The organism is Microbacterium gorillae (genome assembly GCF_050990725.1).
GTDB lineage: Bacteria > Actinomycetota > Actinomycetes > Actinomycetales > Microbacteriaceae > Microbacterium > Microbacterium gorillae_A.
Genome location: NZ_CP158844.1, coordinates 3,595,937 through 3,650,832 on the forward strand (window position 1 = coordinate 3,595,937; position 54,896 = coordinate 3,650,832).

Consider the following 54,896-nt stretch of genomic DNA (forward strand, 5'->3'; position numbering starts at 1 on the left):
GACGGTGCCGTCGATGGGATCGACGATCCAGGTCAATCCGTCGGCAGGCACGGGATCGTATTCCTCACCGATGATGCCGTCCGCAGGCCTCTCGCTCGCGAGGCGGTCGCGGATGAGTCGTTCGACCTCACGGTCGGCCTCCGTGACGATGTCGGCGAGCGTGGACTTCGTCGCCGCGATCCGCACCCCCTCCGCGCGTCGGCGAGCGGCGAGCTCCCCGGCCTCGCGTGCGATGTCGATGGCCAGGTCGCGAAGCTCCACACTCATGCCGCCAGCCTAGGCGTGAGCGTCGGAGTGCGCGCGGGCTTGCCGGAGGTCCGCGAGGGAACTCCGGCGAGTGACGGCACCCGCGAGAAACACGTCCTTCCTCGCCCACAGGAACGATTCGGGACCTTTCGGATCGATGGCAGACTGATCGAACTCTGACGTGAAGGAGAGCACCGATGGGCGACGATTTCTCGAATGCCTGGCGACCCATCCTGGCGGCGCTGGCCAATGATGCCGCCCGCGAGCTGTTCGCCCATCTCGTGCTTCAGGGACATACCGGGGCCGGTGAGTATCTGGACTCGCTCTCCCCGTCGCGAGCGAATCACGTTCGCTCAGCCCTCCTCAACGCCGGGATGGTGCGCGTGGACGGCGACGGGCAGCTGCATCTCGAACCAGCCGCGTTCGCGAACGCCTTGCGTGCCGCGGCGGCTCCTCCCGCACGGACGGGCATCGAGCGATTCTTGACCGCCGATGGTGCGATCAAGGCCTATCCGGCCAACCTCACGGAGCGCGGCGAGCTGCTCGCGCTCATCGCTCGAACCTGTGTGGGCGAGGAGGAGGTGCTCTCGGAGGCTGAACTCAACGCGAGGCTGGAGCGATTCTCGCCCGACGTCGCCGTGCTGAGACGGTATCTCGTCGACTACGGCGAGCTGGAACGGACGCGCAGCGGGTCGGAGTATGCCCGTGTCACGCCGACGCCCTGACGGCCACACGAACGGCGATCATCGACCCCGGATGAGATCCGCCTACTCGGCGCCGCCCTCTGACCGGCCGCGCAGGGCTTCGACGGTCTTCTGCAGGTGTGTCTGCATGATCGCGTGAAACGCAGCACCGAGCAACGAGGCGACCAGCGCGATGCCTCCGAAACCGAGCAGCGCGGCCCCGAAGGCCATGCCCGAGACGCTTGCCCCATGCGGCGCCGCGGCCGACGAGAAGTACGAGATCGCCCCTACGACCAGCGCGATGATCGCGAGAGCTGTCAGCGTCGTCAGCGACAGCGGTCGGGAGATGCGCGGGGATCCTGCGGGCTCTCGTGCGGCAGGCGAAGACGTAGCGCCGTTCTCAACTGTCATAGCGTGAGGGTATCGAAGCGCCCGTGGGCAGGGTCGCTGCATCCACGAAGCCCGAAGCCGTGTGTAGACGAACAGTCACGCCACACCCAATCGCTGGCGCATGACCTCCTCGGCCCCGGAATCCATCTGGCGATGCGCCCACTGGCCGACACCCTCGCGCGGCTGCGCATAGGTGACCCCGCGCACCTTCGTGAGGAGGTCTTCCTCGTAGACACGCAGGAGCTTGACGGGAACACCGAGCTCGTCGGCGAGGTAGTGCTGGTCGGAGTTGACCGCTTCCAGGCGGGCGTAGGTCGGCGCCTCGATCAGCACACGAGCCGCGAATCGGTCGGCCTGCCGCTCGCGATCCAACTCGGCCGGGGTGGACGGAGTCCGGGCGCACGGGTGCTCGAGATGAACGTGACCCAGCTCGTGAGCGAGGTGATAACACTGCTCGTCATCGGTGAGGCGCACTTCCAGAAAGATGCGCCGCATTGACGGAATCCAGCACGCGAGCAGGTCACCACGCAGTTTGCTGATGTACACCACCACGTCGTATTGACCCGCCAACACCAGAAGCCGTTCCAGTCGGTCCATACGCTCTCCCCCTTACTCGGCCCACGGCACTTCGTCGGCCTTGCGCACGCCGCGCGACGCCGCATAATCGAGGCTGTCCAGGTCGGGCGTCTCGACGTAGTCGATAGTGTCGCCCGGGGTTACGACATTGCGCCTGCGGAGGTGTGTCAGGTTGCCGCCGGTCGATGGCGCATCCGTCGCATCCGGGACGCCGATGACCGTGTCTCCGCCGGCTACAAGATCGTCGCGGCCCGTCACATACAGCTCGCCGTCGCGTTCGCCGTACTCCACCGCGAGACGTGAGTACGCGTCTTCCACCACCCTCGTCGGGTCCACGTCGATGTACTCGCAGGCCTCGCAGAACACCGTCAGTGGCATCTCGACCTTGCCGTTCAGCCATCGATTGAACGCCGCGGGCTGACGGCCGATGCCCTCGGCGACGCCCTTCGCCGTGAACTGCTGGCTGATGATCCGACCCTTGAGCTCGAGACCGACGTACCGCGAGAAGGTCTCCGCGCGCTTGCGAATGTTCATATGAGCACACTACTGCTCGAAATGAGCAATAGCAATGCCCAGATCGGCTATCGCAAGCTCTTGACGCATGCCCACACGAGCATCTACGTTGTCCATATGAGCAATTTCATCACCGACTGGACGGCCGCGGCGGTTCGAGACGCCATCGCGGAGGTCGGTCGGTCGAAGATCTCGCTCAGCCAGGAGACGGGGATCACATACCCGACCCTGAACCGGAAGTTGTCGGGCAAGACGGAGTTCTCATTCTCCGAACTCCTACTGCTTGCCGAGGCGCTCGGCGTCTGTCCCAGCCAGTTCACCCCGCCGCCGTTCCGGCGCGGCGCACCACCGGGCGCGGGTCCCTAGGACGCGCTCCACCAGGAAAACAGAATCGCCTCCGCGGCAACGGAGGCGACTCATCAGAAAGCAAAGGCAATGCTCACTCACAGTATGACACCCCTGCGCACCGCGCCGGCCCCCTCCCCGCGCCACGTCGCCCGGTCGCACGGAATCGTGTTCCGCATTCTTGCGACGTCTCCCGAACCACTCACGCTGGCCGAGATCGTGGAACAAGCGGCAGGCATCACGAACCTGTCCGCGTCGCGGATCCGGTCGGCGGTGCCCGAACTTCGCCGAAAAGGCGAGATCACCTACGCCTCGATCTCCCGCCGGGTCCCGAGACACCCGGTCGGACATCACGTCCTCGCTCGCTTCAACGACCAGTTCCACGAGTGCTCGCTCTGCGATGTCGAGCACTGGTGGCGACAGATCGCCGGCGATCTGTGGCGGGCCGAGCTCGTCGGGCCGTGCGGCAACAGCATGACCGTCAACTTCTCCGAAGAAGGGTGCTTCTGATGGGCACTCTGACATACCTGGGTCGAACCCTTGCGGATTCCACGGACCGCACGTGGTCGCTGAGTGTCCATGGCACGGTGATCGGCGCATCTGCGGCCTCGAAGTTCGCCCTGCCCGGATCGGTCGAGACCTATGTCCGGCAGATCCTGAAGCCCCAGACATTCCTCGGAAACGAGATCACCGAGAACGGGCATCGGCGGGAGCCCTATCTGCTCACGTGGGCCGGCGCCGAACGCAACACCCAGTTCATCCATGCGGTCGGCAACACCCGATTCGCCGCGACTCCCGACGGCGTGATCAGTACGCGCGACGGCATGCGCCTCGCGCAGACCACGGCGAAGCACAACAGGATCGTGACCGGCCCGACGCCCGCCGAGATTCGGCAGATGGCTTGGCAGCTCATGTGCGTGCCGGAAGCCGACGGCGTCGATTTCGTGTGGGGCGAGTACGTGCGGGAGCCGGACAGCGTGTGGGTGCTGCGCCGTGATCCCGAGACGATCCGGTTCGACCGGGACCATCCGTCCATCACCCGGGCGACGGCCCTGATCGTGCCGATCGCTCACGAGGTCATCGCCGCGCTCGACAGCGCGCGCCTCACCGCGAAGGGACTCTCATTCTGATGGTGATCACTGCTATCGCGGATGGGACGGGAGTCCCGCGGGTACCCGTCTCGGGTCGGAAGTGGACGCCGACGAGTGAGCCGACGGTGCTCCAACTGCTCCCGATCGGCACGCGCGGCCCCGAGAGGCCGCGAGTGAGCCGAGTTCGAGACGTTCGCGAGGATCCGCCGTTCCCCTGGATGGTGGCGTACCGCGGCGCGCTGCGGTGGCACCACACGTTCCCCGACGCGATCACCAACGCAAACGCGCTCGCCCGCGCTCGAGCGATCACCCACATCGAGACCGAGACAGAGAGGACCACACATGACCGTTGACATCGAGGCGAAGGACGAACTCCGAAACGCTGCGAAGCCGTCCGAGTGGGTGACCGTCCCCGTGGCCGCGGCGCTCGCGGGCCGAGCGCCCCGCACCATCTATGACTGGATCACGAAGGGCGACCTCGCAACACGGCAGAACCGAGACAACGTGACCGAGGTGCGCTCCAACGCGGTCGTCCGCGTTGAAGCCACCAAACGGCGCGGCAGGCCGAAGGGAAGCCCCACGCTGCGCTGGTGATTCTCGTCGCAAATATGCAAACTCCACAATGCCCGCAGACTCGAAAGGAGAGGGTCGAGAACGACGCCCACCGACCCGATGCCCCGCGAAGCACCCGCACGCAAGCCCTGGACCTCGCACGAGGACCGGGGCTTGCGTTGCATCCCAGACACCCACCCGAAGGAGCCCAATGACCGGAGAGCCCACCGACACAGACAGGCTCCGACAGCACCGCGCCCGCGTGCGCGTCTGGTGGTGGACGTTCAGCGTCTGCCTGTTGATCGCCCTCGTGTGCGGCGCCATCCTCATCGCCGGGATGATTCGTCGCGAAGATGGTGCCCCACTCATCGAGGACACCGGTGCGGTGCTTGTCGGCGCACTCGCAACGGTCGGCGCGCTGCTCTCGGCCGTCGCGCCCAAGCTCGAGGCCATCCGTCACCAGGTGCAGAACAGCCACCCGACGAACCTCCGGGACGACCTCGACACAGTCCTCGCAGAGATCCGTGGAGTCCGACGCGATATCGGCCGTGTGGACACACGTCTCACCTACACCCAGCAACGCCTCGACAAAGTCTTCGACCACGTGCATGAGCTCGAAGACATCATCAACCCCAAGGAGAAGAAATGATGGACCAGATCATCCCACCGGCCGTGAAGCTCGCCGCACAGCGCGGCTTCGTCCGCACCACCGCCCAGGCCTACGCCGCGACGCTCACCACCGGAGTCAGCGCCTCTGTCGTGCTCGGCATCGCGACCGGCACCATCGAGATCATCCCCACTCTTGTCACTCTCGGGATCTCGCTCGTCTCCCCGCTCATCGCGGGTGCTGCGTCGTATCTCACCATCACGAGCACAGGCATCCCGGACGAGTACACCAACGCCGGTAGACGTGACTGAGTTCATCCGATATCGAAGTTCTGTTCCCATAAATTCCGCACTCAACCTACGCTCGTTAAGCACAAACATTCGATGAAAGGTGGGAAGATGGGAACATATCTTCGCCCGGTCGCGAACGCGACAATCGAGGACAGCTGGCAGGGGCACAAGAACCGCAACCCTCCGTCAGCCGAACCAGGCACAGACTATGGGTGCGCCTACGGCTCGAACGTCCTCGCGGCAACAAACGGCGTCATCCAGTACGTCGACACCAACCCCGATGGTGCAGATGGACGAGTCGTCGGCCTGGCCGCCGACGACGGCAACTACATCCGCTACCTGCACCTGAGCCAGTCCCTCGTCAGCGTCGGCCAGCGCGTCACACGAGGACAGGCCATCGCGAAGTCCGGCGGATCCGGAAACGGCAGCAACACCTACTACGGCGCACACGTGCACGTCTCCCTCTGGATCGGCGGCACTCCGTCGAGCCAGGGATACGCCAACACCGTCGACTTCGAAAACTACATCGGCAACACCATCACCACTGATCCGGAGGAACTCATGCTCATTCTCGTTACCACGTCCGCGTCTTCAGACGGTGCCGTCAAGGCCAACCAGGCGTACGCCGACAACCTGGTCGGCCCGCTCGTGCTGCTCAGCTCGCTCGAGCACGGCGCCCTCGACTACTGGGCGGGTCGCGGTGTCCCGTACCGTCGCGCCGACTGGTCCGGCAACGACGTCCGCAACGTCATCCGCGTCCGCGGCGTCCGCCCCTGGGACCCCACGACGGGCAAGTCCACCTACAGCACCGTGAACTACTGATCCGCACGGCTCAGTGAAGAAGGCGCCCCCGCAACCGTTCACCGGCGCGAGGGCGCCTTCCTCGCTCCGCAGAGGTCTGCACACGTGGGCGACCAACACCCCCGGGAGATCCGGGCTTCCGTCAGAAACGGAGAGACATGCAGGTGACCCAGCTCAACGCTGACCGTGGCTGGCTGGACGCGCCGGCCGCGGCGTCTGTGCATCGCGTGGATCGCGCGCTGGGCCGGCCGCTCGACATCAACGAGGCAGGCCGGACGTGGGCTCAGCAGATGGTGTTCTGGCAGACGTACCAACGCGACGGATATCCGATCGCGCTGCACCCGGACACCCCATCAATCCACCAGCTCGGCAACGCGATCGACACGGATGACTCCGATCGTGCTGCCCTACTGAACGAGCATGGCTGGGTCCAGACCGTTTATCGCGGCGGAGTGCTGGTGGAGCCCTGGCACTTCGAGTACGACGTGTCGCGCGACCAGCACGTCAACGACCCCGAACCCACTGCGGCAATCCGCCGCCCCGAGGAGGACGATATGAAGATCATTCGCTGGAACCAGCACCACACCTTCGCCGTGGGAATCGAGGCGATCTACCACATCCCCTCACCCCAGGAACTGGGCGAACTCAGCGCCCTCCACGGAGCCACGATCGAGGTCGACAACCACAGCCTGACCACGACGCTCCTGTGTCACGGCCTGCACTGGGACGCGGTGGATGCCGTTCTCCGTGGCGCGGCGTTCGGCTCCGATGGGAAGTACTGGTCTCGCCTGACCGCCGAGGGAATCGCGATCCGCGACAACCAGAACTCCACGGCCAAGACCCTCGCCGATGTGCTTGCTACCGCGAAGACCGTCGAGAAGGTGTGACCCTCTCTGCCGCGAGGCAGATATAAGCGCAGGGCTGATAGATTCAAACAATCAGCCCTGCGCTTATATGGTCAAGTGCTTCGGAGCGCGACATCTCAACTCGGAGCGCTCCGATAATGAGCGCGACAACCGCGCCCTCACAAACAACGGCAAGGAGAATTCGAAGGATACAGCGCGACGAACGACCCATGGTTTTCGCCGCAGCCGCGGTGTTTACGACCCTCGGAATGCGTCCGAGTCCGCTCAGAATTAGTGCGCCGCGTCGTAAGCTTCGAGAACGCTCGCCGGAACACGCCCGCGGTCGGAAACCGGGTGCCCATTGTCGTTCGCCCACGCGCGAACTGCAGCGAGGTCAGGACGTCGTCCGACGCGCTTGGGGGTGGTCGCGCGCACGGTCGAAGCATCACGCCCGACACGACGACCAGCAGAGATGTAGGGGCTCAGTGCGTCGCGCAGCGCCGCAGCATTCGCGTCCGTCACATCAATCTCATATGCAACGCCGTCGAGAGAGAAGTGGACGCTCTCGCCTTCGCCTGCATCGAGAACCGTACCGTCAATGTCGTCAACGAGCTGGTGGATGATCTTCTTAGCCATGCGACAACAATACGTTATCTCGCGCAATTCGCGTTACATAAAGACATCCCAATTAAATAGCAAGTTGGGTGACTTATTAATCTAACGCGCTCGGCGCGGAAATAGGCAACGCTGCCCCTATGGTCAGACGGGCCGGTCGAATAGCGTCGCTATCCGTGCACAACGGCCCCTTCTGCGGGTCCGCACGATGTCCAGGCGAAGCCGACAAGACGTGGGGCCGCCCACGCTAGGAGCGAGTGCTCCGAACCCCGGCGGCGCCGGTGCGTCGCGGCCGAAGCGTCATTCCAGCGCTGACGTCGATGAACGACCCGGTTGTCCTGGCCGCCGCGTCCGACACGAGAAAGGTGACGGCGTCCGCGACCGTTGATGGCGAAGCGACGTCGCCGAGAACGGACATCTCCCCCATGTACTGGCGGGCAGCGGGATCCTGAAACATCGGGTGACCGTTGTCGGTGTATCCGGGAATAACCCCGTTCACGCGGATACCGTTCGCCCCCAGCTCGATGGCCAGATTTCGCGTCAGCGACTCCACAGCGGACTTGGTCATTGCATAGATCGGGTCGCCACCACTGGCGATATGCGCGCTCGCCGATGAGATGTTCACGATCGAGGCACCAGCCGTCATCATCGTGGACAGTGCTTGGATGAGGAAGAACGGCGCCCGGACGTTCAAGTGCACGAAGGCGTCGAACGTCTCGAATGTCGCCGCGGAAAGCGATGGCCCTTGCATCAGAGCAGCGTTGTTTACGAGAGCCGCCAGGCGCGCGCCTGACCGGCTGGCAAGTTGCTTCGTCACCGTGTCCACGACCGCAACGAGGCCGTCGTGAGTGGTGAGGTCAGCTTGAACGGGAACGCACGTGCCCCCTCGAACGGAAACCACGCGAGCGAGCCTTTCGGCTTGAGCGCGATTCGACGCGAATTGAGCCACCACGACATGCCCGTCAGCACTCAATGCCGCACATATCGCTGCGCCGATCCCACCCGAAGCGCCCGTCACGACCACGATGGTCTCGCGCCGGCTCTCGTCTGCCTCATCAGCCATGGCTTGCCCACAATCTGTCTTCTGCACGGTCGGCTCGCTCATTCGGCTCGAAGAAGGTCAGAGTGGATCGCGGACCCGCCAAACGACGCCATCGACACACCGTTTTGCCTGACCTGCCCAGAGAACTTGTTCCCGGGTCTGAACTCAACCGCGAGCAGCGGGAGGGGGCGAGTTTCGATGTAGTGGTCGAATCTCAGCCTGAGCGCAGTCAGCTTCGCTCCGGGCTTGAGATTCCCGACACGGTGCTCGACGGCGACCGCAACCTGCATCGCGGTGATGTGATCCGAAGGATGGTCGCTGAGGATGGGATCATCTTCGCTGAAATCGAGCGGCTCCAGCTCCTGTCCGGCATCAGTGTTCGAGATCGCTGCAGGCCTCGGACGGTTGCTGCGCAAACGCTCGTACAAGGGACGCGGGATGAACGTTGCGTGGGAACGTCCGGTCGCCACGAGACCGTCCTCAGATTCGAAACCAAAGCGCTGATGAAAGCTCCGCTTGCCACCATCAATCGCTGCGCCGCTCACGATATGGCTGTGAACGATTCCGTTCGTCGGTGCGTTGGCGTGTCCTAGAAGCCGCAGTGAGATCCGGTTGAGGATGAAGACATCAGAATCAGGCAGACTGGCCTGGCGCGTGAGTTGGAGCATGCCGACCTGGCGCTGCACCTCGAGCACTTCGGCGAACCGTGCGTGCTCGGCGGAGGTCGTCGGTATGCGGAATGCTGCACTCACCGTGCGAGCGGATACCGCCTGAGCGCTGGCCAGCCACACGCTCTCGGCCCGGATCTTGTGGACATCCGCCGGATGCACCTCGGTTGTCGCGAACGCCGGCTCGGCGACGAGGGGTCCGCTAGTCACCGAGTTCTCTCCTGAGGAATGGAGTAAGTCGGTCGATTCGTGACGGGAACGACACCCAGCCGTCTTCTAGTCCGGACAGCACCTGCGCACCGACAAAGAGCGCGTTCGCATACTCAGCTGCCGCAGCTGGGACGACGTCAGCACGGATGGAACCATCGCGTACTCCCTCCTCAATCAGAGACTGTGCGATGGCGATCCACTCGAAGTACGGGTCGCGCGCATCGGCGGTGATCTCAACGTTTGGATCTGCGGCGAGCCGAATGCCGCCCTGCACGATCCGATCCGTCGAGATCAACACGGCCAGCCGGTTCATCAGAAGCACAAGCTTCTCGAGCGCATCACCCTCCTCCTCCTGCATCGAGGCAAGGACTTCGGTCATCCGCTCTTGCTGCTCTGCAAGCACCGCGTTCGCGAGCTCCGCTTTCGTACCGAAGTGAAAGTACATTGCACCTTCACTGATGCCGGATTCGTTAGCGATGGTACGCAGGCGCGTACCCGAGTAGGAGAGGTCAGAGAAGACTCTCGCAGCGCCTGACAGGAGCGCTTCTCGCGTCTCGATGGATCGCTGCTGCTTCAAAGATGCGGCTCGTCGCTCGACCATGGTTGGCCTCCTAGGCATTCAGAACAAAACGGTGTGCATGCACAGTCAAACAGTCCGTCACCGTACCGTCAGCCATTTCGCCGACTGTCCACCCGCACACGTTCAGTCCGTCGGCTCCCGGGGCCAGGTCAGCCCCGGGGTTCGACCAGAAGCGAGGCCATTCGGGTTCGGCCCTACTCCCTTTCCGACGAAACCCTACACCCGTAATGCACGCGGCCTACTTCCCTGTGATCACAATGACGTGAGCATGCGAGTGTGGTAACCCACATGATCACGGAGGTGTTCGTTTCCCTCAACCCATCACGCGTTCACAACCTCCTAGCGATCGCGCAATGTAGATCCGCCTCCTGTAAGACCCCGCCCTTGTGAGCTTCAACCGCCGCCAGGTGTGCATCCGCCACTCGGATTGTCGAGCGCTCCGGGAGCACTGCTCTCCTTGGTTGCCTCACCATGGTTCTAGCGAGGCAACCAAGTCGCGCAAATCTCTTTTGTGTAGCAAAGCGAAAATGGCTCACTTTTGCACGAGGACCCATATCCCTAACTCGACCTTGCACGACCAGCCGCCGCACCCACTCGGACACAACCGATCGACGAACCATCGGACCAGCGCTCTACGACACCGGCCTCGACCCCACCGAAGGACTCTGGCACAGATCAGGCTGGATCGGCGAGCACTAACACGCCCGAACCCGTCCACTCTTTTTGGCCGATAACCCGAAAGAGCCCGGCCGGTGGCCAGGCTCTTGCTCTGAGTGACAGATCTCGCGAATCATCTGAGACCTATGTCTCGAGTCATCACACTGGTGGGTTGTTCGCGAAACTCGTTCTGCCGCATGATCCCGCACCCATTTCTCCCGCATAGTTCCGCCGATCCTCTGCACTCCGACCGTTATTCCTCCGCAGCACCAGTGCTGCGTGGCTGGCTGGCGCTCAATTGTTCTATGCGCGGGCAGACCTAGCGCCCCTTGGGACGTGAACCACAACATGATCCAACGCTTCATCCCGTCAATCGTGGAACCCTCGGAGAAGGCGCATGAAGCTCCGTCACTTGCCCGCACCGCCACAACACACCCCCCAAGTCATGCCGCCCCACACACCCAAGCGCGCGAACCAAAACAGCAATCGCGATGAACTTAGCGCACCGAGGATCAGCGCGCATCGGCCATCCACAGCATGAGGAAACTCTCATCCTGCCGGCTATGCATTCAGATAGTGAACGCTGCAAGACGCTCGTATGCTTGCGCCGGGGAACAAAGCCGTAGGGGGCGTGATGGTGTTCAACAATCCTGAGGAATCGGTCGCGCGGATTCAGGAAGACGTTGCGCGGGCGGAAGCCCGAGCGAAGGCTCTGCCGCTGATGCAGGAACAGATCGCGCAAGTGCGCGGACGGGCGCAGTCGCGTCAGCGAGACATCAGCGTCGAGGTCGACGCATCGGGCCAAGTCAGCGGACTGGACATCTCCGACGATGCGCTGGGTCGCGGCGGGCGGGCTGTGTCTCGCGAAGTCCTGGATCTGATCAAGACCGCGACGATCCGTGTACGGGAGCAGTCCCTTGCAATCACGACCGAGCTGCTGGGTGCGGATGATCCGATCGTGAAACTCACCGCAGACCAACTCGCCGCCGACATTGAGAACACGGACCAGAGCGGGGACCTGCGGTGGTAGCCGACCGCATCGCCATCAGCCCGTCGGTGCTGAGCGCGCACGCGGAACAGGTGGAACAACTCGCCACGGATGTCACGGTCGCTTTGGACGCCGTCCGCGGCATCAACCTTGGTGGTGGGGCATTCGGGGTGATGTGTGCCTGGATGGTGCCACCAGCACTCGCTGCTAGCACGCTCGTGATCAGCCACATCGAACAGGCACAGCGCGTCTTGCATCACACCAGCGAACAGCTGGTCGGTATGGCAGACGACTTCCGCGCCGTCGAGGACAACACGACCGCCACCGTCGATCAGCTGCTGAAGAACGTGGAGTCCCTGCCCGCTCCCGCACGCGGTGGCACAGGCAGCGTGTTCTCGCCTGGAGTGCTGGAATGAGCGACGGCAACCCGCTCGTCGCGGACCGCGTCGACACGACCTCCGCGTTTGCGGGTGCGTTTCTCCTGCAAGACGGTGAAGACCTCGCGAACGCGATCTCCTCCGGCGACTGGGCCGCCGGTGCCCTCGCCGTCACGTCGACCGCCCTCGACACCGTCGGGGCGATCATCGACCCGATCGGCACCCTCATCGCCAACGGCCTCGGATGGGTGCTCGACCACATCGAACCCCTGAAGAGCTGGTTCAACGACTTCACTGGAGACGCCGCCGAAGTCGCCTCCTTCTCCGGCACCTGGGGCAACACCAGCGGATACATCGCCCAGCTCGCCGACACCTACCAAGGGACGCTGTCGCAACTCGACGACATGGCCGGAGAAGGCATCGACGCCTACGTCGGATACGCGAACGCCGTCATCGCCAACCTCCGAGCCGCAGGCGAATGGTCCAACGCCATCGCCGTCGGGCTGCAGATCGCGTCCACCCTCGTGCAAGCCGTGCACGACATCGTCCGCGACGTCCTCAGCCAACTCGTCGGATCCGCAATCTCCGCCGCCGCCACCACCGCAGCAACCATCGGATTCGGCGCACCCGTCGCCATGGCCCAATTCGGCACAAAAGTCGCCGCTCTCGTCGCCAAAGTCAGCCGCGTCATCACCAAAGTTCTCGACGCCCTCACCCAACTCCTCCGCCGCCTCGAACCCCTCATCCGCAACATCGGCGAGGTCTACCGCAAGTTCATCGCATTCATCAAACGAGCCGCAGAGGCGCTGCACCTCAGCAAAGCGGACGCAGACGTTCCCGGCACAGACCTACCCATCGCCGGCGGCAAAAAGCCTGACGGCGATGATCTGACTGCCGGCAACGACCGTGCACCGGATGGCAATGATCTAAACCCCAAGAGTGATCATGGAGCCGACGATCATGATTCGAACACTAATACCGATCCTGAACCCAACGGCCCGTCGCCGAAGGACCAGGCACGGATCGATCGTTTGGAACATATTCGTGACGCTCGCAATCCCGATGACTCTTATGTTTACGGGGACGGCCGACGCAACTGGGCGCGTGGCGAGATCTTTAATCTCGAAAACCACCACCGATATGACATCAACGAATTGCACGTCACCAAACCAGACAGCCCCCACTACAACCGCATTGATTCATTCAACCCCGGCAACGAGCTTGTTTCCAGGAAGGAAACACAACTCGCGGAAGTCTCGCAAAGAACAGCCCGGGGATACCTCGACGAACTCGTCAATAAGTACGGCATCAACAAGGAAGACGTTACGATTGCTAACACGCCAAGCAATCGTAGAGACCTCATAGCAGCAGGGCACAACCCCGACGACTACATCGGGAAACCGCTCCAGGGTCAGCAGGTGTTGGAAGTTCCGGAACAAAAAGCGCCGCCACCACCGGCGCTCCTGCAGATGGCCGCGGACCGACAAGTTGAAATCAGAGACATCGCGGGCACCGTGTGGGAGCTCAGCCCCGATGGTTCGACTATTCTCGAGATTCGAGCCGACGGCTCCACGATCTCCCACCCGGGATAGTCAGGAAGGTAGAAATGATCGACTGGCGATACTGCGGCCGGTTCAACGAGTGGACGCAGAACGCGATCCCGGAACCCAACCTGACCTGGATCGATGAGACCGAAGCGAAGCGCCGCTACACGCTCCCGGCTCAGGAGTTGGCGCTGATCCCCGTCCTGCAGGACTCCTCCGGCATCGTCCCGTGGCACATCAACGTCACCACCGGAGAGAACCCGTCCTTCATGATCACCTTTCAACGCCCTCCTGGTGTGCCAGAGTCGCGCGTCCGGTGGCGCAACGTGGGCAACGGTCGCCTGTTCGCGCACCAGGCGCACCTCTGGGACTACCCCGACCAACCACCACACCCGATGCTCCCGATGAAAGAACGCGACGCACTCATGCGTTTCGACTTCATCAATAACGAGGACGGAACCGGACGCCTCCTCATTTACGAGAAGGGCAGCCGCGACGTCACGACCGCCGACCGCCGCATCGATCCCACCACGATGTACGCATCCGTGCCCGCGTGGGGGCGCTGGGACGACCTCGCCAACCGCGACGCCCCGCACCATCCGTAGGGACGTGCCGACAAGCCGTCGACCAGCGTTGTTGGCTCCTAATTCCTGAACGCAGACGAGCGCCTCGGGGTGTCGAATGACGACCCCACACACCGTGACGCGGTGCCGTCACTCATTGTCGCTTACGACCAGCACACGCCAGGAGTACAGCCTGGAGCATCAGCGCTTCGCCTCGTCGAATCGCTCATCGAACGCGGACACGACGTCGAGCACTTCGTCGGCGACCAGGCCTACGCCCCGAACACCGTCCCGGAGAACCTACAGCACCCGCTCCGCGCGCTCGGCATCAAGCTCGTCATGCAGTACCCGTCGACCGAGAGCGGGCTCGGACAGCAACTGCAGCACAACGGCGCCATCATGGTCGAAGGCAACTGGTACTGCCCTTCCATGGCCGCGCACCCCGACCTCATCGCAGCCACAACCGAGTACCGCAAAGCCATCAAAAGGGTGGAGCAAGACCGCACACTCAACGGAGCCGCACGCGCCGAACAGAAGACCGCAATCAAGGCACGATGGAAACGTCTCATCAAACAACGCGAGCCGTTCCTCATGCGTGCGAAAGAGAACACCGATGCACGAGGCAAGACACCCCTCATGTGCCCAGCCGCCGGCAACTCCCCCACCATGAGCTGCGCGCTCAAACCGAACATGAAGGGCACCACCAACGGCCGCGCGCTCCTCCCAGTGCTCAACGTCCCGAAGACGCCAGGCAAGGTCTGCACCAACAAGACAAGCACCAGCTTCGACCTCACCGACGAAGGCAAGTACGGACAGTACTACCAGTACGGGTCCGACGAGTGGGAAGCGCATTACGACCATGCCCGCTCACAGGTCGAGTCCGTCAACGCCTACGTCAAAGACGAATCAACGTTTGCGCTCGCACAACCCGGCCGTCGACGCATGCGCGGGCGCGCGGCCCAAGCATTCCTGCAAATCATGACCCTCGCAGCCGTCAATCTGCAGCGCATCCGTGACTTCCTGCTCGAACGAGAAGAACGTGCTGGCGAACACGAAGACGGCATCACACCGCCTCCGGCGCGAACGCGACGCAGCCGACGCACCGCACCCGACACCCGGCTCTTCCTGCGCGAACGCCGCCGCCGCGCTCAGGGCGAGCAACCACAACTCACCTAGCCGACGCGCCGCACTCTGACACGAACACCCCCGCAGTAACGAAGGCGGCAGCCTACCCAGACACCGCCCGATCCAGGAAAACGCCGGCGTCGCAAACCGCAACCACGCTCAGACACAGCGTCACACGGGTACACAAACGAAAAATGCCCCCGAACCGGGGGCATTTTTCTTTGGGTTTCGAGTTACCTGGATAAAAGTGCCGGAGTTCCACGAACATCCCCTGGTGGCGGGTGAGGGATTCGAACCCCCGTAGCTTACGCGTCTGATTTACAGTCAGATCCCTTTGGCCGCTTGGGAAACCCGCCAGGTGCGCACCCGACCAACTTGTACAGCCGACCAGAGGCGCGAATATTGATACTACCGGAGCATCGGCCCGACCAAAAATCGGCTGATCAGAGGCGGGTCTCAGGTGTCGATGCGGTGAGCCTCGTCGCCCTCGTTCTGGTGCGGAACGCGCAGCAGCGCGCCTTCCGCGCGGCAGGTTGCCGCGGCCACGTCCATGGCCTCGCCGAGCGCCCGTTCCCATCCCGCGCCATCGAGTTCGCCATCGCTCACGAGCGCCCGCACGATTGTCGCGAGTGTGGCGTCACCGGCACCCATCGTGTCCATGATGCGGCCCGGCAGATTCGAGATCCCGCGTGCGGCACTGAAGCCCGCACCGTCGACGCGCGCACCCTCAGCACCCGCCGTCGAAAGCACAGCGGCGGCACCAAGCTGAAGCATGCGGTCACGCATCTCGGCCAGGCTCGCGCGATACAGCAGACGGGCATCGTCGTCGCCGATCTTCACGAGCGCAGCTGACGGCACCAGCGCTTCGAACCCGGCGATGAAGCGCTCGCGGTCGTGCATCATCCCGGCGCGCGGATTCGGGTCGATCACGAGCCGGGTGGGGGTTCCACCGACCGCGTCGGTCAGCTCGTTCGTCTGCGTCTCGTCATCGAACGCCACGCAACTCACCACCGTGACCGGCGCGGCACCGATCGCGGCGCGCTCCGCTTCGCCGTAGCGGATCCTCCGCTGGCGTGCAGCATCGGAGAACGCGTACACCGGCTCACCCGACGGGCCCCGCTCGCTGATGGCGCGCGCCGTGCCGAGCGGCGACGGGGTCGCGAGAAGCTCCACGCGGTACGCATCCAGAAGCTCGCGGATCCGATTACCGGGCTCGTCATCGCCGACCATCGCGATCAGAGTGGTCGGCACACCCAGCACGCTCAGCCCCACCGCCACGTTGAGGGCGGCGCCACCGATGAACTCACGGACCCCGTGCGGATCGCGCAGCTCGTCGATCAGCGCGTCGCCGATCACCACCACGCGGTCGCCGCTCATGCGTCTTCCAGGACGCGACGGACGAAGTCCTCCGCGCGGCGGCGCGTGCCGTCGAGGCGATGATTCACATCGCCCCTGATCTCGCCGGGCGCGAGCGGGGCCGCCAGCCGAACCGCGTCGTGACAGGTGAGATCGGCGCACATGTACGTTCCGATGCCGTCGCCCCGCTCCCCCGCCTTTCCCCCTCGACGTGCGGTGAACATCGTCACCTGATCCGCCGGCTGCATCGTGTGGCAGATATTGCAGACACCGGCCCGCGCATGACTCGAGCCCGACGCCGCGCGAAGCATGATCCCGGTGGGGTGTCCGTCGAGCTCGACGATCAGGTAGGCACGATCCCGCGTGCGCGGATCCCGCCAGGCCACGAAGTCCATGTGATCCCAATCCAGGATCAGAAAGGCGGTGGGCACCGCCATCAAGTCGCGCTCGCTGTCGGACGCGTTCGCCAGTGCTGCTCGCGCGTCGTCCTCCGTCATTCCTCGCATGAAGCCTCCGTGGGCGAGTCTAGGAGCCTCTCACGCCGTGCGGGCGGGAACCACCACCCCGGGAAGGGCCCACACGCCGAAGCCAGGGCCCTCGAATCCGATTCGCACCACGCCGTCCGCGGGCACAAGCGACGCTTCTCCGAACAGCGGCGAAGCGTCCCGGATGCCGGCGAGAGCGCGGGGGTCGACGTCCGCAACAACCGCGGATCGAGCCGCCGCGACCACCAGCGTCTCCTCGGCGCTCTCGCGCACGAACACCAGGAGCTCATCCGACACATGCACCCACCGCATCCCGCCGGTCGCAAGCGCGACGTGCTCGCGTCGCAGCGCGATGAGGTCGCGGTACAGAGCGATGCGCTCGGCGACGCCCGCGTCATCCTCCGTGCCCCACGGAATCGGGGTACGGCTGGACTCGCCATCGGCGCCCCTCAGCCCGTACTCGTCACCCGCGAAGACCACCGGCAACCCCGGCAGCGTCATGGACAATCCGACAGCGACGGGTACGGTACCGGGCGCGGCGTTGGTCGCGAACCGCGCGGTGTCATGCGTGTCGAGCGGCTGCATGTTGCCGAGCCGTACGCGCCACGGGATCCCCGCCGTGAATCGGGTGACAGCGGCCGCCACATCCGTGCCCGAGTAGCGCGGGATCCCACCGACGGGCTGCGTGAAGAACCACGGATCGGTCGATGTCGAGCCGTCCGCTTCGAGATACGGCTCGCGGGCGGGCTCGCTCAGCCAGCCCCACACGGGGCGTGTGAACGAGGGATACGTCATCGCGCCGTGCCAGGCATCGCCCTGGAGGTCGCTTTGCGCGTCGTTCGTCGACTCACCGAGCAGGATCCGCTCCCCCGGCACCGAGGTGACGGCACGCAGCAGCCCCTGACGCACCTCAGCATTGAGGTCGATCGCACCGAGCCGCCCCGTCATATTCGCCACATCCACCCGCCAGCCGTCGATGCCGAACGGCTCCCGCAGCCAGTGCACGACGACGGAATCCTCGTCCTCGTAGAAGCGGCGACGCAGTTCGGCATTGGACCAGTCGAACTTCGGCAACGTGTCATAGCCGAGCCAGGATTCGTATCGGGTGCACTCCGGGTCGGTGAAGTAATAGAAGCCGGCTTCGACGGATTCGGGGTGACCCTTCGCCGCGCGGAACCACTCATGACTGTCACCGGAGTGGTTGCTGGTCAGATCGCCGATGATGCGCATTCCGCGCTCATGCACGGCCGCGATCAAGCGTGCGTATGCCGCGTCGCCGCCCAGAAGCTCGTCCACGTGATGGAAGGTGGAGGCGTCATAGCGGTGGTTGGACTCCGCAGGGAACACCGGCGTGAGATAGACGAGATCCACGCCCAGGTCCTGGAGGTGATCCAAGTGCTCGATGATGCCGTCGAGGTCACCGCCGTAGAACTGCTGGGTGCGACCGGGCATCACCGGATCGACCGGCTCATCCCAGGTGGCGGGAATCGCCCACTCAGGTGTGGGTCGGGCATCGGCCGCGGCCGAACGCGCGAAGCGATCGGGGAAGATCTGATACATCACGGAGCGATGCAGCCACGCCGGTGGCGCGGCGGTGGTGACCAGCGCGAAGTCCTCGCTGTCCAGGGTCTCCCCGACGTGAAGACCGGATTGATTCAGCCACTGAACCAATCCGTCCTCATGAACGAAGAGGAACCGATAGCCGTGCCGCGGATTCGCCACCGTGATCGGGGCTTCCCACCACTCCCATCCATCGACCGAACCGATGCGTTCGGCCTCGGTCCAGGCCGGTTCGTGGTCAGGGTTGGACCTCGTCCGCACCGCTGTGAGGGGTCCGAACCCAACCGGAACGCGGACCCGCACGCGCACCGTGTCGCCGAGTTGTGGCGCATCATCCGAGACATACAGCGCCGAGCCATCGTGGTGCGGTGTGAGCGTCATCCGTGGTCCTCCCTCAGCGAGGTTGTCGACCTCGTCCCCGGTCGTTCGTCCTCGTGCGGTCAGTCTAGGGGCGGGGTCGGACACTCCGGTGTTCGAGGGTGCGAAGGCGCTCCAGGGCGGCGGTCTCCACGTCGGCGATCGTGTTCAGCACAGCGGATCCCTCCGCGAGCAACCGTGGCTCGCGCTCGCGGCCGGCTGTGTCGATGAGGTTGGCAGCACGAGTCCACAGCACGGCAGATTCGTCGAACAGATCGATGCCCTCGTCCCACGCCGCAGCCTCAGATGGGGCGAGATCGACGATCTCTCGAGCTTCAGCAAGGAAGTCGCGATAGAGGTTGCGGAACAGCCCGCCTCCCGTTCCCCCACGCTCCATCAGCGAGGCAATCAGCGGCAGGTCGACGGATGGGTCGGCCACACGATCCAGCCAGGTGGGCAGCTTCCGCGCTGCCGTGCGCACACCGCGTCCGCCGACGTTCGCGATCGGCGGGTTCAGGTACGCAATCGCTGTGGAGGTGACGGCATCGATGATCGACGACGGCAGGTCGGTCGGATCGCTGGGACGAACCGTGAACGACCGGTGGCGTGCAGACATCGGGCCGCGGGCCGAGCGTGCCGCCGCGAGACTGTCGAGGCTCGTGGAAACCTGTCCACCCTGCTGCGCCGTGTCGACCAGGCGAGCGTTCTGCTCGTCGTAGCCGATCATCGCCGCGAAATGCCCGGCGAAATGCACCCGCGAGGTGAAGTAGTCCAGGTAATAGCTGTCCAGCTGCAGCCCCACCGCTGCTCCCTCGTCGAGCGCGCCACGCACGCGCTGCCACGCGAGTCGCGCAGATGAAGTCTCATGCACATCCAGTGCCACGCCGCACCGATCGGCCACCGAGAGAGCGATCTCGAACGGCTTCACCCGGCCGCCGATAAAGGGAAGCGGCTGCCGTCGCGAATCCCAGTACACGAAGGACAACCCGCCCCCGAGCCCGAACAGCATCGGCTCAGACAGATCGATGCCCGCGCGCGAAAAGAGCACGCGAAGCGTCGAGGTCTCGCAGTGGATTCCGCCGGCGAGCGGCGAGTGATCGGTACGCATTACTGCTCTCCTACTCGTTCGATGAGCCAAGCGCGTTCGGCCTCCCACTGATTGAGGGAATAGGCGAACACTTCGCGGGCTGCGAGCGGGAGGGGCTGCTGACTCTGCTCGGCCGCTCGAATGGCCGCGAGTCGGGCATCCACCTCCTCGAGTCTCGCTCGGAGTGCCCGCGCGTAGTCGGTACCGACGAGGTCCAGGTTCGCGAGCGCCAGGAGGAACGGATGGGCCGCCGGGCGCGCGTGCTCAAGCAGGTCCGCGACGGCCGCGAGCGCCTGATCCCGGCCGGCATCGGTGGCGTGCATGACACGTCGTGACGTCGGTCCTGCGGCGGCGTCGGATGCGACGAGACCCCGCTTCTCCAGCTTGGCGAGCACGTAGTAGATCGATGAGAAGCCGATATCCGTCCACTGCCGGATGCCGCGCTGTTCAATGAGGCGCTCCAGGTCGTACCCGTGCCGGGGTTGCTCGATGACGAGCCCGAGGATCGTGAGCTCAGCCGAGGTCAGGGTCATGCCATTATTCTAGCACTAGAATACTTGGAACGACTCTTCCGCACTTTCGCGGCACCCGCGGATACACTGGCGACATGCCAAGCGACAGTAGTTTCGACATCGTTTCCAAGGTCGACCACCAAGAGGCCGACAATGCACTCAACCAGGCGAAGAAGGAAGTCGAGCAGCGCTACGACTTCAAGGGCACCGATGCCTCCATCGACTGGAGCGGTGAGAGCATCCTGATCAAGGCCAACACCGAGGAGCGCGCACTCGCCGTCCTCGACGTGTTCCAGTCCAAGCTGATCAAGCGCGGCATCTCCCTGAAGAGCCTCGAGTCGGGCGACCCGACGCCGAGCGGCAAGGAGGTGCGCATCGTCTCCACCATCAAGAACGGCATCTCCCAGGAGAACGCGAAGAAGATCGGCAAGATCATCCGCGACGAGGGACCCAAGGGCGTCAAGAGCCAGATCCAGGGCGACGAGCTGCGAGTGCAGTCCAAGAGCCGCGACGACCTCCAGGAGGTCATCCGACTCCTCAAGGCATCGGACCTGGACGTCGATCTGCAGTTCATCAACTACCGGTAACCATCCCTGCACGCAGAAAGCCCAGCCACCTCCGATGGAGGCGGCTGGGCTTTCTGCGAAGACGGCGACTACGCCGTGCGCAGCAGAGTGCCGATCTCGACGGCACTGCGGTCGAGGATGATCAGCTGGTCCGCGTCGACCTTGACGAAACGGACACCGCTGAGCCAGGTGTCGACGTTGGGACAGGCCTTCATCGTCGATGGCATCCGCGTCAGGGAGATCGTGTCGCCGTCGGCGGCGAAGGTAGCACCGACGCCATTGCAGCCGTCGGAGCCGACCACCATGCCATCCGCGGTGAAGGTCAGGAAGGCGCCGCCTTCATCGCCCCAGGTCCCGAGCACGGACTCGAGGAGTGCGCGATCGCCTTCCGGAGCGGCCGAAACGGGGGTGGGAGTCGGGACGACGGCAACCGGGAGGCTCGGGCTCGGCGACGCCGAGGGCGAGGTGGACGTGGAGGATCCAGCCTCGGCGGACGAGTTCGTCGCGCACGCGACCAGCGGGGCGGCGAGTGCCGCAAGGAGAAGGAGCTTTCCGAGTGTGCGAGCCATGCCGCCAGTCTCCCGACAGCGGCTGACAATTGCCAGTGCTCACGCTTCGCGCAGGGAAAAGCCTGATCACAAAGATGAGAACTTTCTCATGCTGAAAGTGACGTGAGTGTCTCCCATGACTTTGCCAGATGCCGATCGCCCCGTAGCCTGAACGGGGCGTGTCTCCGACGACGCCTACAAGGGGAACTCTGCCGCATGCGCGCGGCTTCGTGACCTTCTGCCTGATGGCTAACCAACACACAACGCAGAGAGAAACGATGAATAACAGCAAACGACGCATCGCTGCAGTGGGTACCACTGCCGGTCTCGCGCTCGCTCTCGTCGGTGGCATTGCGCCGCTGGCGGCGCAGGCCGATGAGGCCACACCGGCTCCCACGTCCGGTGACGCATTCGACGCCAACGCTCAGGCGCTGCTGGCCTCCGACGACGCCGTCCAGGCTGTCGGCACCAACGCCGACGGCAAGGTCGTGATCTTCACGACCGCCCCGGACAAGGCCGCCCGCTCCAGCGCTCCGAGCGCAGCCGACGCGTTCGCAGACAAGCACAGCAACGTCGAGGTCAAGCAGATCACCGGTGAGATCACCTCGCTCAGCTCCAACGACGTCGTTGCCGGCGCAGGTTACCTCTCGGCGGCGGACGACGGCAGCATCTTCGGTGTCTGCTCCATCGGCTTCCCGGGCTGGACCCCGGACGGCGCCCCGGCTTTCATCTCCGCCGGCCACTGCACCGAGGACGGCGAGGGCACCCTCGCGGGCTTCGAGATCCCCTCCACCGCCGAGGCCAACGGCGGCCCCGGCTTCGAGCCGGGCGCGCTGATCGGCGAGCTCGCCTTCTCCCAGTTCGGCGGCCCGGGCAACACGGCCGGCGCTGAGGGCGCGCAGGACTCGGTCGACATCGCCGTCTACGACGTGCTGAACCCCGACCTGAACCTCATCCCCGCCGTCACCGACTGGAAGTCCGCCGACTCGGACGACCTGGCCGCTTCCCTGGCCAGCACCGTCACCGCGGTGGGCAAGGTCGAGTTCGGCTCGATCGCGCGGTCGGGTCGCACCACCGGCTACCACACCGGTGAGGTTCTCTCCGTCGACACCTGGTTCAAGGTTGACGGCGAGCGCTTCGTGCACGGCTTCGCCACTGACGCTTTCGCCAACCCCGGTGACTCGGGCGGCCCGTACGTGCAGGGCACCACGGCCGTGGGCGTGCTCTCCGCCGGCACCCACCTGGACGACGGATCGACGATCAGCTTCGGTGCCGACCTCCTCGGCGGCCTGGAGCGCACCGGTGGCTACACGGTGCTGCTCGACCTCGCCGAGCCCACCGTCGCCACGTCGGGCAAGGTCACCCCGGGCACCACGATCTCCGGCACCGCGACTCCCGGTCTGACCGTTGTGGTCACCCCGGAGACCGGCGACCCCATCACCGTGACCGCTGACGCTTCGGGCAACTGGTCCTTCCCGGCTCCGGCCACCTGGGGCGAGTACAAGTTCTCGGTGATCGCCAAGGACAGCGGCTACAACAAGTCCGACGCCGTCGACGGCTCCGTGACCGTGGTTCCCGCCGCCCCGACCTTCACCGCTCCGTCGAACCCCACCGAGACCTCGGTCTCGAAGGTCACCGGAACCGGTGTGGCCGGCGCCACCGTCACCCTCACTGGTGATGTCGAAGGCACCGCCACGGTCAAGGACGACGGCACCTGGGTCATCACGGTCGACCCGGCCGCCACCTACGGCGAGTACGGCATCTCGGCCACGCAGAGCATCGGTGGCCAGACTTCCGCCGCTGCGACGCTCGACTTCAACGTGATCCCGGTCGCTCCGGTCATCACCGCGCCGGCGAACGGTTCGACCTTCACGGAGGGCGTCACGCCCGCCGCGGTCACCGGTACCGGCATCGTCGGCGCCACCGTGACTGTCTCGCTGAACGGTGAGAAGGTCGGCACCACCGAGGTCGTCGCTGCCGCGACGCCGAGCCCCGCTCCGTCGGCATCTGCTGGTGCTGCCGCTCTCGCCGCTGAGGCGAACGCTGCTGAGGAGACCGGCACCTGGGTCATCGCCCTCCCGGCGAACCTCGCCGTCGGCACCTACTCGGTCAGCGCGACGCAGGCCATCGACGGCGTTGCCAGCAACGCAGCCGAGGTCGCGTTCACGGTGGAGGCCGTGGTGGTTCCCACCACCCCGCCGACCACCGGCCCGGCCCCGAAGCCGACCCTGCCCACCACGGGTCAGGGCGACGCCAGCCCGCTGGCGCTCGGCGCGCTGCTCCTGTTCGTCGCCGGTGGCGTGATCATGGCTTCGCGCCGGATCCGCGCAGCGAAGAACAGCTGATCTGACTGATCGACCCGAGGGGGTCGCGATGCGAAAGCATCGCGACCCCCTCGGCTTTGTCGTCAGGGCGGTCACAATAGCGGGTCGCCAGCGCGCCCGCGAATTGCGCATGAGAATCTTCACATGCGCAGCGCACGAGGGTCAGGCGCGGGACGTGGCCTCGGGCAGCGATGCCGTGAGCATCCGGCGCGCCGTGAGATCGAGACGCCGATACGCGTCTTCTCGCGCATCGTGCTGGGACAGGAACACGTCGTGCAACGCGCCATCGATGCGCTCCAGCCACACCGTGCGGCCGAGGTGCGTGGCTGCCTGGACGATGTCGGCAACCACCAGCACGCTGTCCACCTGAGTGAGCTCCTCGCTCCATCTCAGTGGCACGGCGCTGCGGGCGGAGGTCATCACGCACACCGGAGCATCGATGTCGAGCCCGGCCTGGACCCGATTCTGTCCCTGCACGATCGCGTGCAGCCATCCCGCGTACACCGGCATCGTCTGTTCCGGCCGCCAGTCCAGGTTCACGGGCTCATCATCGGGCTCCGCCACCTCGCGCTGCGCGCGAGTGTAGAAGCCGCCGTCCAGCTGCGGTCCGGGCTCCGTCGGCCAGTGCTGTGACGACCAGCTCAGCACCGAGGCGACGAGCGCGCGGGTGGTCTGCGGCAGTTGGAGCGTCAGCCAGGGGCTGTTCAGGATCACGCCCGTGGCCACCCCGGGGTGGCGCGCGGCCCAGAGCGACAGCGTGAGGCCTCCGGTCGAGTGTCCCAGGAGAACGAGACGACGGTCCGAGTGTCCCCGCGCCGCATCCCAGCCCATCGCACCCAGCGCGGCCGCGATGTCCTCGTCATAGGTGCTGAGATCCGTCACGTAGCCCGCCGTCTGGCCCGCCCGGAGGCTCCGGCCGTACTTGCGCAGGTCGAGGGCGAAGAAGCGCGCGCCCAGCCCCGCCCAGTAGCGCGCCAGACGCTTCTGGAAGAAGTAGTCCGACCAGCCGTGCACGTACAGCACGTCCACGTCGTGGAACAGCGTCTGCTTGCGACGGAGGCGATCCCAGAAGCTCGGGGGTGCGGGCAGCAGCCGGACCAGCGTCGCGACGACCTCGCCCTCGTCGTCGGAACCGAGCGGAAGGGTCGTCTGCTCGAACCCGTCACCCAGAACGTCGGGGATCCACGTCTGCTCGCTCATGACCTCAGCCTAGGCAGAAGACAGCGCCTCCCCGCGGACATGCGGGGAGGCGCTGAAAAGTCGTGATCAGCCGTCGGCGCGGGAGATCCTCACCATCTCGTCGCGGGGCACGACCTTCACGCGTGCCCGTCCGGCGTCCTGACCGAGCGCGATCTCATGGGCATCGAGCAGGTGCCAGCCTTCGAGGTCCGTCCACTGCACGTCACGCTCGGCGAGCAGCGCCGGCATCGCCTCTTCGGAGGGGTCCTCCGGCTGCCACCACGTACCCTGGTCGGCGATGAGGTGCGTGACCGTCTCCATCGCGTCGGATTTCGTGTGGCCGATCAGGCCGATCGGCCCGCGCTTGATCCAGCCGGTCGCGTAGACACCCGGGATCTGCTCGCCCGACGCGGGATCGATGGCCTGACCCTCGTGGTTCGGGATCACTCCACGCTTCTCGTCGAACGGGATCTCCGACAGGGGGGATCCGAAGTAGCCGATGGCACGGTACACGGCCTGCACGGGGACCTCGCGGTACTCCCCCGTGCCGACGACGCCGCCGGCGCCGTCCGATGCGGTGCGCTCCACGACGAGGGCGCGCACGCGGCCGTTCTCATCGCTCAGCACCTCGTGCGGCTTGGCGTAGAAGTGCAGGTGCAGCCGGCGGGACGCTTCACCACCGGCGTTGTTCACGCCGGGACGCTGGCGCCACGACTGCAGCACGCGATCCATCACCATGATCTGCTTGTTCGACTTCACGGCGGCCGTGGCTGCCTCGTCGTACTCGAAGTCCTCGTCGTAGACGACCATGTCGACGTCGTTGAGCTCGCCGAGCTCACGCAGCTCCAGCGGCGTGAACTTCACCGCGGTGGGACCACGACGACCGAACACGTGCACGTCGGTGACGGGGCTGGCCTTGAGCCCCGCGTAGACGTTGTCGGGGATCTCGGTGACGTGCATGTCATCAGCGTGCTTGGCCAGCACGCGTGCGACGTCGAGAGCCACGTTGCCGTTGCCGATCACCGCCACCGAGGACGCGTCCAGGGACCACTCGCGTGGCACGTCCGGGTGACCGTCGTACCAGCTCACGAAGTCGGCGGCACCGTAGGAGCCGACGGCATCGATACCGGGGATGTCGAGCGATGCATCGCGCTGCCCGCCGGTTGCGAAGATCACCGCGTTGTAGTGCTTCTTCAGGTCGTCCAGGGTGATGTCCGTGCCGAAGTGCACGTTTCCGAAGATGCGGATGTCGCCGCGGTCGAGCACATCCCGCAGGGCGTTGATGATGCCCTTGATGCGGGGGTGATCGGGGGCCACACCGTACCGGACCAGTCCGTAGGGGGCGGGCAGGCTTTCGAACAGATCGATCGACACGTCGAAGTCGCGTTCTGCCTTCAGCAGGATGTCCGCGGCATAGATGCCAGCAGGACCCGCACCGACGATCGCCAGGCGCAGCTTGCTCATGATGTCCTCCGTCTCGTTGCCAGGCGGCGTCGAGGTTCTGTGAAAAGCGTCAGGCGGAGCGGTCGACGACCGCGTCCGCGAAGCGGGTGAGCGCCTCATGGACGGCACCGCTCGGCAGTGCGTCCAGCGCGGACTTCGCGTCGCCAGCCCACCGCGCGGCGAGCGCCTGGGTCTGGCCGGTGACCGCGCTGTCACGCAGCTGCTCGATCTCGTCGTCCAGGATGCGTGGGTCCTCCCCCGCAATGACCCGGGCCTGACCGGCACGGATGCGATCGGCGAGATCGCGATCGGCCGGGTCTTCGGACCGGTCCAGCAACAGCGACGGCATCGTCGGGACCCCGGCGCGCAGATCCGTGCCCGGCACCTTGCCCGTCTTCTCCGCGTCCGAGGAGAGGTCGATGACGTCATCCTGAAGCTGGAAGGCCACACCCACCTTCTCACCGTAGGCGCGCAGCGGATCCTCCAGGTCGGGGTCGGCCCCGGAGAAGAGGATTCCGCTCGCGGCAGCAGCGGCGATCAGCGAACCGGTCTTGTCGGCCAGCACCTGGATGTAGAAGTCGATCGGGTCATCGTCCTCGCCCGCACCGACCGTCTCGTTCATCTGTCCCAGCACGAGGCGCTCGAACGTGTCGGCCTGCAGCCGGATGGCTCGCTCCCCCGCACCGGCCATCAGCTGGCTGGCGCGGGCGAACAACAGGTCACCCGTGAGGATCGCGATGTTGTTGCCCCACACCGCGTGAGCGCTCGGCACACCGCGTCGTCGGTCGGCGCCATCCATGACGTCGTCGTGATACAGCGAGCCCAGGTGCGTCATCTCCAGCGCCTTTGCGGCGTTGATCACGCCGTCGGTCCCACCACTGCCGAGCTGCGCCACCAGGAGGGTGAGCATCGGACGGATGCGCTTGCCGCCGGCCTCCAGCAGATAGCGGCTCGCGGAGTCGGCGACGGGAGAGGTGACCCGCAGGTCGTCGGCCAGTTCGGCCTCCACGCGGTCGAGCCCCGCATCGACCGCGGCCAGCAGCCGCCGCGAGCGGGGACCGGCGAACACGCGGTCGCTGATGCCCAGTCGGCTCGCGATCCGCGCGCCCGGGGCTGGACGGCTCGAAGTCACCTGATCAGCCTACCGTGACTCGACTGAGGGCTTGCGTGCCCGGTGCAGCGCGACGATGCCGAAGGTGAGGTCGCGATAGGCCACAGAGCTCCACCCGGCGTCACGCATCCACCCGGCGAGAGTGCGCTGGTCGGGCCAGTCCGCGATCGACTCGTTGAGATAGTCGTAGGCGTCCACGTTCGAGGACACCAACCGCGCCACGAACGGCAGGATGCGGGCGTTGTAGAAGCGGTAGAGGGCCCGGAACGGGGCAAACGGCGGCTGCGAGAACTCGGCGATGACGATGCGTCCGCCGGGTCGGGTGACGCGCAGCATCTCGGCCAGCGCCTTCTTCGGGTCGTTCACGTTGCGCAGCCCATAGGAGATGGTGACCGTGTCGAAGGTGTCGTCATCGAACGGCAGATCCAGCGCGTCCGCCTGCTGGAAAGTGAGGTTGGGGACGGTGCCGTGGCGCCGCCGCCCCTCGGCGATCATGCCGGCGGAGAAGTCGCCGGCCACGACCTCGGCACCCACGTCGGCGAGCACGACGGAGGATGCTCCCGTGCCGGCAGCAAGATCCAGGATGCGCTGCCCGCGGCGCGGATCGATGGCCTTCGTGGTGGCCACGCGCCACCACTTCTCGAGACCGAAGGTGAGCAGGAAGTTCGTGCGATCGTATGCTGCGGCGACCTGGTCGAACATGCCGCTGACGCTGGCCGGGTCCTTGTGCAGGTCAGCGCGGTTCTGGGATTCGGGGCTCACCCTCCGAGTCTACGGGGCCGCACCTGCGCGTCTTCCGCGAGGAATAGGTGCACCGGAGCCGTCGTTGACTGACGTCATGACGCCGACCGCCACTGCCACGTCGACGGACTCGGGACTCGACCTTCACGCGCTGGACCGGTTCCTCAGCGACTCCGAATGGGAGATCCGCACCGCCACGCGCGTGCTGCTCGAACCGGGCGATCCGCTCCCGACGTGGCCCACCACCACGCTGGTGTACGTGCATGAGGGCACCGTGGCCGCTCCCGGAAGCGAGCCCCACGACCGCCTGCGCGCCGGTCATCTGCTGCTGGATTCCTCCGGTGCGGTGCGCCTCTACGCGCTCTCCGCGGGGTCGGCCCTCGTCGCCGAGGTCGTCCGCGTCCGTGCGCCCGAACGTGGGGCGGACCTCCCCGCCACCATTTCCATCGCGGATCTGCCGGCGCGCGAACCGTCGGCGGCGGCGCTCGTCTCGATGCTCGGCTGCGACACCGCTCCCTCCCCCGTGGACGGACTGGTCTGCGCGCGCATCGTGACGACTCTGCTGACCGTGGCGCTGCGGCGCTGGGCCGTACAGGGATGTGCGCCGCAGGGATGGCCGGCACCGACCATCGATCCGTACCTGCAGCAGGCGATCGATGCGGTGCACGCCGACCTCGCTCATCCGTGGTCGGTCGCCGAGCTTGCGGCTCGCAGCGCCATGGGCCGCTCCGCGTTCGCCGAGCGATTCCGGTCGTGCCTGGGCGTCTCACCCGCCGAGTACGTGACGACGGCGCGGATGACGGCGGCGGCACGGCGGCTGCGCATCGGGGAGCCGGTGTCCCTCGCGGCTCGCGCCGTGGGATATGACTCCGACGAAGGCTTCCGCCGCGCCTTCCGTCGTCACACGGGGGTGGCGCCTTCGGAGTGGCGTGAGCGCGCGGACACCGCGAACACGACGCCACCCACGATCGCCACGATGGCGGCGGCGAGGAACAGCGTGAACGCGCCGCTCTGATCGACGATCCAGCCTCCCGCCGCTGCGCCGATCACGATCGCGAGCTGGAATCCGATCACCACAAGGCTGCCCCCGGTCTCCAGTTCATCCGGCATCACGCGCGCGATCCAGACGTTGACCACCACGAGCCAGCCGCCGAATGACGCTCCCCACAGCGTGGTGGCCACGAATGCCAGCCCGAAGCTCGGGAACAGTGCGAGCGCGCCGATCATCAGCCCCATGACCACGGGAACGACGGCCGACAGGAGTCGCAGCGAGCGCGCGGCCACGAGTCCGCACAGGAGATTTCCGAGGAATCCACCCAGACCGAACGCGGTGAGCAGCACGCCGACGCCGGCGGCATCCAGGTCGGGGATGCGCTCCAGACCGACGCGGATGAACGCGTATGCCCCCATGTGTCCGAGCACGACGAGCACGTGCCCGATGAGAGCGGGCGTGATTCCGGGACGCCGCGCCATGCGCAGGAAGATGCCGAGACCGGCGCGCTGACCCGCGGGGGTGGCGGGCAGCAGGAACAGCAGCGCGACGGCCACCGCCAGTGACAGTCCGGCAGCGATCACGAAGACGTCGCGCCACGGCAGCGTGCCACTTGCCCAGATGCCCAGCGGAACGCCGATCACAGAGGCCAGCGTGTTGCCGACGTTGACGATCATCATTCCGCGGGCGACGCCGCTGGGTGTGGTGATCCGTGCGACCACGGCGAGGGACAGCGACCAGAAGCCTCCGATCGCGGCACCGATCAACAGGCGCGAGAGCAGCAGCGTGAGCAGGTTGGGTGCCAGCGCTACGGCGAGATCGGACACGGCGGCGAGTGCCGCGAGCGCCGTCATCACGACCCGCCGGTCCAAGCCCGGAACGATCAGTGTGATGGTCGGCGCGATGAGCAGGCCGGCGAGCGCGGTGACCGTGACGGCCTGACCCGCCTGACCCGGCGTGACGCCGAGATCGGAGGCGATGAGCGTAAGCAGACCGCCCGGGAGGAACTCGGCGGTGATGAGGATGAAGCTGGTGACGGCCATCGCGACGAGCGCGGCCAACCCGCGCGCTCGTCCGATGGGGCGCGTCGATGCGGGTGAGGCGATGCCGCGAACCGTCGGCACGGGGCTGGTCTGGGTTGTCATCTTCCGAGTCTCATTCGGGAGCGCTCGCGGCACCGGACAGAGCGTCCGGGCCGCCGAGCCGATCGTCCGCCGTGCTCGTCGACGCGCGCACCTCGTCGAGACGTCGGTGCCAGAAATCGATCGTGGCGTCGTCATAGGGGGCTCGCGCGGCACGCACGTCGGCGGCGATCGCGGCGGTGCGCGCCTCCAGCTCCTGGACGATGTCGGCCGGGTAGGCGTAGCGGACCCGGTGTTCTTCCCATTCGTCTTCATCGTCGATCCAGGTGCCGCGCTCGTCGCGCGCGCGGATGACGTCGAGATCCATGTCGATGCCGCGGACGACGTCGATGCCGTCCCACCGCACGTCCCACGCCATGTCGATGTAGATCGCGTAGCTGCGCGGTGGGGCGTTGAAGGTGGGCACGTGATCTCCCGATGGCGGGATGAGGCTCAGCGTGCGCGAGCGTGCGGGCATCGATGCACCGGGACGCTCACTGCGCCATCCCACGTCTTGCCCCACCCAGTCGCCCCACTGATCGGAGCCGAGGTAGATGCAGTCATGCTCCCAGTGCGGTGCGCCGTTCCACTTCTGCCACAGCATCCGCACCGGCATTCCCGCAGTTCGCTCCATGTCCGCAGTCTAGAGAGGGCGTCCGTCATCCACCCAGCCCGCAAGATCTAGGCTGGGGACGTGATCGAATCGCCCGTTCCGCGCCTGGTGGTCACGACCCGGCACATCGATTCTCCCGACGATCTCCTCGCCGCCACCGACCCGGCCGCGCCGCTGGTGTGGATGCGGCGGGGCGACGCGCTGATCGGTGTGGGAGTGCCCGTCGTGGTGCTGTCTGAGAAGGGTTCGGACCGCGCCGCACGGCTCGCGGAGCGCTGGCGAGAGCTGGCGGCCGCAGCCACGATCGACGACACCGTCGGCGTCGTCGGCAGCGGGCTGGTCGCCTTCGGGGCCCTCGCTTTCGACGACCGCTCGACGTTGCCCTCCACCCTGACGGTGCCGCAGGCCATCATCGGACGACGCGGCACGGACACCTGGCTGACGACGATCGGTACAGCCGGCCCGCCGCCCTCGATCCCGTGGGGGCCGTACTGGTCCGCGACGCTGGGGCCGGGCACGTTGGATCCGGCCGGGTATCAGGCGGCGGTTTCCGCCGGACTCGAGGCGATCGCCGCCGGACAGGTGGGCAAAGTCGTCCTGGCCCGCGATCTCGTCGGCTCAGCCCCGGCGGGCGCGGATCTGCGCCGACTCGCCCGCGAACTGCACGATGCCTATCCTGACACCTGGACCTATGCCGTCGACGGCATCATCGGCGCGAGCCCGGAGACGCTCGTCACGGTCTCGCACGGCACCGTGACCGCCCGGGTGCTGGCGGGGACCATCGCTCGCGGAGCCGACACCGACTCTGACAACGCCGCGGCGATCGCTCTGCGCACCAGCGCGAAGGATCAGGACGAGCATGGCTTCGCGGTGCGCAGCCTGCTGAGCGCTCTCGAGCCCCACACGGCAGCACTGGTGGCGGGCGAGGAGCCTTTCACGCTCAAACTCCCCAACGTCTGGCACTTGGCCACGGATGTCGAGGGCAGCCTGTCCGACGCGGCATCAAGTCTGGATCTGGTCGGCGCCGTGCATCCCACCGCTGCGGTCGCGGGGACGCCGACGCGCACCGCTATGGACCTCATCGCGCAGCTGGAGCCCTCGGATCGGGGCCGTTATGCGGGTCCCGTGGGGTGGATCGACGCGGACGGCGACGGAGAGTGGGCCATCGCGCTGCGATGCGTCCAGGTGGCGACGAACGAAGACGGATCGTTCGCGCTCACCGCTCACGCCGGGGCCGGCATCGTCGCGGAGTCGGATCCGGAGAAGGAGATGCTGGAGACGCGCGTCAAGTTCCGCCCGATCGTGGAGGCGCTCGCCTGAAGGAGAAGCGTCAGTCCTCGCGTGTGAGCGCGAAGGTGAGCTTCTCCCCTGCCACGACGATGCCGGCGCGGTCCGCCGTGAGAATCTTCATCGAGATATTCACAAGAACCGTTGTGCAATGACTGTTGTGAGATTATGCTCGCCCTATGACCGACACGATCCAGGTGAACGATCCCTCCGCGCTGCGAGCTCTGGCACACCCTCTCCGCCTGAAGATCATCGGTGAGCTGCGCACCACGGGAGCCATGACCGTGGGCGCTCTCGCCACCGCGCTCGCGGCCGCTCCGGGGTCGATCAGCTACCACCTGACCACGCTGGCGGCACACGGATTCGTCGCACCGGCCCCTGAGCTGGCGCGCGATGGGCGAGAGCGCTGGTGGCGCGCCACCGCCGATATCACGCAGTACGACACCTCCGAGCGGCAGGCCGATGACGATCAGCGAGAGGCCAGTTGGGCGTTCCGGCGCACGATCGTGCAGTCGTATGAGGCCGAACTGCTCGATCATCTGGACCGCGAGGCGGGGGATGCGGCCGAGTGGATCGAAGCGGCCACGCTCGGCGACACGGTCTCCTGGCTCACCGCGGCCGAAGCGCGTGAGTTCCGCCAGGAGGTGGAGGAGCTCGCCGCCCGGTGGTCACGACGCGGATTCGAGCGTCGAGACGAGGCGGAGGTGCGACCCGTGCGCTTCATCTACGCCACATTCGGGAGACGGTGACATGACCATCGCCACTGTCCGGCGTCGCGGTCCGCTCGTTGCGCTTTTCGCCGCGGGCGCGCTCTCCCAGCTCGGCAACGCGATCACCACGATCGCGATCCCCCTCATCGTGTTGCAGACCACCGGATCCGCGTGGGCCACAGGGCTCGCGGGGACGGCCGCGACGGCGCCCCTCCTGCTCGGCGGCGTGCTCGGTGGCGTCGTGGTGGACCGACTCGGATTCCGCCGTGCGAGCATCATCGCCGACATCGCCAGCGGCCTGACGATTGCTGCCATTGCGCTCTTGCTTGCCGTGGACGCGCTGCCGTTCTGGCTGCTGCTCGCGCTGGTGTTCCTCTCGAATCTGCTCGATGCACCCGGGCGGGCGGCGCGAGCGAGCCAGCTGCCGGAACTCAGCGTGCTGGCGGGGCTCAGCCTCGAGAAGTCGACGGCCGTGGACGCAACGGTGTCCCGGATGAGCATGATGCTCGGCGCGGCGGCAGCGGGTGGCCTCATTGCGGTCGTCGGCGCGGGCTCCACGCTTCTGGTCAACGCCGCCCTCTTCGCCGTCGCGGTGGTGGTCACGGCTCTCTTCGTTCCGGTGATGGCGCTGGACCACACCGACGCGACGCCGGACGACGCCGGGTTGGGGTGGCGCGGGATCACGGCCGGAATCCGGTTCGTGTGGACCACACCCGTCGCGCGCGCGATGGTGGGGCTGCTGATCATCACGAATCTGCTGGACGTCGCCGCGTTCTCCGTGCTCAATCCGATCGCGGCCACGACCTACTCCCCCGATGGCGCCGCCTACGGCGCAATGACCGCGTTCTTCGCCGGCGGTGCGCTCATCGGTGCCGCCCTTTCACCGCTGATCCCGGCGCGCTGGCCGAGGCGGACCGTCATCGTCACCCTCTTCATCCTCACCGGTCCCGGGATCTTCGCCCTCTTCGCGCTGCAGCCGCCCCTGCCCGTTCTGCTCGGTGGGATCGCAGCGGCAGGTCTGCTGGCGGGCCCGCTGAACCCGATCCTGGACACGGCCCTGCTGCGCGTGATTCCTCCGACGATCCGCGCTCGTGCCCTCGGCGCGCTGAGTACCGGCGTCGCGGCCGGCATGCCGATCGGCACCCTGCTGGCCGGAGCCGGTGTCGACCTGCTGGGTCTGGCAGCCGCCTACCTCGTCGGCGGTGCCGCCTACCTCGTCACGATCGTGGTGCTCGGATCCGGCCGGCAGTGGCGCTCGATCGATTCCCTGCGTTGATCAGCTCGCCGCGAGCCGCTCCATCTCCGCGTCCACGTCGTAGTCCGCCTTCGGCCAGGCGGGCGCGATATCCGCGAGCATCGTGATCAGCAGCTCCTGTACCGCGAGACGAGCGAACCACTTGCGATTGGCGGGAACGACGAACCACGGCGCGACGTCCGTCGACGTGCGATCGAAGACCTGCTGGTAGGCGTCCATGTAGTCGGGCCACAGGACGCGCTCGTCCACGTCACCGGGGTTGTACTTCCAGTGCTTGTCGGGACGCTCGAGGCGCTCCATCAGCCGCACCTTCTGCTCGTCCGATGAGATGTGCAACATGACCTTGATGATCCGGGTCCCGGCGGCTGCCACCCGGCTCTCGAAGTCGACGATGGCGTCGTAGCGGCGCTCGATCTCTTCCGCCGATGCGAGCTTGCGCACCCGACCGATCAGCACGTCCTCGTAGTGCGACCGGTCGAAGACTCCGATGAAGCCGGGCCCGGGAAGTCGCTTCTCGATACGCCAGAGGAAGTCGTGCTCCAGCTCTTCCGGCGTGGGCTTCTTGAACGACGCCAGCGAGACGCCCTGCGGATCGACACCCCCGACGACGTGGCGGACGATGCCGCCCTTGCCCGCCGAGTCCATGGCCTGCAGCACCAGGAGCACGCTGTCGTGAGCATCGCCCGTGCGACTGGAGGCGAACAGCCGCTCCTGCAGATCGCTCAGCCGGGCGACACCGCTGGTGAGCTCGAAACGCCCGGTTTCCTTGTCGCCCTCGTATCCGGGTGTGGACCGCGGATCGAGATCGGCCAGTCGGAATCCGTCTCGAACACGCAGGGCGTCAGCAGCAGGGCGGGACCAGGATCCGGGGGGCGTCTTCGACATGGCGACATTCTGGCATGGGCCTTCGACATGCCGGTGAACAAGCGTCAGCGATCCAGCGGGACCTCGATGATGCGGCGGATGCCCGCGGGACCCAACGCTGCGGCGAGATCCTCCGGCCTGGTGACCCGCACGTGCTCCCACCCGTAGGCATGGGCGAGGCCGGCGAGATCCACGTCTTGCGGCGTGTACTGCACCCGGCGGAACGCCTCGGGTGTCGCGACGCCCGCCACCTCGAGCGTGTCGAAGATGGTGCCGCCGCCGTCGTTGCCCACCACGAGCTGCACGCGGGGGTCGGGTTCGTCCGCCGGGACCAGAAGCGATCCCGCATCGTGGAGGAGGGTGAGATCGCCCAGGATCACTCGGGTGACGCCGTCTCTCGCCGCGGCGTCGATGCCGATGGCCGTGGCGATGGTGCCGTCGATTCCCGCCAGCCCCCGGTTCGCATGCACACGCACCGCCCGGGGCTCCAGCACTTCGTCGGCCACGCGGACGAGTCGGGACGATCCGAACAGCACGCGGTCGGTCGGCTCACTGGCCTGCCACACGGCGCGCACCAGGTCTGCTCGGGTGATTCCAGCGCCCGCCATCGGTGCGTCGGGATCGCGCAGCCAGCGCGCTCGCCAATCGTCGTCCCCGCGCGCGGCGTCATGGAGCGCGCTGATCGTGGTGGCGCGGGTGCGGCGGTTGAGGTTCAGCCGCTCGCCCGTCGCCGGCACGGCGACGATGTCGATGTCGGTGCGCGACAGCAACCGGGCGACCTCCCGCGACAGCGTGGGGTGACCGAGGACGGCGACGCGCTGGATCGTGTCCGCGAGTTCCGGGGTGCGCAGTGCCGCACGGTACGCGGGCACGACGTTCAGGCCGAGGCGCGCACCGCTCACGATCTCTGCGATCAGCGGCCACCCACGATCCTCGGCGAGCGCAGCCGCCTCCGGCCCGGCATCCGCTCCCGCGACCAGCACCGTCACGGCGGGACGGTTCCAGCCGAGCGGGTCTACCCCGGAGACGTCGGTGACGACAGCGCTCGCAGGTGACGAGTGCGACGGAGCAGCGGTGCCCGATGCGACAGCGTCATCCGGGTCCGCAGCAGTGCCGGGCGTACCAGAAGCACTCGAATCCGCCGCCTTCAACATCACGGGCGCGTCCGATGCCGCTGCGCCCGTACGGGCGAGAGCCGACCACCACTCCGGGAATGCTCCGGCCAGCGGCTCGCGCACCGGCAGGTTGAGGTGTACCGCTCCGGCCGGAGGACCGACGGCCGCCTGCCATGCCGTCCGTGCCAGTTCGCGATAGGGGTCGGCGACTCCAGCGTCAGCGGGAACGGCGGCGTCGGCTTCGAAGCGAACGAAGGCGGAGAAGATGCCGGGCTGGATGGTCGCCTGATTGGCTCCCACGCCGCGCAGTTCGTCGGGACGATCGGCCGTCAGCAGCAGGAGCGGGACACCGGCGTGGTGGGCTTCCATCGTGGCCGGCAGCAGGTTGCCGACCGCTGTCCCGCTGGTCACGATGACGGCAGCGGGCCGCCCGCTCTCCCTGCCGATGCCGAGGGCAAGGAATCCCGCCGAGCGCTCGTCCACCCGTACGTGCAGGCGCACGCGTCCGTTTCGCTCCAGATCCGCCGCCAGCAGAGCCAGTGCCTGCGACCGGGATCCCGGGCACAGCACGATGTGCTGGAGTCCCGCGACGACGAGTTCATCGAGCAGCGCGGCCATGGCCGCCATGGCGGGCGAGGCCGCTGCGCGGGGTTCGTCGGGCATGTCAGCCGCGGGCGCCAGAGCGTCCGCGGGAGTCGTCGTCGCCGTCGGGCGTGGGAGTGTCCGGATCGTTGGGCGTCTCGTTCGGCTTCGCCTGCGCCTCTTCGGCGTCGAGGCGAGCGAGCTCCTCCTCCAGGCGGCGGATGCGCTCATCCTGCTCAGCACGCTCGGCCGCGGTCATGCCGCCGATGGTCCCGAGGAAGTTCGGGTCGTCGTCGGGCGCACGATTGGCGACCGGAGCGACAGCAGGGCGACCGCGTCCGATCCAGAACCACAGCACCCCACCGATGACAGGCAGCAGCAGAACGATGACGATCCAGACGGGCTTGGAGACTCCGCGATGACGGACCGGTGGCTGCAGCGCGCAGTCGACCACGCTGATGACCCAGAACAGGACCGCAGCGACCACGACGATGGGAATGAGGCGTGCCACGACTCCATCCTAGGCAGGTCTGGCGGTGAGCGGGCTGGGGGCCTGCTCAGCCTTCGCCTCTAGACTGTCGGGGTGAAGCTGCCTCCTCTCCTGACGTACACGGTGCTGCGGCTGCTGGCGTTCCTGGTGCCGTTCGGCATCATGATGCTGTTCCCGATCCTGCGCGAGTGGTACTGGCTGTCCGCCATCTTCGCGGCGCTGATCGGTGTGAGCCTGTCGATCCTGTTCCTGCGACGTCCGCTCAGCGCGGCCACCGCGAACATGGGCGCACGTTCCCGCAAGCGGGATGTGGCTGACGAGGACATCGAGGATCAGCTCACCGAGGACTGACGTTCGGCGCAACGACGCTCCGGGGCGTTGCTTCATGCGCCGGGACCGGCGAGTGGCGCGGACTCATGAACATGCGCCGAAACCATGAGGCATACGCCGAATGGCTCATGCATTGGGCGCACAATCATGAACTCGCGACGGCGCTGAGGCGGCCCCGGCGCACGCGTGCATCGGCCCGAGGACGTGAGTTATGCCGCACCTTGGTAACAGATGTCGCCGAGTGGATCCGCGTCTCGGCGGGGCAGAAGCTGCGTTGCGGTCTCAGTAGCCTTCGCCGTCGGCAATCGCGCGGAGGAAATCAACGAACGAATCGCCCAGGACTCGGATCTCGTCCGGATCGGACGACGCCAGCGGGATCGACACGAATCGGTTCGCCTCCGTCGGCAGGAACCCGTAGCCAGTCGGACCGCCGTTGGATCCGATGAGGATCACGCCGGCTTCCTCCGGGCCCTCGTACCCGCCGGACGCGATCTCGTCTGCGCTCCACAGATAGGCGTCGAAGCCCTGATCGCCCACGGGACCGCCGTACCCATCAGATGACAGCAGGAACTGACGGAAGTCCGCCGGGAGGGGACGACCGAGTTGCCCTTCGGCGCGGCGGATGACATCCTCCGAGGCGGGCGGGTTCGTCCTCAGTTCGTCGGCGCTCAGCAGCTCAGCCCAGTCGCTCATCGCGCCACCCTAGCGCACGGATCGCGCGCGGCCGGAGTGGGTCGGATCCGTGAGATCGGAGACGGACAGGGCGCGCCGCACCGCGGTCGCCCGGTCCGCGGGAGGGATCAGGCTGCAGCTGCGGGGATGCCCCAGAAGGCCCAGAACAGCGCGCCCGCGTAGATGAGGGCCGAGAGCGACACCAGCGCGAGCGCGATGACGAGCTCGCCGGGCTTGCGGTACGTCCACACGATGACGATCGCGGGACCCGATGCGAGCAGCGACATGAGCGCCAGCCAGGCGATCGGGTAGAACAGCGCGAGGAATGCCGCGATGAGAAGCGCCAGCACGATCAGCACCGTGAACAAGACCTGGGTGGCACGCTTGCCGATGCGGACGGTCAAGGTGCGCTTGCCGGCAAGGCGATCCTGGTCGATGTCTCGCAGGTTGTTGGCAAGCAGCACCGCGCAGGCGAGGAAGCCCGCCGCGACGGCACCGAACCAGGCTTCCTGAGGCAGTAGGAGCGCCTGCACCCAGGTGGTGCCGAGAGTCGCGACCAGCCCAAAGAACACGAAGACGAAGAGCTCTCCGAGGCCCGCATAGCCGTAGGGGCGCTTGCCGCCGGTGTAGAACCAGGCGGCGACGATGCACACCGCTCCCACGGCGAGCAGCCACCACTGCTGGGTACGGATCACGATCGCGAGGCCGGCGAGGGCCGCGAGCGCGAAGAAGGTGAGCGAGACGATCAGCACCGTGCGCGGCTTCGCCTTGCCCGCGCCGGTCAGTCGCGCGGGTCCGACGCGGAAGTCGTCCGTCCCGCGGATGCCGTCGCTGTAGTCGTTGGCGTAGTTCACACCGATCTGCAATAGGACGGCCACGGCCAGACACGCGAGGGCGATCACCCAGTGAAACTCGAACGCGGCGAGCTTTGCTGCGCCGGAGCCGATCACGACGGGGGCGATGGCGAGTGGCAGCGTCCGCAGTCGTGCGGCACCGACCCAGTCGCCAAACGTGGCGGGGGTGGCCTGGGCGATCGGCTTCTTGGCCGGGTTGCCCGATCGGCCGCGGGATGCTGCGGACTTCTTCGAGGTGCTGCTCACAACCCTCGATCTTATCGAGCACCCCGCAGATCATCGATGCGAGCGCTATGGATCAGCCCTGAGCGGCGCGCTCGGCACGGGCCGCACGGCGGGCATCCCGGCGAGCGCGATAGGCGACGTTCTGCTTCTTAGCCATGACACCGGCGAAAGTCGCCATCCCGGCGGCGAAGACGGAGCTGGCGATGACAATGAGCGGTGCGATGTTCTCCATGACTCCACTATCGTCCGCGCGGGGCAGCGCTCGCCTCCCCTGCGGCGCGGATCTTCGCCCTCCCCCGCGCGGGGGATGTCACTGCGTGACGAGGTGGACGAGGGCCTGCCGGTCCGGCTTGCCGGAGGCGAGGAGGGGAATCTCCGCGACCACGACGATCCGGTCCGGACGCCCCGCGACGCCGACCTCAGCCTCCGCCGCATCACGCACGCGAGCGAGCGAGTCGGCGTTCTCGGCGCGAGCAGTCACCACGACGGGTACCTGCCCCCATCGCTCATGATGGGCCCCGACGACGACCGCGTCTGCGAATCCGGGCACCCCGCGCACCACGCGCTCCACCCGATCCAGCGACACGTTCACCCCACCCGAGATGATCACGTTGTCCAGTCGTCCGGTGATGTTGAGCACTCCGTCGTCGGTCAGGGCACCGGCGTCCCCCGTGCGGTACCAGCGCACGCCATCAGGGTCGGTGAGGAACACGGCGTCAGTGCGGTCCGGCTCCCCGAGGTAGCCGTCGGCCAGCGTCGGACCCGCTACCTGGAGTTCACCGTCCACGATACGCAGACTCACCCGGTCCAGCGCACGACCGTCGTACACGCACCCGCCGCTCGTTTCGGTCGACCCGTACGTGCGGACGATCCGCCAGCTCTCCTCGCGGGCACGCTCCAGGAGCGCGGGCGCAACGGCCTGACCGCCGACGAGCATGGCCCGAAACGAGCGCCCCGTGCCTGCCACGGCCGGGTCGTCCGCGGCGTCGAGCAGCGTCTGCAGCTGTGCCGGGACGAGCGACACGAAGCGCGGCACCGGTGCCCCGGCGGACTGCGCGTGCATCCGCCCCGCCGTGTCGACGAACGCATCGGGAGTGAAGTGTCCGTCGAGGATCACGGGGTCGTAGCCCTGAACGAGTGACCGGACGATCACCTGCAGGCCGGCGACGTACGTCGGTGCGAGCGTCAGCATCCACTCGCCCGCGCCGAGGCGTTCGGCAGTGGCCATCGCGGAGGCCGTCAGCGCCGACCGCGACAGGATCACGCTCTTGGGAATGCCACTGGAACCCGAGGTCGTGACGACGGCGATAGTGCCGGCGGGGAGCACGGCGTCGCCCGACACCGGGGCCCCGAGCGCCAGGACGGGACCAGTCCCGTTCATCGCGCAGCGCACCGCGGTGACGACCTCGGCGGCCGGAGTGGCGGAGTCCAGAAAGAGCGCGGACATCAGTAGTGGTACGGGAAGGCCGACCAGTCCGGATCGCGCTTCTCCAGGAAGCTGTCGCGCCCTTCCACGGCCTCGTCGGTGCCGTAAGCGAGCCGCGTGGCCTCACCGGCGAACACCTGCTGGCCGACCATGCCGTCATCGACGGCGTTGAAGGCGAACTTCAGCATGCGGATCGCCGTAGGCGACTTGCCGAGGATGGTGCGCGCCATCGCGATGGCCTCACGCTCCAGGTCGGCATGCTCGACGACGCGGTTCACGGCACCCATCTCGTAGGCGCGCTGCGCGGAGTACTCCTCGGCGAGGAAGAACACCTCGCGTGCGACCTTCTGTCCCACCTGCCGGGCCATGTACGCCGATCCGTAGCCGGCATCGAACGAGCCCACGTCGGCGTCGGTCTGCTTGAAGCGGCCGTGGTCGCGTGAGGCGATCGAGAGATCGCAGACGATGTGCAGTGAGTGACCGCCGCCGGCTGCCCATCCGGGGATCACCGCGATGACCACCTTGGGCATGAAGCGGATCAGGCGCTGCACCTCGAGGATGTGCAGGCGTCCGGCTCGGGCTGGGTCGTGCACGGCGGTCTCGTCGTCGGAGTACTTGTAGCCGTCACGGCCGCGGATGCGCTGGTCGCCGCCGGAGCAGAACGCCCAGCCGCCATCCTTGGCCGAGGGCCCGTTGCCGGTGAGCAGCACCACGCCGATGCGCGGATCCTGGCGTGCGATGTCGAGCGCCCGGTACAGCTCGTCCACGGTGTGGGGTCGGAAGGCGTTGCGCACCTGTGGGCGATCGAACGCGATGCGGGCGATACGACCGTCAACGGAGGTGTGCGCGGTGATGTCGGTGTAGTCCGCGGCACCGGGCGCGAGCACCCACGCCTCCGGGTCGAAGATGTCCGAGACATTCGGCAGCGCGCTCATACTTCCAGCCTATTGCGCGCCCTCCCGTGCCGCGCGTCCGGTCACCCCATCCCGGCTGCCGACACCACTGGGCTCGACACCGGCAGCACTCCAGCGCCGCCGGTGTCGAATGTGAGACCCCCGGTCGGATTGGTCTCGGGTTCCGCAGCTCAGAAGCCCCAACACCGCTGAACCTGAGACCAACCAGCGGACTGGTCTCAGTATCAGCAGAAGAACAGCCCCAACACAGCCGAATGTGAGACCGGCGGTGGGGCAACGGTGCGCGCCGCCGCACCCGCACCTCGGCACCCCGCCGTCACCGGCGTTGCGGTGTGCGACGCCGGGGGCAGAATGGGGGGCATGATGCTGCCGCCGCTGGCTGAGGTCCTCGAGACGATGCGCGTGGTCGCCCTGCCGATGGCGGTGCGATTCCGGGGAGTGGACCTGCGGGAGGTGGCGCTGTTCGAGGGCCCCGCCGGCTGGACCGAGTTCTCGCCGTTCCTGGAGTATGACGACGTCGAGGCGTCGGCGTGGCTGGCAGGGGCGCTGGATTTCGGCTGGCATGTAGCTCCCCCGGCGCGCCGGGACCTCGTGGCCGTGAACGCCACCGTGCCCGCCGTGCCCGCCACGGAGGTCGCAGATGTTCTTGCGCGATTCGACGGGTGTCGCACCGCGAAAGTGAAGGTGGCGGAACGAGGTCAGTCGCTCGCGGATGACATCGAGCGCGTGCGCGCGGTCCGCGCCGAGATGGGGCCGGAGGGTCGGATCCGCGTGGACGCGAACGCCGGTTGGAACGTGGACGAGGCGGAGCGCGCGATCCATGCGCTCGCCGAATTTGACCTGGAGTACGTGGAGCAGCCGTGCGCCACCGTTGCCGAGCTGGCCGATGTCCGCCGTCGCGTGAAGTACGCGGGCATCTTGATCGCCGCCGACGAGAGCGTGCGCAAGGCGGACGATCCCATCGCTGTGGCGCGAGCGAAGGCCGCGGACGTACTCGTCATCAAGGCCCAGCCGCTCGGCGGGATTCGGCGGGCACTCGATGTGGTCGCGAAGGCCGGGCTTCCCGCCGTCGTGTCCAGCGCGCTCGACTCGGCGATCGGCATCAGCATGGGTGCGGCCCTCGCCGCGGCGCTGCCGAACCTGGACTTCGACTGCGGTCTGGGCACCGCCTCCCTGCTTCGCGACGACGTGGCCGACGCCCGCCCGCGTGACGGCGTCCTTCCCGCCGGACGCATCGTTCCGGACGCCGACGCACTGGCACGGCTGGCAGCGGATGCCGAGCGAACGCTGTGGTGGCGCGAGCGCGTCACCCGCTGCTACCGCGTGCTGGAAGGCTGAGCCAGTCCCGCCTCACGGGGACCGAGTCAGCCGCGGCCCGTCGTCTGTGACGCCACCAGCGCCGCGATGATCGCCACCGTGCGCCGGCACACCTGATCGGCGAGATCCTCCTGATCACGCCGCTCGATCACCGCCTGCACGCTGGTGCCCTCCCAGATGAACATCACGATCTGCGCGAGTTCGGCCGGCTGCATCGACAGCTGAAGTCCGGTCCCCCGTGCGATATCGGCGACGATGCCCTCGACCCGCTCTTCCATCCCGTGCTGCCAGGCGAGATACGCCTCCGCGGCGCGCTCGTCACGCATCGCGCGCGTGCGGAACTCGTTCATCAGACGGACGGCCACCGGTTCATCGACGATCACGTCCAGGATCCGAGCGAGCAGCTCTTCCACGGACATTTCACGCAGGCCCTCGGCCTCCAGCGAGCGCACGCGCTCGCTGACGGCGAGCAGCTTGCGGTCGGAGACCGTGGACACCAGGGCGAAGAACAGGTCGTCCTTGGATTCGAAGTTCGAGTAGAACGCGCCGCGCGTGAAGCCGGCGCGCTCCGTGATCATCTCGACGGACGCGGCATCGACGCCGATCTCACCGAACACCTCGGCGGCAGCGTCGAACAGACGCGCACGCGTGTTTCCGCGGCTGCGTCCGGTCTTCGTCTCGCCCGTCACATCGTTGTTGGGGCCGTCGACCTCGTCGCGCATGCATCTCCTTCTCGAACACCCAGTCTCACATCCCCCGTTCAGAAACAGGTGGCGGATTGGGGTTACGATACAGAACTGTATCCGATACACGACTGTATCGAACCTGAATGCTGGAGGCTCTCGCGTGTCGACCCTGCTCTACTCCCTCGGCCGCTGGTCGTACCGTCACCCCTGGCGGGTCCTGGTCGCCTGGCTGCTCGTGCTGGGCATCGCCGGCGGCGGCGCAATGCTGAACAAGGGAACCGACAACTCGTTCTCGATCCCCGGCACGGAGTCGCAGGCAGGACTCGAGCAGCTCTCCCGCACCTTCCCGCAGGTGAGTGGCACCAACGCACAGTTCATCGCCGCGGTTCCCAGCGGGTCGATCGAGACCTACAAGCCGCAGATCGAGGCGACCATCGCCGAGCTCGAGAAACTCGACGGTGTCCTGGCCGTCACCGATCCGTTCGGCGAGACGGTGGACGGGCTCATCGCGGACGACGACTCGGCGGCGATCGTGCAGCTGCAGTTCGATGGGCAGGCCACCGACGTCCCGCAGCAGACGAAAGACGACCTCACCAGCATCACCGACGACCTGCGCACCGAACTGCCGGACGGGTCGGACGTGCTGCTCGGCGGCGATCTGTTCGCCGTCTCCATTCCCGCCATCTCCATCACCGAAGGCGTCGGTCTGCTGATCGCCCTGCTCGTGTTGATCGTCACGTTCCGTTCCTTCGTGGTGGCCGGGCTTCCGCTGATCACCGCGATCCTCGGCGTCGGCATCTCGATGGCGGCCATCTTCATCGCCACCCTTTTCACCTCGATCTCCTCCACCACACCGCTGCTGGCGCTGATGCTGGGGCTTGCGGTGGGCATCGACTATTCGCTGTTCATCGTGTCCCGACATCAGGATCAGGTGAGAGCCGGGGCCGACCCCGAAGAGTCCGCCGCGCAGGCCACCGGAACCGCGGGTTCTGCCGTGGTGTTCGCCGGTATCACCGTGCTCATCGCCCTCATCGGCCTCGGTTTCGCGGGCGTCCCGTTCCTCACCACGATGGGAATCGCCGCTTCCGGTGCGGTGCTCATCGGCGTGTGCCTCGCGATCACACTGACTCCCGCCCTGCTCGGTTTCGTGAAGGGCAAGGTCGCCGGCCGTCCGCCGCGCAAGGCGCGCCCGCGCAGCCACACGTTCTCCGCCCGCTGGGTGCGCCTGGTCACTCGCCACCCTGTCATCACCACCGTGGCCGTGGTGGTGGGACTCGGCGTCGTGGCGATCCCGTCCGGAAGCCTCGCCCTCGCACTGCCGAACGCCGGTGTCCTCCCGCACTCCTCCGAGGCCCGTCAGAGCTACGACCTCGTCGCCGAGAAGTTCGGCCCCGGCTTCAACGGTCCCCTCATCGTCACCGGCACCATCGTCACCTCCACCGACCCGGTCGGACTGATGAACGACCTCGCCGACGAGATCCGTGATCTCCCCGGTGTGAAGGCGGTTCCGCTCGCGACGCCGAACATGACCGCCGACACCGGCATCGTGCAGGTCATCCCGACCACCGCTCCCGACGACCCCGTCACCGCCGACCTCGTGCGCGAGCTGCGCTCCCACCATGACGAGTGGAAGGACACCTACGGCATCGACGTGTCGGTCACCGGCTTCACGGCCGTCGCCATCGACATCTCCGACAAGCTGGGTGCGGCACTTCTCCCCTTCGGCGTGTTCGTGGTGGGTCTGTCGTTCATCCTGCTGATGATCGTGTTCCGCTCCATCTGGGTGCCGCTGAAGGCCACCGTCGGATATCTGCTCAGCGTGCTCGCCGCCTTCGGTGTGGTGAGCGCGGTGTTCGAGTGGGGCTGGCTGGCCGATGCCCTGCACGTGGCGAAGGTCGGTCCAGTGATCTCCTTCATGCCGATCGTCCTCATGGGCGTGCTCTTCGGTCTCGCGATGGACTACGAGGTGTTCCTGGTGTCCCGCATGCGCGAGGACTTCGTGCACGCCACCAGGTTCCGGCGCGCCGATCGTGCCATCGCGATCGCATCGGTGCGCAGCGGCTTCTCCGCCTCCGCTCGCGTGGTCACCGCCGCCGCGCTGATCATGTTCGCCGTGTTCGTCGCGTTCGTGCCCGAGGGAGATTCGTCCATCAAACCGATCGCTCTGGGCTTGGCTGTGGGCATCGCGGTGGACGCCTTCCTCATCCGCATGACGCTGACCCCCGCCATCATGGCGCTCCTCGGCGACAAGGCATGGTGGTTCCCGCGCTGGCTCGACCGGCTGCTGCCCCACTTCGATATCGAGGGCGAAGCGGTGGTGCGCGAGAAGGAGCTCGAGCAGTGGCCGTCCCCCGAATCCACCGCGGTCATCGCGGCACAAGACCTCGCTGTCCGTGACGAGGACGCGGAGCTCTACGCCGGGGTCAGCTTCCAGGTGGAGGCCGACGACACCCTGCTGGTGAGCGGCAGCGGCGACCGTGCCGTGCTGCTCACGATCGCGGGCCGGCTGGCACCCACGCACGGCATCGTGAAGGTGCTGGGGCGTCTGCTTCCCGCCCGCGCGTCGTGGGTGCGCTCCAACGTGGGTGTGGCGTTGCTGACCGATGCCGCCGATCCGCTGCGCGCGCTGCGCTCGGCGTTCTCGGGTGGTACGCGCCTCGTCGTGATCGACGGACTGGACACGCTGTCCGCCGCCGCACGCGAGCAGGCCGCCGCCACCATCCGCGACGCCGGACTCCGTGCCGCACGCGCCGGCCACTCGCTCACCGTCGTGGCTTCCGGCGGCCAGTATCCCGCCGCTGTCTCCGACGTGCTGCTGCGGGCCGACCGGTCGCGTCCGGTCGTCGTCGAACTCGCATCCGTCCGCTCCACCCGTGAGGTGATCGCATGACCCTTCCCATCGAACGAGCCGGCACCCGGCGCCGGGTCACCTGGCTGACCGTGATCGGGGTGATCCTGCTTCCCGTGCTGATCGGCGGTGTGCTGGTCGCCGCGCTGTGGAACCCCACGGAGCGGCTCGACAACATCCGCGCCGCCATCGTGAACGAGGACTCCCCCGTCACGCTCAACGGGCAGACCGTTCCGCTGGGCCGTCAGCTCACCGCGGGGCTCGTGGAGGGCTCCGACGAGGTCGACAGCAATATCGACTGGGTGATCTCCAACGCCGATGACGCGAAATCCGGTCTCGCGGACGGAACGTACGACGCGGCCATCACGATTCCGGAGAACTTCTCCGCCGCCGCCACGTCCACCGCGGGCGACAACCCGGAGCAGGCGAAGATCGAGGTGACCACGTCGCCGGATGCGAAGGTGTTCGACGCCACGATCACCAACCAGATCGCCACGATCGCCTCCGGCACCATGGGCGACATGCTCTCGAAGAACTACCTCGAGAACGTGCTCCTCGGTTTCACGACCCTCAACGAGCAGCTGGGCACCGCCGCAGACGGTGCCACCCAGCTCGCCGACGGCACGAAGCAGAGCGCCGACGGCACCCGACAGCTCGCCGACGGCGCCACCGCGCTCGCGGACGGCGTCGGTCAGCTGGGCACCGGTGCGGAGCAGCTGTCGTCGGGCGCGGCGACCGCTGCCGACGGCACGCATCAGCTTGCGGACGGCGCGGGTCAGCTGGCGTCCGGTATCGGCCAGCTCGGCGGCGGCGCGGCACAGCTCGCCGACGGTGCCGCGGCATCGGCGACGGGCGCGCAGGGTCTGGCGCAGGGCGCCGGGCAGCTGACCGAAGGTCTCAGCGTCCTGGCTCCGGGTGCCCGCGGCATCGCCACGGGCGCCTCCGACCTGTCGGGAGGGGTGCAGACCTACACGGACGGAGTGTCGGCCGTGCTCGGCGCACTTCCGCAGATTTCGGCCGGGGCTGGACAGCTTCGGGACGGCGTCGAAACGCTGGCCGACGAGATCCGCACCAATGCCGAGACCATGCGCTCGTCCTCACTGCTTCCCGACGAACTGCTCACGAACGCGAGCGATGCGGCTGCCACCACCGCGTCCGTCGCAACGCAGATCGGTGAAGCCGCGCAGGCTCTCGGAGCTGCCGCACAGTCCTGCGCGGCAGCCCACGGACAGGCCGATGCCTCCTGCATCGCCCTCGCGCAGCAGGCTCAGTCTCTCGGCGCGCTCGCCGAAGGAGACGCAACCACCGCCGCTACGCAAGCCGGCACGGCCTCGGCCTATGCCCAGGGCACGGCGCAGGCTCTTCCGGGGACGATCGCGGACCAGCTCGTCGCGCTCGGTGACGCGATCGACACCACGCCCGGCCCGGACGGCACCCCGAACCTCGCTCAGGGTGCCAGCGCACTCGCCTCGGGCATCGACACTCTGATCGACCAGGCCGCGCCGCTCGGTGAGGGCGGCACGACGCTCGCCACGGGTGCCGCGACCCTCGCCTCGGGCGCCGCCTCGGTGGCCGACGGTGTGGATGCCACCGCGACCGGAGCGTCCTCGCTCGCGTCGGGCTCGTCCCAGCTGGCTTCCGGCATCCAGCAGCTCGCCGACGGGGCCTCGGGCCTCTCACTCGGCCTCGGCCAGACGCAGATCGGTGCGGGCTCGCTCGCCTCCGGCACGAGCGCGCTCGCGGACGGCGCCGACCAGCTCGCCTCCGGTGCCTCCGCGCTGAGCGATGGCGTGGGCCAGACCGCGGAGGGCGCCACGACGCTCGCCGAGGGCACGACCACTCTCGCCGACGGCAGCACCCAGCTCGCGGACGGCAGCGCCGGCCTCGCGGACGGGCTGCAGGAGGCCGTAAAGCAGATCCCGAACTACACCGACCAGCAGCGCACCGACCTGGCCACCGTCGTCGCGAATCCGGTGGTCACCGAGGGCAGCGGCACGAACATGTTCGGTGACTCCGCTATCCCGCTGCTCGCCGTGTTCGCTCTCTGGTTCGGCGGTCTCGCGTCCTACATCGCGATGCAGGCGCGCACCGCCCGCACCCTCGCGGAGCGTCGCCCGTCGGTCGTGCTGACCCTCCGCGCGCTCATCCCGGGTGCGCTGATCGGTGCCGTGCAGGGCGTGCTGATCGCCGGTGTGGTGCAGTTCGTCGCGAAGTACGACGTGGGCGAGTGGTTCGCGTTCGCGGGCGTCGCGGCCCTGGCGGGCATTGCGTTCGCCGCCGTGAACCAGGCGCTCGTCGCCCTGTTCGGCGGAGCCGGCCGTTGGATCTCCGCGATCGTCGGCGTGCTGTTCTTCGCCACGGGAGTCGTGTCCACCACTCCGGGCTTCCTCGACGCGATCGCGGGAGTCCTGCCGACGGCCCCCGCGTATCAGGGTCTGCTCGCGCTGGTCACCCCGGCCGGCGGCTTCGGCGCCGCGCTCACGGCCCTGGTGATCTGGACCGTGCTGTCGATCCTGGTGACCACCGCCTCGATCGCCCGCCGCCGCATCACCTCGGTGCGGGCGCTGCAAGCCGGCGCCTGACGCTGACACACGAAGCGGCCCGGCACGAGCTGCCGGGCCGCTTCGTCGTCTCACGCCACGGTCGATTCCCGGACCACCCGGACGTCTGCGGTCCGGGTGAGGCTGACAGCGGCGAGGAGGACCAGCGAGAACGCGACGAGCACCCCGGCGACGGATGAGGCCGCGGTCCAGCCCGCCCGCCCGAGCAGCGGAAACGGCGTGATCGCCAGCACCACCCATCCCACCACCCAGCAGGTGAAGGCCAGAGCGAGAAGTCGTCTCATCGTGCCGGAGAATTCCGGCGCACGAGCCCAGAGGAGGATCAGCGCCGCAAACGCCGCGTACGACGCCAGGGCGGCGACGGTTTCGACCGGCGCGAGCGTCAGGGGAATCTCCGCCGTTGGTGACGACACCGCGAGCACGAGGTGCAGCACAACCCGGGCGATGGCCGCCACGCAATAGGCGACAGCGATCGGCAGGATGAGGGAGGGCTGGTTCCGCGCCCGCAGTGCAGACCACGCAACGACGGCGACCAGCGCGAGTGAAGAGACCACCACTGTCCACGGTGCGCTGCGCGGGCCGCTGGCCACGAACGCGGCCGCCGCCGTCAGCAGCAGCGCCATTCCCAGGTTCGACCGGTTCAGCATCATGACATCTCCTCACTGAGCAACAGACATCCCCTGCACGGTAATGTCCGCTCGCAGACGGAGGGTTCGCGCTCGACAGGCTTTCCGCACGCCCCATACGGGAAGCGATCCGGTCTCAGCGGCCGAGCGCCGCCAGCACGTCGGTGAGAGCCGCGGCGTCGCCCACGTTGCCCGGCACCACCACATACAGCCGCGGATCGCCCTCGGCGGAGACGAGATCCCAGACCGAGACGCCGGGAATCACCTGGCCGCGCACCGCGGCGCGCGATGCTCCGACACCGGTGCGCGCGAGCTCGGCCGAGGTGATGCCGCCCTTCGCCACCACGGCCTCAACGTCCGGCACCAGGTCGCGGACGGCCACGGTGAGCGCCTGCATCACGAGCTCGCCGTGGCGCAGCGTGTTGTGCTCGGGGCGACGATGCCGCTCCGTCGAGACGATGGCAAGCCCGGTGTCGGCAAGTTGTGCCCGCGCCCGGCCGGCAGCCGCCAGGCCCGCCGCGACCGGATCGACGAAGGCGTCATCGGTCGGGATGACCACCGGCGCACGGTACGTGCGTGCAACCGCATCGAGCTGTGCGGTGGCACCGGCCGTGTGGGAGCCGCACGCCAGGAGCGTCGGCACAGGTGCGGGCACCAGGGGTCGGGGCAGCAGACCGTCACTCTCCACGCCGGCCAGAGCCGCCGCCAAGGGTGCCGCGCTGCGGACGACGACCGAGCGCCCCGCTGCGCGCGCGGTAGTGATCGCCTCGGCGATCCGACGGATGTCATCATCGTCGAGCGCGTCCGGCAGCACCACAGACCCCGCGGGCGCTGCCGTGATCACCGGCGCCGCCCCTCCCAAGCGAACCGTCGCCAGGTCCACCGGCACGGCCACACGACCGGACTTCTCCGCAACGTAGTCGACGAGAACGCCGGAGGAGAACGGGAACACCGGGTCCTCGGCGTACTCGGTCTCGTGGGCCGGTAGATCCCGATCCCCGATGCGCACGCGGTGAACGCCGTCGAGCGTCGTACGGCCGCCCGCGGGAAACGCGGGGCAGAACACGATGACCGAGTCCTCGTCGAGGAACTGCTCGGTTTCGGCGAACACGTGTCCGCGCAGGGTCGAGTCACCGCGAAGCACGAACTGCACGTCCTCGCCGAGCTCCGCCGCCGCCTGGCGCGCGGCATCGCGGACGTCCGAGACGAGACTCACCGCAGCGGCTTCGTCGATGGCGCGTGAGTTGGTCTGCACGTAGACGCTGTCCGCCCGCGACAGCGCATCTCGGATGAGGTCGGCATCGAACTCTAGGAGGACGGTCACGCCCGACGCGGACTGCGTGCCGGTGGGGTCATCATCCAACACGACGGTCTTCATCATGCACCCACCGTACGGTAGGTCTCGATCACGCTGGAGTCGTCGCGCGTGCGCAGCCCTGCGGCATCGGCGCGCAGGAAGCGACCTCGGGCAGCCTCCAGCACCGGCAGGGAGATACCCGCGGCGATGGCGGCTTCGGCCACCAGCCCGGTGTCCTTCACGAAGATGCCGATCTGACTGCGAACCGGTGCGTCCTCCCCCTGCAGCATCCGCGGGCCGCGATCGCCCAGCATGAAGGACTGCGCGGCACCCTGTCCTACCACGTCCAACACGAATGCGGGGTCCAGGCCGAGGGCCTCCGTGAGCGCCAGGGCTTCGGCGGCGGCCACGACGTGCACGGCGCAGAGATGCTGGTTGACGACCTTGACGGACTGTCCGTCACCGACGGATTCGCCGACGACTCGCGGCGACCCCATCGCCTCCAGCACCGGACGCACGGCGGCGATGTCGTCGTCGGCTCCGGACACGAACAGCGCGAGGTCACCGGTCGCCGCACGAGCGACGCCGCCGCTCACTGGCGCATCGATCACGTGCGCGCCGGCTGCACCGAGACGCGCCGCCTCTCGGTGCACGGCATCCGATCCCACGGTGGACATCACGATCCATCGGGATCCCGCGACGGAGTTGGCGGCCAGCGCGGTCTCGACCACCGTGCTGAGCTGCTCGGCCGTGGCCACCATGACCACCACGGTGCTGAGCGGACCGGCATCCGCGAGAGACTCCACGGACGAGATGCCCGCCGTCGCAGCACGCTCGCGCCCCTCGGATGACGATTCCACACCCAGCACCGGCAGGCCCGCGCGGGCGATGCTCTCCGCCATGGGCAGCCCGATGGCCCCGAGGCCGATGAAGACGATCGTCGATGACATGCGTTCCTCCTGTCGAAAGAGTACGGGCGCGCACCCTGCGGTGCGCGCCCGTGTGTCAGTGTCCCGGAGCCCGATCCGTGACGAGCAGGGCGTCGGCTTTCGCGCTGAAGAACCGCGTGGCCCACATCATCGCGGCGGCGACGAAGGCGAACACCCCCAGCGACACCACGCCCCAGGCGCCGCTGTCCGTGGGAACAGCGTCGTTGATCCCGGTGCGCATGATCGGGGCCACGAAGCCGCCGAGGTTGCCGAGCGAGTTGATGAGCCCGATACCGGCTGCCGCGGCGGCACCCGTGAGGAACGACGTCGGGAACGACCACGTGATAGGTCCGGTCGACAGGAATGCGGCGACGGCGATCGTGATGGCCGCGATGCCCAGCAGCCCCTGCCCGTTGGCGCCCGCCCAGGCCGACACGAGGATCGCGAGACCTGTGATGAGGAAGAACAGCGCTCCCCAGGTGCGACGACGCTTGACCGTGGTGGCGTGCTTGCCCACGTAGTAGCAGGCGAACAGCCCCACAGCCCACGGGATGGCGGAGACGAGGCCCACCTGCCACCCCACCGACTGGCCGATGAGGCTCGACACCTGCTGCGGCAGGTAGAACGTCGTGCCGTACACCGCGATTTGCAGGCAGAAGTAGATCGCCGTGAAGTACCAGACCTTCCAGCTGATGAGGGCGGCGCCGATGCCACGCGGGCCGTCGGACTCCTTGACGGAATCCTCGTGCGCCATGACCTCCTTGAGGGCGGCCTTCTCGTCGTCGTTGAGGAACTTGGCCTTCTGCGGTGAGTCGACGAGGAAGAAGAACGCCGCGATTCCCGCGGCGACGGCCATCATGCCCTCGACGAAGAACATCACCTGCCAGCCGGCCCACGGCGTGACCTGGTCGCCGAAGCTGATGAGGCCGCCCGAGAGCGGAGCCCCCAGCATCTGCGAGAACGGCTGCGCGAGGTAGAACAGCGCGAACATCTGCACGCGGCGCTTGTTGGGGAACCACTGCGCGAGGAACATGATCACGCCCGGGAACAGGCCCGCCTCGGTCACGCCCAGCAGAAAACGCAGGATGACGAACATCGTCTCGCCGTTCACGAAGGCGAACGCTGCGGCGACGATTCCCCAGGTGATGGCGATGCGAGCGAGCCAGAACCGCGCGCCGAACTTGTCCAGCAGCAGGTTCGAGGGGATCTCGAAGATCGCATAGCCGATGAAGAAGATCCCCGCGCCGAGCGCATAGGCACCGGCCGAGATGCCGCGGTCCACTTCCATGGCGGCCTCGGCGAATCCGACGTTCGTGCGGTCGAGGAACGCGACGAAGTACAGGATGATCAGCATCGGCATGAGGCGGAAGGTCGCCTTGCGGATACCGCTGTTCAGGTGCGGGCTGGACAACAGGTCCTGCGCGACCGTGACGTTGGCCCGCGTGGCGGGGCCGAAATCTGAATGAGACACGAACTCTCCTTTGAGTGGTTGTCGTGAAGGTGCGAATCAGCCGCCCAGTGCCGGGATGATCATGACGAGACCGATGGCCACGCAGATCACCCCGACCACCAGGAAGGCGATGCGGCTTTTGGACCAGGACCGAAGCATGCGCGAACGCCTCAGTGCATGTAGAGGCCACCGTCGACGTTCAGGGTCTGGCCCGTCACGAATCCGGCGTCCTCGCTAATGAGATAGGCGACCGCGGCGGCGATGTCGGTGGGGGTGCCGATCCGCGGCAGCACACCATCTGCAGCCATCGCGGCCTTGCGCTCGTCGGTGAGGGTTCCGCCCATGATGTCGGTGTCGATCGGGCCGGGCGAGATCACATTGGCCGTCACGCCGAGCGGGCCCAGCTCACGCGCGATGGAGCGCATGAGGCCGATGACGCCCGCCTTCGACGCCGAGTACGGCGTCTTCGAGAACGTGCCGCCACCGCGCTGCGCCGACACCGAGGAGATGCCCACGAGTCGACCGACACCGTTCTCAACGAGGGTGCGAGCGACGCGCTGGGTGACCCAGTGCACACCCTCCAGGTTGATGGACTGCACGCGGTGCCACTCTTCGGGAGTGACCTCCAGATACGAGATCGGCGAGGAGACGCCCGCGAAGTTCACCAGCGCCACGGTCTGTGGCAGGTCGGCCTCCAGCGCGTCGACGGCGGCGACGGCCTGCTCGCGGTCGGCGACGTTGGCGCCGACGCCTGCGGCACGAACGCCATGCGTTTCTGCGACCTCGGCGGCGGTCCGTGCGGCTGCCTCGCCGTCGACGTCGATGATGCCGACGTTCCATCCGCGCTCGGCGAGGTAGAACGCGGTGGCGCGGCCGATGCCGCGGGGGCTCGCGGCACCCGTCAGGATGACGGTGCGCTCAGCGGGAAAAGGAGTGGCCATGGTGCTGCCTCAGTTCTGCGCGGAGTGGATGGGTGCGGGGCCGAGCTCGTCGATGAGCTTCTTCATCGCGACGTAGGCCTTGTTGCGGTACGCCACGAGCTCGGGCGTGCGATCGGCGGGGACGTCGAGGAAGCCGGCACCCGACTTGGTGCCGAGCTTTCCGGCCGAGACCAGGGCGTCTAGGATCGGCGGGGTCGCGAAGCGCTCGGGGAACT

60 protein-coding genes and 1 tRNA gene (2 of these 61 running past the window's edge) are annotated in these 54,896 nt (G+C 67.2%); 25 read left to right on the top strand and 36 right to left on the bottom strand.

Features of this window, described 5'->3' with window-relative positions:
- On the bottom strand, positions 1-267 hold the 5' portion of the coding sequence (locus ABTV68_RS16635; protein WP_433674805.1) for an inositol monophosphatase family protein. The gene continues 528 nt to the left of window position 1, outside the view; only the first 267 of its 795 coding nucleotides appear in the window; it begins with the start codon at positions 265-267; its stop codon lies off the left edge, out of view.
- 176 nt (positions 268-443) lie between these two features.
- Between ABTV68_RS16635 and ABTV68_RS16640 the strand changes: the two genes are divergently transcribed.
- Entirely contained in the window at positions 444-971 is a 528-nt protein-coding gene (locus ABTV68_RS16640; RefSeq protein WP_433674806.1) for a DUF2087 domain-containing protein, read from the top strand.
- A 42-nt stretch (positions 972-1,013) separates the two neighbouring features.
- Here the strand turns inward: ABTV68_RS16640 and ABTV68_RS16645 are convergent, their stop codons facing one another.
- The 3 genes from ABTV68_RS16645 to ABTV68_RS16655 all read right to left on the bottom strand — a co-directional run bounded on the left by ABTV68_RS16645 (position 1,014) and on the right by ABTV68_RS16655 (position 2,429).
- Positions 1,014-1,340, bottom strand: a complete 327-nt coding sequence (locus ABTV68_RS16645; RefSeq protein WP_433674807.1) for a hypothetical protein — start codon at positions 1,338-1,340, stop codon at positions 1,014-1,016.
- A 75-nt stretch (positions 1,341-1,415) separates the two neighbouring features.
- Positions 1,416-1,916, bottom strand: coding sequence for an ImmA/IrrE family metallo-endopeptidase (locus tag ABTV68_RS16650; RefSeq protein ID WP_433674808.1), 501 nt, complete (start codon positions 1,914-1,916; stop codon positions 1,416-1,418).
- A gap of 12 nt (positions 1,917-1,928) precedes the next feature.
- Entirely contained in the window at positions 1,929-2,429 is a 501-nt protein-coding gene (locus ABTV68_RS16655; RefSeq protein ID WP_433674809.1) for a hypothetical protein, read from the bottom strand.
- 96 nt (positions 2,430-2,525) lie between these two features.
- On the opposite strand from ABTV68_RS16655, the gene ABTV68_RS16660 reads away from it, so the two are divergent.
- The 9 genes from ABTV68_RS16660 (at position 2,526) to ABTV68_RS16700 (ending at position 6,981) form a co-directional block, all read left to right on the top strand.
- Complete coding sequence (locus ABTV68_RS16660; RefSeq protein ID WP_433674810.1) at positions 2,526-2,774, top strand: helix-turn-helix domain-containing protein; 249 nt, start codon at positions 2,526-2,528, stop codon at positions 2,772-2,774.
- 84 nt (positions 2,775-2,858) lie between these two features.
- On the top strand, positions 2,859-3,263 hold the full coding sequence (locus ABTV68_RS16665) for a hypothetical protein (RefSeq protein ID WP_433674811.1): 405 nt from the start codon (positions 2,859-2,861) through the stop codon (positions 3,261-3,263).
- The gene (locus ABTV68_RS16670; protein WP_433674812.1) at positions 3,263-3,883 is read left to right on the top strand and encodes a hypothetical protein; all 621 of its coding nucleotides are present in this window, start codon (positions 3,263-3,265) and stop codon (positions 3,881-3,883) included. The genes ABTV68_RS16665 and ABTV68_RS16670 overlap by 1 nt, the downstream gene beginning before the upstream one ends.
- Entirely contained in the window at positions 3,883-4,197 is a 315-nt protein-coding gene (locus ABTV68_RS16675; protein WP_433674813.1) for a hypothetical protein, read from the top strand. Before ABTV68_RS16670 ends, ABTV68_RS16675 begins: the two co-directional genes overlap by 1 nt.
- A complete protein-coding gene (locus ABTV68_RS16680) occupies positions 4,187-4,438 on the top strand; it encodes a hypothetical protein (protein ID WP_433674814.1) in 252 nt (83 codons plus the stop codon). Before ABTV68_RS16675 ends, ABTV68_RS16680 begins: the two co-directional genes overlap by 11 nt.
- Positions 4,439-4,607: 169 nt before the next feature.
- Positions 4,608-5,045: a hypothetical protein gene (locus ABTV68_RS16685; RefSeq protein ID WP_433674815.1), complete on the top strand. Its 438-nt coding sequence runs from the start codon at positions 4,608-4,610 to the stop codon at positions 5,043-5,045.
- Positions 5,042-5,314: a hypothetical protein gene (locus tag ABTV68_RS16690; RefSeq protein WP_433674816.1), complete on the top strand. Its 273-nt coding sequence runs from the start codon at positions 5,042-5,044 to the stop codon at positions 5,312-5,314. Before ABTV68_RS16685 ends, ABTV68_RS16690 begins: the two co-directional genes overlap by 4 nt.
- 87 nt (positions 5,315-5,401) lie before the next feature.
- Entirely contained in the window at positions 5,402-6,115 is a 714-nt protein-coding gene (locus tag ABTV68_RS16695) for a M23 family metallopeptidase (protein ID WP_433674817.1), read from the top strand.
- A 137-nt stretch (positions 6,116-6,252) separates the two neighbouring features.
- Complete coding sequence (locus ABTV68_RS16700) at positions 6,253-6,981, top strand: hypothetical protein (protein ID WP_433674818.1); 729 nt, start codon at positions 6,253-6,255, stop codon at positions 6,979-6,981.
- A 249-nt stretch (positions 6,982-7,230) separates the two neighbouring features.
- On the opposite strand, the gene ABTV68_RS16705 is transcribed toward ABTV68_RS16700, so the two are convergent.
- The 4 genes from ABTV68_RS16705 to ABTV68_RS16720 form a co-directional block, all read right to left on the bottom strand.
- Complete coding sequence (locus tag ABTV68_RS16705) at positions 7,231-7,575, bottom strand: histone-like nucleoid-structuring protein Lsr2 (protein ID WP_433674819.1); 345 nt, start codon at positions 7,573-7,575, stop codon at positions 7,231-7,233.
- A gap of 226 nt (positions 7,576-7,801) precedes the next feature.
- Positions 7,802-8,659 carry an SDR family NAD(P)-dependent oxidoreductase gene (locus tag ABTV68_RS16710; protein WP_433674820.1) on the bottom strand — a complete coding sequence of 286 codons (858 nt, stop codon included), beginning with the start codon at positions 8,657-8,659 and terminating at the stop codon, positions 7,802-7,804.
- On the bottom strand, positions 8,656-9,474 hold the full coding sequence (locus ABTV68_RS16715; RefSeq protein ID WP_433674821.1) for a hypothetical protein: 819 nt from the start codon (positions 9,472-9,474) through the stop codon (positions 8,656-8,658). Before ABTV68_RS16715 ends, ABTV68_RS16710 begins: the two co-directional genes overlap by 4 nt.
- The gene (locus ABTV68_RS16720; protein ID WP_433674822.1) at positions 9,467-10,075 is read right to left on the bottom strand and encodes a ScbR family autoregulator-binding transcription factor; all 609 of its coding nucleotides are present in this window, start codon (positions 10,073-10,075) and stop codon (positions 9,467-9,469) included. Before ABTV68_RS16720 ends, ABTV68_RS16715 begins: the two co-directional genes overlap by 8 nt.
- A gap of 1,270 nt (positions 10,076-11,345) precedes the next feature.
- Here ABTV68_RS16720 and ABTV68_RS16725 point away from each other — a divergent pair.
- The 5 genes from ABTV68_RS16725 (at position 11,346) to ABTV68_RS16745 (ending at position 15,359) form a co-directional block, all read left to right on the top strand.
- Positions 11,346-11,741 carry a hypothetical protein gene (locus tag ABTV68_RS16725; protein WP_433674823.1) on the top strand — a complete coding sequence of 132 codons (396 nt, stop codon included), beginning with the start codon at positions 11,346-11,348 and terminating at the stop codon, positions 11,739-11,741.
- Positions 11,735-12,115, top strand: a complete 381-nt coding sequence (locus ABTV68_RS16730) for a hypothetical protein (protein ID WP_433674824.1) — start codon at positions 11,735-11,737, stop codon at positions 12,113-12,115. Before ABTV68_RS16725 ends, ABTV68_RS16730 begins: the two co-directional genes overlap by 7 nt.
- Complete coding sequence (locus ABTV68_RS16735) at positions 12,112-13,668, top strand: hypothetical protein (protein ID WP_433674825.1); 1,557 nt, start codon at positions 12,112-12,114, stop codon at positions 13,666-13,668. The genes ABTV68_RS16730 and ABTV68_RS16735 overlap by 4 nt, the downstream gene beginning before the upstream one ends.
- A gap of 14 nt (positions 13,669-13,682) precedes the next feature.
- Entirely contained in the window at positions 13,683-14,225 is a 543-nt protein-coding gene (locus ABTV68_RS16740; protein ID WP_433674826.1) for a hypothetical protein, read from the top strand.
- 69 nt (positions 14,226-14,294) lie between these two features.
- Positions 14,295-15,359, top strand: a complete 1,065-nt coding sequence (locus tag ABTV68_RS16745; protein WP_433674827.1) for a hypothetical protein — start codon at positions 14,295-14,297, stop codon at positions 15,357-15,359.
- A 221-nt stretch (positions 15,360-15,580) separates the two neighbouring features.
- Here the strand turns inward: ABTV68_RS16745 and ABTV68_RS16750 are convergent.
- The 6 genes from ABTV68_RS16750 to ABTV68_RS16775 form a co-directional block, all read right to left on the bottom strand.
- A tRNA-Tyr gene (locus ABTV68_RS16750) sits at positions 15,581-15,664 on the bottom strand.
- Between the two features lie 100 nt (positions 15,665-15,764).
- Complete coding sequence (locus ABTV68_RS16755; RefSeq protein WP_433674828.1) at positions 15,765-16,685, bottom strand: PfkB family carbohydrate kinase; 921 nt, start codon at positions 16,683-16,685, stop codon at positions 15,765-15,767.
- On the bottom strand, positions 16,682-17,170 hold the full coding sequence (locus tag ABTV68_RS16760; protein WP_433674829.1) for an FBP domain-containing protein: 489 nt from the start codon (positions 17,168-17,170) through the stop codon (positions 16,682-16,684). The genes ABTV68_RS16755 and ABTV68_RS16760 overlap by 4 nt, the downstream gene beginning before the upstream one ends.
- A 30-nt stretch (positions 17,171-17,200) precedes the next feature.
- Complete coding sequence (locus ABTV68_RS16765) at positions 17,201-19,090, bottom strand: glycoside hydrolase family 13 protein (protein WP_433674830.1); 1,890 nt, start codon at positions 19,088-19,090, stop codon at positions 17,201-17,203.
- Positions 19,091-19,154: 64 nt separating this feature from the next.
- Positions 19,155-20,174, bottom strand: coding sequence for a BtrH N-terminal domain-containing protein (locus tag ABTV68_RS16770; RefSeq protein WP_433674831.1), 1,020 nt, complete (start codon positions 20,172-20,174; stop codon positions 19,155-19,157).
- Complete coding sequence (locus ABTV68_RS16775) at positions 20,174-20,686, bottom strand: PadR family transcriptional regulator (RefSeq protein ID WP_433674832.1); 513 nt, start codon at positions 20,684-20,686, stop codon at positions 20,174-20,176. Before ABTV68_RS16775 ends, ABTV68_RS16770 begins: the two co-directional genes overlap by 1 nt.
- 74 nt (positions 20,687-20,760) lie before the next feature.
- On the opposite strand from ABTV68_RS16775, the gene ABTV68_RS16780 reads away from it, so the two are divergent.
- The gene (locus ABTV68_RS16780) at positions 20,761-21,252 is read left to right on the top strand and encodes a YajQ family cyclic di-GMP-binding protein (RefSeq protein WP_231091682.1); all 492 of its coding nucleotides are present in this window, start codon (positions 20,761-20,763) and stop codon (positions 21,250-21,252) included.
- Positions 21,253-21,320: 68 nt separating this feature from the next.
- Here ABTV68_RS16780 and ABTV68_RS16785 read toward each other — a convergent pair whose 3' ends face one another.
- Positions 21,321-21,800 carry an META domain-containing protein gene (locus ABTV68_RS16785; RefSeq protein WP_433674833.1) on the bottom strand — a complete coding sequence of 160 codons (480 nt, stop codon included), beginning with the start codon at positions 21,798-21,800 and terminating at the stop codon, positions 21,321-21,323.
- 257 nt (positions 21,801-22,057) lie between these two features.
- Between ABTV68_RS16785 and ABTV68_RS16790 the strand changes: the two genes are divergently transcribed.
- On the top strand, positions 22,058-24,124 hold the full coding sequence (locus ABTV68_RS16790) for an Ig-like domain-containing protein (RefSeq protein ID WP_433674834.1): 2,067 nt from the start codon (positions 22,058-22,060) through the stop codon (positions 24,122-24,124).
- Between the two features lie 141 nt (positions 24,125-24,265).
- Here ABTV68_RS16790 and ABTV68_RS16795 read toward each other — a convergent pair whose 3' ends face one another.
- The 4 genes from ABTV68_RS16795 to ABTV68_RS16810 all read right to left on the bottom strand — a co-directional run bounded on the left by ABTV68_RS16795 (position 24,266) and on the right by ABTV68_RS16810 (position 28,538).
- Positions 24,266-25,303, bottom strand: a complete 1,038-nt coding sequence (locus ABTV68_RS16795) for an alpha/beta hydrolase (RefSeq protein WP_433674835.1) — start codon at positions 25,301-25,303, stop codon at positions 24,266-24,268.
- Positions 25,304-25,369: 66 nt separating this feature from the next.
- On the bottom strand, positions 25,370-26,746 hold the full coding sequence (locus tag ABTV68_RS16800; protein ID WP_433674836.1) for an FAD-dependent oxidoreductase: 1,377 nt from the start codon (positions 26,744-26,746) through the stop codon (positions 25,370-25,372).
- A gap of 49 nt (positions 26,747-26,795) precedes the next feature.
- Entirely contained in the window at positions 26,796-27,857 is a 1,062-nt protein-coding gene (locus tag ABTV68_RS16805; RefSeq protein WP_433674837.1) for a polyprenyl synthetase family protein, read from the bottom strand.
- 9 nt (positions 27,858-27,866) lie between these two features.
- On the bottom strand, positions 27,867-28,538 hold the full coding sequence (locus ABTV68_RS16810; RefSeq protein WP_433677634.1) for a class I SAM-dependent methyltransferase: 672 nt from the start codon (positions 28,536-28,538) through the stop codon (positions 27,867-27,869).
- 136 nt (positions 28,539-28,674) lie between these two features.
- Here ABTV68_RS16810 and ABTV68_RS16815 point away from each other — a divergent pair, with 136 nt between their 5' ends.
- Positions 28,675-29,592, top strand: a complete 918-nt coding sequence (locus ABTV68_RS16815; RefSeq protein ID WP_433674838.1) for a helix-turn-helix domain-containing protein — start codon at positions 28,675-28,677, stop codon at positions 29,590-29,592.
- Here the strand turns inward: ABTV68_RS16815 and ABTV68_RS16820 are convergent.
- Both ABTV68_RS16820 and ABTV68_RS16825 read right to left on the bottom strand, forming a co-directional pair.
- Positions 29,478-30,713: an MFS transporter gene (locus ABTV68_RS16820; RefSeq protein ID WP_433674839.1), complete on the bottom strand. Its 1,236-nt coding sequence runs from the start codon at positions 30,711-30,713 to the stop codon at positions 29,478-29,480. The genes ABTV68_RS16815 and ABTV68_RS16820 overlap by 115 nt on opposite strands.
- Positions 30,714-30,723: 10 nt before the next feature.
- Complete coding sequence (locus tag ABTV68_RS16825) at positions 30,724-31,323, bottom strand: DUF402 domain-containing protein (RefSeq protein ID WP_433674840.1); 600 nt, start codon at positions 31,321-31,323, stop codon at positions 30,724-30,726.
- 60 nt (positions 31,324-31,383) lie between these two features.
- Between ABTV68_RS16825 and ABTV68_RS16830 the strand changes: the two genes are divergently transcribed.
- From ABTV68_RS16830 to ABTV68_RS16840, 3 genes are all read left to right on the top strand, one after another.
- On the top strand, positions 31,384-32,622 hold the full coding sequence (locus ABTV68_RS16830; protein ID WP_433674841.1) for an isochorismate synthase: 1,239 nt from the start codon (positions 31,384-31,386) through the stop codon (positions 32,620-32,622).
- 146 nt (positions 32,623-32,768) lie between these two features.
- The gene (locus ABTV68_RS16835; protein ID WP_433674842.1) at positions 32,769-33,338 is read left to right on the top strand and encodes a helix-turn-helix domain-containing protein; all 570 of its coding nucleotides are present in this window, start codon (positions 32,769-32,771) and stop codon (positions 33,336-33,338) included.
- A gap of 1 nt (position 33,339) precedes the next feature.
- Positions 33,340-34,575: an MFS transporter gene (locus ABTV68_RS16840; protein WP_433674843.1), complete on the top strand. Its 1,236-nt coding sequence runs from the start codon at positions 33,340-33,342 to the stop codon at positions 34,573-34,575.
- Here ABTV68_RS16840 and ABTV68_RS16845 read toward each other — a convergent pair whose 3' ends face one another.
- From ABTV68_RS16845 to ABTV68_RS16855, 3 genes are read right to left on the bottom strand one after another with little or no spacing between them, the layout of a single operon-like run.
- Positions 34,576-35,439, bottom strand: a complete 864-nt coding sequence (locus tag ABTV68_RS16845; RefSeq protein ID WP_433674844.1) for a PPK2 family polyphosphate kinase — start codon at positions 35,437-35,439, stop codon at positions 34,576-34,578.
- Between the two features lie 44 nt (positions 35,440-35,483).
- A complete protein-coding gene (gene menD / locus ABTV68_RS16850) occupies positions 35,484-37,196 on the bottom strand; it encodes a 2-succinyl-5-enolpyruvyl-6-hydroxy-3-cyclohexene-1-carboxylic-acid synthase (RefSeq protein ID WP_433674845.1) in 1,713 nt (570 codons plus the stop codon).
- 1 nt (position 37,197) lies between these two features.
- Positions 37,198-37,626, bottom strand: a complete 429-nt coding sequence (locus tag ABTV68_RS16855; RefSeq protein WP_433674846.1) for a PLDc N-terminal domain-containing protein — start codon at positions 37,624-37,626, stop codon at positions 37,198-37,200.
- Between the two features lie 72 nt (positions 37,627-37,698).
- Here ABTV68_RS16855 and ABTV68_RS16860 point away from each other — a divergent pair, with 72 nt between their 5' ends.
- The gene (locus ABTV68_RS16860; RefSeq protein ID WP_433674847.1) at positions 37,699-37,956 is read left to right on the top strand and encodes a DUF4229 domain-containing protein; all 258 of its coding nucleotides are present in this window, start codon (positions 37,699-37,701) and stop codon (positions 37,954-37,956) included.
- Between the two features lie 261 nt (positions 37,957-38,217).
- On the opposite strand, the gene ABTV68_RS16865 is transcribed toward ABTV68_RS16860, so the two are convergent.
- The 5 genes from ABTV68_RS16865 to ABTV68_RS16885 form a co-directional block, all read right to left on the bottom strand.
- Positions 38,218-38,628, bottom strand: a complete 411-nt coding sequence (locus ABTV68_RS16865) for an SMI1/KNR4 family protein (protein ID WP_433674848.1) — start codon at positions 38,626-38,628, stop codon at positions 38,218-38,220.
- A 107-nt stretch (positions 38,629-38,735) separates the two neighbouring features.
- Complete coding sequence (locus ABTV68_RS16870) at positions 38,736-39,707, bottom strand: 1,4-dihydroxy-2-naphthoate polyprenyltransferase (RefSeq protein WP_433674849.1); 972 nt, start codon at positions 39,705-39,707, stop codon at positions 38,736-38,738.
- Between the two features lie 52 nt (positions 39,708-39,759).
- Positions 39,760-39,918, bottom strand: a complete 159-nt coding sequence (locus tag ABTV68_RS16875; protein WP_433674850.1) for a hypothetical protein — start codon at positions 39,916-39,918, stop codon at positions 39,760-39,762.
- Between the two features lie 78 nt (positions 39,919-39,996).
- Entirely contained in the window at positions 39,997-41,133 is a 1,137-nt protein-coding gene (locus ABTV68_RS16880) for an AMP-binding protein (protein WP_433674851.1), read from the bottom strand.
- A complete protein-coding gene (locus ABTV68_RS16885; protein ID WP_433674852.1) occupies positions 41,133-42,047 on the bottom strand; it encodes a 1,4-dihydroxy-2-naphthoyl-CoA synthase in 915 nt (304 codons plus the stop codon). Before ABTV68_RS16885 ends, ABTV68_RS16880 begins: the two co-directional genes overlap by 1 nt.
- A 342-nt stretch (positions 42,048-42,389) precedes the next feature.
- Between ABTV68_RS16885 and ABTV68_RS16890 the strand changes: the two genes are divergently transcribed.
- Positions 42,390-43,364: an o-succinylbenzoate synthase gene (locus ABTV68_RS16890; RefSeq protein ID WP_433677635.1), complete on the top strand. Its 975-nt coding sequence runs from the start codon at positions 42,390-42,392 to the stop codon at positions 43,362-43,364.
- 26 nt (positions 43,365-43,390) lie between these two features.
- Here ABTV68_RS16890 and ABTV68_RS16895 read toward each other — a convergent pair whose 3' ends face one another.
- Positions 43,391-44,065: a TetR/AcrR family transcriptional regulator gene (locus ABTV68_RS16895; protein ID WP_433674853.1), complete on the bottom strand. Its 675-nt coding sequence runs from the start codon at positions 44,063-44,065 to the stop codon at positions 43,391-43,393.
- A gap of 124 nt (positions 44,066-44,189) precedes the next feature.
- On the opposite strand from ABTV68_RS16895, the gene ABTV68_RS16900 reads away from it, so the two are divergent.
- Together ABTV68_RS16900 and ABTV68_RS16905 are read left to right on the top strand one after the other, a co-directional pair.
- Complete coding sequence (locus ABTV68_RS16900) at positions 44,190-46,919, top strand: efflux RND transporter permease subunit (RefSeq protein ID WP_433674854.1); 2,730 nt, start codon at positions 44,190-44,192, stop codon at positions 46,917-46,919.
- A complete protein-coding gene (locus ABTV68_RS16905) occupies positions 46,916-49,459 on the top strand; it encodes a YhgE/Pip family protein (protein ID WP_433674855.1) in 2,544 nt (847 codons plus the stop codon). The genes ABTV68_RS16900 and ABTV68_RS16905 overlap by 4 nt, the downstream gene beginning before the upstream one ends.
- Before the next feature lie 50 nt (positions 49,460-49,509).
- Here ABTV68_RS16905 and ABTV68_RS16910 read toward each other — a convergent pair whose 3' ends face one another.
- From ABTV68_RS16910 to ABTV68_RS16935, 6 genes are all read right to left on the bottom strand, one after another.
- On the bottom strand, positions 49,510-50,088 hold the full coding sequence (locus ABTV68_RS16910; protein WP_433674856.1) for a hypothetical protein: 579 nt from the start codon (positions 50,086-50,088) through the stop codon (positions 49,510-49,512).
- Positions 50,089-50,200: 112 nt separating this feature from the next.
- Positions 50,201-51,445, bottom strand: coding sequence for a four-carbon acid sugar kinase family protein (locus ABTV68_RS16915; RefSeq protein ID WP_433674857.1), 1,245 nt, complete (start codon positions 51,443-51,445; stop codon positions 50,201-50,203).
- Positions 51,442-52,311, bottom strand: coding sequence for an NAD(P)-dependent oxidoreductase (locus ABTV68_RS16920; RefSeq protein ID WP_433674858.1), 870 nt, complete (start codon positions 52,309-52,311; stop codon positions 51,442-51,444). Before ABTV68_RS16920 ends, ABTV68_RS16915 begins: the two co-directional genes overlap by 4 nt.
- 55 nt (positions 52,312-52,366) lie before the next feature.
- A complete protein-coding gene (locus ABTV68_RS16925; protein ID WP_433674859.1) occupies positions 52,367-53,761 on the bottom strand; it encodes an MFS transporter in 1,395 nt (464 codons plus the stop codon).
- 149 nt (positions 53,762-53,910) lie between these two features.
- The gene (locus tag ABTV68_RS16930; protein ID WP_433674860.1) at positions 53,911-54,681 is read right to left on the bottom strand and encodes an SDR family NAD(P)-dependent oxidoreductase; all 771 of its coding nucleotides are present in this window, start codon (positions 54,679-54,681) and stop codon (positions 53,911-53,913) included.
- A 9-nt stretch (positions 54,682-54,690) separates the two neighbouring features.
- Positions 54,691-54,896, bottom strand: partial view of a 3-hydroxyacyl-CoA dehydrogenase family protein gene (locus tag ABTV68_RS16935; protein ID WP_433674861.1) — the final stretch only. The gene runs 763 nt beyond the window's last position; the window shows 206 of its 969 coding nt (coding positions 764-969); the start codon falls outside the window, past its right edge — the gene reads right to left on this strand; the stop codon is at positions 54,691-54,693.

What these genes read in the sequence shown, in the direction of transcription:
- ABTV68_RS16640 (WP_433674806.1), top strand. Translation starts at nt 444, where the DNA reads ATGGGCGACGATTTCTCGAATGCCTGGCGACCCATCCTGGCGGCGCTG.
- ABTV68_RS16645 (WP_433674807.1), bottom strand. Translation starts at nt 1,340, where the DNA reads ATGACAGTTGAGAACGGCGCTACGTCTTCGCCTGCCGCACGAGAGCCC.
- ABTV68_RS16650 (WP_433674808.1), bottom strand. Translation starts at nt 1,916, where the DNA reads ATGGACCGACTGGAACGGCTTCTGGTGTTGGCGGGTCAATACGACGTG.
- ABTV68_RS16655 (WP_433674809.1), bottom strand. Translation starts at nt 2,429, where the DNA reads ATGAACATTCGCAAGCGCGCGGAGACCTTCTCGCGGTACGTCGGTCTC.
- ABTV68_RS16660 (WP_433674810.1), top strand. Translation starts at nt 2,526, where the DNA reads ATGAGCAATTTCATCACCGACTGGACGGCCGCGGCGGTTCGAGACGCC.
- ABTV68_RS16665 (WP_433674811.1), top strand. Translation starts at nt 2,859, where the DNA reads ATGACACCCCTGCGCACCGCGCCGGCCCCCTCCCCGCGCCACGTCGCC.
- ABTV68_RS16670 (WP_433674812.1), top strand. Translation starts at nt 3,263, where the DNA reads ATGGGCACTCTGACATACCTGGGTCGAACCCTTGCGGATTCCACGGAC.
- ABTV68_RS16675 (WP_433674813.1), top strand. Translation starts at nt 3,883, where the DNA reads ATGGTGATCACTGCTATCGCGGATGGGACGGGAGTCCCGCGGGTACCC.
- ABTV68_RS16680 (WP_433674814.1), top strand. Translation starts at nt 4,187, where the DNA reads ATGACCGTTGACATCGAGGCGAAGGACGAACTCCGAAACGCTGCGAAG.
- ABTV68_RS16685 (WP_433674815.1), top strand. Translation starts at nt 4,608, where the DNA reads ATGACCGGAGAGCCCACCGACACAGACAGGCTCCGACAGCACCGCGCC.
- ABTV68_RS16690 (WP_433674816.1), top strand. Translation starts at nt 5,042, where the DNA reads ATGATGGACCAGATCATCCCACCGGCCGTGAAGCTCGCCGCACAGCGC.
- ABTV68_RS16695 (WP_433674817.1), top strand. Translation starts at nt 5,402, where the DNA reads ATGGGAACATATCTTCGCCCGGTCGCGAACGCGACAATCGAGGACAGC.
- ABTV68_RS16700 (WP_433674818.1), top strand. Translation starts at nt 6,253, where the DNA reads ATGCAGGTGACCCAGCTCAACGCTGACCGTGGCTGGCTGGACGCGCCG.
- ABTV68_RS16705 (WP_433674819.1), bottom strand. Translation starts at nt 7,575, where the DNA reads ATGGCTAAGAAGATCATCCACCAGCTCGTTGACGACATTGACGGTACG.
- ABTV68_RS16710 (WP_433674820.1), bottom strand. Translation starts at nt 8,659, where the DNA reads ATGAGCGAGCCGACCGTGCAGAAGACAGATTGTGGGCAAGCCATGGCT.
- ABTV68_RS16720 (WP_433674822.1), bottom strand. Translation starts at nt 10,075, where the DNA reads ATGGTCGAGCGACGAGCCGCATCTTTGAAGCAGCAGCGATCCATCGAG.
- ABTV68_RS16725 (WP_433674823.1), top strand. Translation starts at nt 11,346, where the DNA reads ATGGTGTTCAACAATCCTGAGGAATCGGTCGCGCGGATTCAGGAAGAC.
- ABTV68_RS16735 (WP_433674825.1), top strand. Translation starts at nt 12,112, where the DNA reads ATGAGCGACGGCAACCCGCTCGTCGCGGACCGCGTCGACACGACCTCC.
- ABTV68_RS16740 (WP_433674826.1), top strand. Translation starts at nt 13,683, where the DNA reads ATGATCGACTGGCGATACTGCGGCCGGTTCAACGAGTGGACGCAGAAC.
- ABTV68_RS16755 (WP_433674828.1), bottom strand. Translation starts at nt 16,685, where the DNA reads ATGAGCGGCGACCGCGTGGTGGTGATCGGCGACGCGCTGATCGACGAG.
- ABTV68_RS16760 (WP_433674829.1), bottom strand. Translation starts at nt 17,170, where the DNA reads ATGCGAGGAATGACGGAGGACGACGCGCGAGCAGCACTGGCGAACGCG.
- ABTV68_RS16765 (WP_433674830.1), bottom strand. Translation starts at nt 19,090, where the DNA reads ATGACGCTCACACCGCACCACGATGGCTCGGCGCTGTATGTCTCGGAT.
- ABTV68_RS16770 (WP_433674831.1), bottom strand. Translation starts at nt 20,174, where the DNA reads ATGCGTACCGATCACTCGCCGCTCGCCGGCGGAATCCACTGCGAGACC.
- ABTV68_RS16775 (WP_433674832.1), bottom strand. Translation starts at nt 20,686, where the DNA reads ATGACCCTGACCTCGGCTGAGCTCACGATCCTCGGGCTCGTCATCGAG.
- ABTV68_RS16780 (WP_231091682.1), top strand. Translation starts at nt 20,761, where the DNA reads ATGCCAAGCGACAGTAGTTTCGACATCGTTTCCAAGGTCGACCACCAA.
- ABTV68_RS16785 (WP_433674833.1), bottom strand. Translation starts at nt 21,800, where the DNA reads ATGGCTCGCACACTCGGAAAGCTCCTTCTCCTTGCGGCACTCGCCGCC.
- ABTV68_RS16790 (WP_433674834.1), top strand. Translation starts at nt 22,058, where the DNA reads ATGAATAACAGCAAACGACGCATCGCTGCAGTGGGTACCACTGCCGGT.
- ABTV68_RS16795 (WP_433674835.1), bottom strand. Translation starts at nt 25,303, where the DNA reads ATGAGCGAGCAGACGTGGATCCCCGACGTTCTGGGTGACGGGTTCGAG.
- ABTV68_RS16800 (WP_433674836.1), bottom strand. Translation starts at nt 26,746, where the DNA reads ATGAGCAAGCTGCGCCTGGCGATCGTCGGTGCGGGTCCTGCTGGCATC.
- ABTV68_RS16810 (WP_433677634.1), bottom strand. Translation starts at nt 28,538, where the DNA reads ATGTTCGACCAGGTCGCCGCAGCATACGATCGCACGAACTTCCTGCTC.
- ABTV68_RS16815 (WP_433674838.1), top strand. Translation starts at nt 28,675, where the DNA reads ATGACGCCGACCGCCACTGCCACGTCGACGGACTCGGGACTCGACCTT.
- ABTV68_RS16820 (WP_433674839.1), bottom strand. Translation starts at nt 30,713, where the DNA reads ATGACAACCCAGACCAGCCCCGTGCCGACGGTTCGCGGCATCGCCTCA.
- ABTV68_RS16825 (WP_433674840.1), bottom strand. Translation starts at nt 31,323, where the DNA reads ATGGAGCGAACTGCGGGAATGCCGGTGCGGATGCTGTGGCAGAAGTGG.
- ABTV68_RS16835 (WP_433674842.1), top strand. Translation starts at nt 32,769, where the DNA reads ATGACCGACACGATCCAGGTGAACGATCCCTCCGCGCTGCGAGCTCTG.
- ABTV68_RS16840 (WP_433674843.1), top strand. Translation starts at nt 33,340, where the DNA reads ATGACCATCGCCACTGTCCGGCGTCGCGGTCCGCTCGTTGCGCTTTTC.
- ABTV68_RS16845 (WP_433674844.1), bottom strand. Translation starts at nt 35,439, where the DNA reads ATGTCGAAGACGCCCCCCGGATCCTGGTCCCGCCCTGCTGCTGACGCC.
- menD (WP_433674845.1), bottom strand. Translation starts at nt 37,196, where the DNA reads ATGCCCGACGAACCCCGCGCAGCGGCCTCGCCCGCCATGGCGGCCATG.
- ABTV68_RS16865 (WP_433674848.1), bottom strand. Translation starts at nt 38,628, where the DNA reads ATGAGCGACTGGGCTGAGCTGCTGAGCGCCGACGAACTGAGGACGAAC.
- ABTV68_RS16875 (WP_433674850.1), bottom strand. Translation starts at nt 39,918, where the DNA reads ATGGAGAACATCGCACCGCTCATTGTCATCGCCAGCTCCGTCTTCGCC.
- ABTV68_RS16880 (WP_433674851.1), bottom strand. Translation starts at nt 41,133, where the DNA reads ATGTCCGCGCTCTTTCTGGACTCCGCCACTCCGGCCGCCGAGGTCGTC.
- ABTV68_RS16885 (WP_433674852.1), bottom strand. Translation starts at nt 42,047, where the DNA reads ATGAGCGCGCTGCCGAATGTCTCGGACATCTTCGACCCGGAGGCGTGG.
- ABTV68_RS16890 (WP_433677635.1), top strand. Translation starts at nt 42,390, where the DNA reads ATGCTGCCGCCGCTGGCTGAGGTCCTCGAGACGATGCGCGTGGTCGCC.
- ABTV68_RS16895 (WP_433674853.1), bottom strand. Translation starts at nt 44,065, where the DNA reads ATGCGCGACGAGGTCGACGGCCCCAACAACGATGTGACGGGCGAGACG.
- ABTV68_RS16905 (WP_433674855.1), top strand. Translation starts at nt 46,916, where the DNA reads ATGACCCTTCCCATCGAACGAGCCGGCACCCGGCGCCGGGTCACCTGG.
- ABTV68_RS16910 (WP_433674856.1), bottom strand. Translation starts at nt 50,088, where the DNA reads ATGATGCTGAACCGGTCGAACCTGGGAATGGCGCTGCTGCTGACGGCG.
- ABTV68_RS16915 (WP_433674857.1), bottom strand. Translation starts at nt 51,445, where the DNA reads ATGATGAAGACCGTCGTGTTGGATGATGACCCCACCGGCACGCAGTCC.
- ABTV68_RS16920 (WP_433674858.1), bottom strand. Translation starts at nt 52,311, where the DNA reads ATGTCATCGACGATCGTCTTCATCGGCCTCGGGGCCATCGGGCTGCCC.
- ABTV68_RS16930 (WP_433674860.1), bottom strand. Translation starts at nt 54,681, where the DNA reads ATGGCCACTCCTTTTCCCGCTGAGCGCACCGTCATCCTGACGGGTGCC.